Source organism: Kosakonia sp. S57 (genome assembly GCF_016516575.1).
Taxonomy (GTDB): domain Bacteria; phylum Pseudomonadota; class Gammaproteobacteria; order Enterobacterales; family Enterobacteriaceae; genus Kosakonia; species Kosakonia cowanii.
In genome coordinates, this window is record NZ_JACVUL010000004.1 from 1 (window position 1) to 57523 (window position 57523).

General features: G+C 53.8%; 56 protein-coding genes, 3 tRNA genes and 2 pseudogenes. 44 read left to right on the forward strand and 17 right to left on the reverse strand.

Annotated features, from left to right (window positions below; translation table 11 throughout):
* Positions 1-227: 227 nt before the first annotated feature.
* Positions 228-3752: a glycosyltransferase gene (locus IAE48_RS04665; RefSeq protein ID WP_200133640.1), complete on the forward strand. Its 3525-nt coding sequence runs from the start codon at positions 228-230 to the stop codon at positions 3750-3752.
* 69 nt (positions 3753-3821) lie between these two features.
* On the opposite strand, the gene IAE48_RS04670 is transcribed toward IAE48_RS04665, so the two are convergent.
* From IAE48_RS04670 to IAE48_RS04690, 5 genes are read right to left on the reverse strand one after another with little or no spacing between them, the layout of a single operon-like run.
* Positions 3822-4928 (reverse strand): DegT/DnrJ/EryC1/StrS aminotransferase family protein, encoded by a 1107-nt coding sequence (locus IAE48_RS04670; protein WP_200133641.1) that lies wholly within the window; start codon positions 4926-4928, stop codon positions 3822-3824.
* A complete protein-coding gene (locus tag IAE48_RS04675; RefSeq protein WP_200133642.1) occupies positions 4925-5908 on the reverse strand; it encodes a GNAT family N-acetyltransferase in 984 nt (327 codons plus the stop codon). Before IAE48_RS04675 ends, IAE48_RS04670 begins: the two co-directional genes overlap by 4 nt.
* Complete coding sequence (locus tag IAE48_RS04680; RefSeq protein ID WP_200133643.1) at positions 5901-6407, reverse strand: DapH/DapD/GlmU-related protein; 507 nt, start codon at positions 6405-6407, stop codon at positions 5901-5903. The genes IAE48_RS04675 and IAE48_RS04680 overlap by 8 nt, the downstream gene beginning before the upstream one ends.
* 4 nt (positions 6408-6411) lie before the next feature.
* Positions 6412-7290, reverse strand: a complete 879-nt coding sequence (locus IAE48_RS04685) for a hypothetical protein (protein WP_200133644.1) — start codon at positions 7288-7290, stop codon at positions 6412-6414.
* 49 nt (positions 7291-7339) lie between these two features.
* Positions 7340-7735, reverse strand: coding sequence for an FdtA/QdtA family cupin domain-containing protein (locus IAE48_RS04690; protein ID WP_128482706.1), 396 nt, complete (start codon positions 7733-7735; stop codon positions 7340-7342).
* 385 nt (positions 7736-8120) lie between these two features.
* Between IAE48_RS04690 and IAE48_RS04695 the strand changes: the two genes are divergently transcribed.
* From IAE48_RS04695 to sdiA, 7 genes are all read left to right on the forward strand, one after another.
* A complete protein-coding gene (locus IAE48_RS04695; protein WP_023480141.1) occupies positions 8121-8840 on the forward strand; it encodes an RNA polymerase sigma factor FliA in 720 nt (239 codons plus the stop codon).
* 62 nt (positions 8841-8902) lie between these two features.
* Positions 8903-9454 carry a flagella biosynthesis regulatory protein FliZ gene (fliZ, locus tag IAE48_RS04700; protein ID WP_042717714.1) on the forward strand — a complete coding sequence of 184 codons (552 nt, stop codon included), beginning with the start codon at positions 8903-8905 and terminating at the stop codon, positions 9452-9454.
* An 80-nt stretch (positions 9455-9534) separates the two neighbouring features.
* Positions 9535-10335 carry a cystine ABC transporter substrate-binding protein gene (tcyJ, locus tag IAE48_RS04705; RefSeq protein ID WP_124967959.1) on the forward strand — a complete coding sequence of 267 codons (801 nt, stop codon included), beginning with the start codon at positions 9535-9537 and terminating at the stop codon, positions 10333-10335.
* A gap of 107 nt (positions 10336-10442) precedes the next feature.
* The gene (dcyD, locus tag IAE48_RS04710; RefSeq protein WP_200133645.1) at positions 10443-11429 is read left to right on the forward strand and encodes a D-cysteine desulfhydrase; all 987 of its coding nucleotides are present in this window, start codon (positions 10443-10445) and stop codon (positions 11427-11429) included.
* Between the two features lie 19 nt (positions 11430-11448).
* Entirely contained in the window at positions 11449-12117 is a 669-nt protein-coding gene (gene tcyL, locus IAE48_RS04715) for a cystine ABC transporter permease (protein WP_076770078.1), read from the forward strand.
* Positions 12114-12866, forward strand: a complete 753-nt coding sequence (gene tcyN / locus IAE48_RS04720; protein ID WP_200133646.1) for an L-cystine ABC transporter ATP-binding protein TcyN — start codon at positions 12114-12116, stop codon at positions 12864-12866. The genes tcyL and tcyN overlap by 4 nt, the downstream gene beginning before the upstream one ends.
* A gap of 269 nt (positions 12867-13135) precedes the next feature.
* Complete coding sequence (gene sdiA, locus IAE48_RS04725) at positions 13136-13858, forward strand: transcriptional regulator SdiA (protein ID WP_042712095.1); 723 nt, start codon at positions 13136-13138, stop codon at positions 13856-13858.
* A 65-nt stretch (positions 13859-13923) separates the two neighbouring features.
* Here sdiA and IAE48_RS04730 read toward each other — a convergent pair whose 3' ends face one another.
* On the reverse strand, positions 13924-14148 hold the full coding sequence (locus tag IAE48_RS04730; RefSeq protein WP_042712094.1) for a DUF2594 family protein: 225 nt from the start codon (positions 14146-14148) through the stop codon (positions 13924-13926).
* 461 nt (positions 14149-14609) lie between these two features.
* Between IAE48_RS04730 and uvrY the strand changes: the two genes are divergently transcribed.
* The 6 genes from uvrY to IAE48_RS04760 all read left to right on the forward strand — a co-directional run bounded on the left by uvrY (position 14610) and on the right by IAE48_RS04760 (position 18151).
* Complete coding sequence (uvrY, locus tag IAE48_RS04735) at positions 14610-15266, forward strand: UvrY/SirA/GacA family response regulator transcription factor (protein ID WP_094420782.1); 657 nt, start codon at positions 14610-14612, stop codon at positions 15264-15266.
* A complete protein-coding gene (gene uvrC, locus IAE48_RS04740; RefSeq protein WP_042712092.1) occupies positions 15263-17095 on the forward strand; it encodes an excinuclease ABC subunit UvrC in 1833 nt (610 codons plus the stop codon). The genes uvrY and uvrC overlap by 4 nt, the downstream gene beginning before the upstream one ends.
* A 56-nt stretch (positions 17096-17151) precedes the next feature.
* The gene (pgsA, locus tag IAE48_RS04745; protein ID WP_023480080.1) at positions 17152-17700 is read left to right on the forward strand and encodes a CDP-diacylglycerol--glycerol-3-phosphate 3-phosphatidyltransferase; all 549 of its coding nucleotides are present in this window, start codon (positions 17152-17154) and stop codon (positions 17698-17700) included.
* A 148-nt stretch (positions 17701-17848) separates the two neighbouring features.
* Positions 17849-17924 (forward strand) — tRNA-Gly (locus tag IAE48_RS04750).
* 54 nt (positions 17925-17978) lie between these two features.
* Positions 17979-18052, forward strand: a tRNA-Cys gene (locus tag IAE48_RS04755).
* Between the two features lie 12 nt (positions 18053-18064).
* A tRNA-Leu gene (locus IAE48_RS04760) sits at positions 18065-18151 on the forward strand.
* A 19-nt stretch (positions 18152-18170) separates the two neighbouring features.
* Here IAE48_RS04760 and IAE48_RS04770 read toward each other — a convergent pair.
* The 3 genes and pseudogenes from IAE48_RS04770 to IAE48_RS04780 form a co-directional block, all read right to left on the reverse strand.
* A pseudogene (locus IAE48_RS04770) lies at positions 18171-19275 on the reverse strand (integrase).
* A 1-nt stretch (position 19276) separates the two neighbouring features.
* On the reverse strand, positions 19277-19507 hold the full coding sequence (locus IAE48_RS04775; RefSeq protein WP_370568958.1) for a DUF4224 domain-containing protein: 231 nt from the start codon (positions 19505-19507) through the stop codon (positions 19277-19279).
* Between the two features lie 71 nt (positions 19508-19578).
* A pseudogene (locus IAE48_RS04780) lies at positions 19579-19848 on the reverse strand (dATP/dGTP pyrophosphohydrolase domain-containing protein); the annotation flags it as partial.
* A gap of 291 nt (positions 19849-20139) precedes the next feature.
* Between IAE48_RS04780 and IAE48_RS24005 the strand changes: the two are divergent.
* On the forward strand, positions 20140-20343 hold the full coding sequence (locus IAE48_RS24005; RefSeq protein WP_232045363.1) for a hypothetical protein: 204 nt from the start codon (positions 20140-20142) through the stop codon (positions 20341-20343).
* 248 nt (positions 20344-20591) lie between these two features.
* Here the strand turns inward: IAE48_RS24005 and IAE48_RS04790 are convergent, their stop codons facing one another.
* Positions 20592-21728, reverse strand: coding sequence for an acyltransferase (locus IAE48_RS04790; RefSeq protein WP_200133649.1), 1137 nt, complete (start codon positions 21726-21728; stop codon positions 20592-20594).
* A gap of 572 nt (positions 21729-22300) precedes the next feature.
* Here IAE48_RS04790 and IAE48_RS24015 point away from each other — a divergent pair.
* Positions 22301-22507, forward strand: a complete 207-nt coding sequence (locus IAE48_RS24015; protein ID WP_232045364.1) for a S24 family peptidase — start codon at positions 22301-22303, stop codon at positions 22505-22507.
* A 456-nt stretch (positions 22508-22963) separates the two neighbouring features.
* On the opposite strand, the gene IAE48_RS04800 is transcribed toward IAE48_RS24015, so the two are convergent.
* The 5 genes from IAE48_RS04800 to yecR form a co-directional block, all read right to left on the reverse strand.
* Positions 22964-23200, reverse strand: coding sequence for a hypothetical protein (locus IAE48_RS04800; RefSeq protein ID WP_200133650.1), 237 nt, complete (start codon positions 23198-23200; stop codon positions 22964-22966).
* The gene (locus IAE48_RS04805; RefSeq protein ID WP_233631428.1) at positions 23200-23589 is read right to left on the reverse strand and encodes a hypothetical protein; all 390 of its coding nucleotides are present in this window, start codon (positions 23587-23589) and stop codon (positions 23200-23202) included. Before IAE48_RS04805 ends, IAE48_RS04800 begins: the two co-directional genes overlap by 1 nt.
* 265 nt (positions 23590-23854) lie before the next feature.
* On the reverse strand, positions 23855-25066 hold the full coding sequence (gene tyrP, locus IAE48_RS04810) for a tyrosine transporter TyrP (RefSeq protein WP_200133651.1): 1212 nt from the start codon (positions 25064-25066) through the stop codon (positions 23855-23857).
* A gap of 254 nt (positions 25067-25320) precedes the next feature.
* Positions 25321-25818: a non-heme ferritin gene (ftnA, locus tag IAE48_RS04815; RefSeq protein ID WP_023480186.1), complete on the reverse strand. Its 498-nt coding sequence runs from the start codon at positions 25816-25818 to the stop codon at positions 25321-25323.
* A 209-nt stretch (positions 25819-26027) separates the two neighbouring features.
* Positions 26028-26360: a YecR family lipoprotein gene (yecR, locus tag IAE48_RS04820; protein WP_042714920.1), complete on the reverse strand. Its 333-nt coding sequence runs from the start codon at positions 26358-26360 to the stop codon at positions 26028-26030.
* Between the two features lie 239 nt (positions 26361-26599).
* On the opposite strand from yecR, the gene IAE48_RS04825 reads away from it, so the two are divergent.
* Positions 26600-27238, forward strand: coding sequence for an RpiB/LacA/LacB family sugar-phosphate isomerase (locus IAE48_RS04825; protein ID WP_023480165.1), 639 nt, complete (start codon positions 26600-26602; stop codon positions 27236-27238).
* Positions 27239-27405: 167 nt separating this feature from the next.
* Here the strand turns inward: IAE48_RS04825 and IAE48_RS04830 are convergent, their stop codons facing one another.
* The gene (locus IAE48_RS04830) at positions 27406-28827 is read right to left on the reverse strand and encodes an MFS transporter (protein WP_200133652.1); all 1422 of its coding nucleotides are present in this window, start codon (positions 28825-28827) and stop codon (positions 27406-27408) included.
* Positions 28828-29042: 215 nt separating this feature from the next.
* On the opposite strand from IAE48_RS04830, the gene azuC reads away from it, so the two are divergent.
* From azuC to otsA, 8 genes are all read left to right on the forward strand, one after another.
* Complete coding sequence (gene azuC / locus IAE48_RS04835; RefSeq protein WP_017458329.1) at positions 29043-29126, forward strand: stress response protein AzuC; 84 nt, start codon at positions 29043-29045, stop codon at positions 29124-29126.
* Between the two features lie 116 nt (positions 29127-29242).
* Positions 29243-29494, forward strand: coding sequence for a DUF2766 family protein (locus tag IAE48_RS04840; RefSeq protein ID WP_042715805.1), 252 nt, complete (start codon positions 29243-29245; stop codon positions 29492-29494).
* A gap of 117 nt (positions 29495-29611) precedes the next feature.
* Positions 29612-30169, forward strand: coding sequence for a DJ-1 family glyoxalase III (locus IAE48_RS04845; protein ID WP_200133653.1), 558 nt, complete (start codon positions 29612-29614; stop codon positions 30167-30169).
* A gap of 318 nt (positions 30170-30487) precedes the next feature.
* Entirely contained in the window at positions 30488-31468 is a 981-nt protein-coding gene (locus IAE48_RS04850; RefSeq protein WP_023480146.1) for an arabinose ABC transporter substrate-binding protein, read from the forward strand.
* A gap of 70 nt (positions 31469-31538) precedes the next feature.
* A complete protein-coding gene (gene araG / locus IAE48_RS04855) occupies positions 31539-33053 on the forward strand; it encodes an L-arabinose ABC transporter ATP-binding protein AraG (protein ID WP_124968026.1) in 1515 nt (504 codons plus the stop codon).
* Between the two features lie 14 nt (positions 33054-33067).
* On the forward strand, positions 33068-34051 hold the full coding sequence (gene araH / locus IAE48_RS04860) for an L-arabinose ABC transporter permease AraH (protein ID WP_023480059.1): 984 nt from the start codon (positions 33068-33070) through the stop codon (positions 34049-34051).
* Between the two features lie 186 nt (positions 34052-34237).
* Entirely contained in the window at positions 34238-35044 is an 807-nt protein-coding gene (gene otsB / locus IAE48_RS04865; RefSeq protein WP_200133654.1) for a trehalose-phosphatase, read from the forward strand.
* Positions 35019-36443, forward strand: a complete 1425-nt coding sequence (gene otsA / locus IAE48_RS04870) for an alpha,alpha-trehalose-phosphate synthase (RefSeq protein WP_076770072.1) — start codon at positions 35019-35021, stop codon at positions 36441-36443. Before otsB ends, otsA begins: the two co-directional genes overlap by 26 nt.
* A gap of 41 nt (positions 36444-36484) precedes the next feature.
* On the opposite strand, the gene uspC is transcribed toward otsA, so the two are convergent.
* Positions 36485-36910: a universal stress protein UspC gene (gene uspC / locus IAE48_RS04875; protein ID WP_094420767.1), complete on the reverse strand. Its 426-nt coding sequence runs from the start codon at positions 36908-36910 to the stop codon at positions 36485-36487.
* 777 nt (positions 36911-37687) lie between these two features.
* On the opposite strand from uspC, the gene flhD reads away from it, so the two are divergent.
* The 19 genes from flhD (at position 37688) to IAE48_RS04970 (ending at position 57488) form a co-directional block, all read left to right on the forward strand.
* A complete protein-coding gene (flhD, locus tag IAE48_RS04880; protein ID WP_023480187.1) occupies positions 37688-38038 on the forward strand; it encodes a flagellar transcriptional regulator FlhD in 351 nt (116 codons plus the stop codon).
* 2 nt (positions 38039-38040) lie between these two features.
* Positions 38041-38619 (forward strand): flagellar transcriptional regulator FlhC, encoded by a 579-nt coding sequence (gene flhC, locus IAE48_RS04885; protein WP_042714166.1) that lies wholly within the window; start codon positions 38041-38043, stop codon positions 38617-38619.
* Positions 38620-38746: 127 nt separating this feature from the next.
* Entirely contained in the window at positions 38747-39634 is an 888-nt protein-coding gene (motA, locus tag IAE48_RS04890; protein WP_094420765.1) for a flagellar motor stator protein MotA, read from the forward strand.
* Positions 39631-40590 (forward strand): flagellar motor protein MotB, encoded by a 960-nt coding sequence (motB, locus tag IAE48_RS04895; protein WP_023480067.1) that lies wholly within the window; start codon positions 39631-39633, stop codon positions 40588-40590. Before motA ends, motB begins: the two co-directional genes overlap by 4 nt.
* A gap of 10 nt (positions 40591-40600) precedes the next feature.
* Positions 40601-42637, forward strand: a complete 2037-nt coding sequence (cheA, locus tag IAE48_RS04900) for a chemotaxis protein CheA (RefSeq protein ID WP_225975770.1) — start codon at positions 40601-40603, stop codon at positions 42635-42637.
* A 22-nt stretch (positions 42638-42659) separates the two neighbouring features.
* Complete coding sequence (cheW, locus tag IAE48_RS04905) at positions 42660-43163, forward strand: chemotaxis protein CheW (protein WP_023480148.1); 504 nt, start codon at positions 42660-42662, stop codon at positions 43161-43163.
* Between the two features lie 381 nt (positions 43164-43544).
* Positions 43545-44114 carry a spore coat protein U domain-containing protein gene (locus IAE48_RS04910; protein ID WP_094420761.1) on the forward strand — a complete coding sequence of 190 codons (570 nt, stop codon included), beginning with the start codon at positions 43545-43547 and terminating at the stop codon, positions 44112-44114.
* Positions 44115-44124: 10 nt separating this feature from the next.
* Complete coding sequence (locus IAE48_RS04915; RefSeq protein ID WP_200133655.1) at positions 44125-44679, forward strand: spore coat U domain-containing protein; 555 nt, start codon at positions 44125-44127, stop codon at positions 44677-44679.
* Between the two features lie 49 nt (positions 44680-44728).
* Entirely contained in the window at positions 44729-45457 is a 729-nt protein-coding gene (locus IAE48_RS04920) for a molecular chaperone (RefSeq protein WP_370568961.1), read from the forward strand.
* Positions 45433-47826 carry a fimbria/pilus outer membrane usher protein gene (locus IAE48_RS04925; protein WP_200133657.1) on the forward strand — a complete coding sequence of 798 codons (2394 nt, stop codon included), beginning with the start codon at positions 45433-45435 and terminating at the stop codon, positions 47824-47826. Before IAE48_RS04920 ends, IAE48_RS04925 begins: the two co-directional genes overlap by 25 nt.
* Complete coding sequence (locus IAE48_RS04930) at positions 47826-48788, forward strand: spore coat U domain-containing protein (RefSeq protein WP_200133658.1); 963 nt, start codon at positions 47826-47828, stop codon at positions 48786-48788. Before IAE48_RS04925 ends, IAE48_RS04930 begins: the two co-directional genes overlap by 1 nt.
* 90 nt (positions 48789-48878) lie before the next feature.
* Positions 48879-50540 carry a methyl-accepting chemotaxis protein II gene (gene tar / locus IAE48_RS04935; protein WP_200133659.1) on the forward strand — a complete coding sequence of 554 codons (1662 nt, stop codon included), beginning with the start codon at positions 48879-48881 and terminating at the stop codon, positions 50538-50540.
* A 125-nt stretch (positions 50541-50665) separates the two neighbouring features.
* Positions 50666-51535: a protein-glutamate O-methyltransferase CheR gene (gene cheR, locus IAE48_RS04940; RefSeq protein ID WP_023480021.1), complete on the forward strand. Its 870-nt coding sequence runs from the start codon at positions 50666-50668 to the stop codon at positions 51533-51535.
* A complete protein-coding gene (locus tag IAE48_RS04945) occupies positions 51532-52581 on the forward strand; it encodes a chemotaxis response regulator protein-glutamate methylesterase (protein WP_023480154.1) in 1050 nt (349 codons plus the stop codon). Before cheR ends, IAE48_RS04945 begins: the two co-directional genes overlap by 4 nt.
* A gap of 16 nt (positions 52582-52597) precedes the next feature.
* Positions 52598-52987 (forward strand): chemotaxis response regulator CheY, encoded by a 390-nt coding sequence (cheY, locus tag IAE48_RS04950; protein ID WP_023480048.1) that lies wholly within the window; start codon positions 52598-52600, stop codon positions 52985-52987.
* A gap of 11 nt (positions 52988-52998) precedes the next feature.
* Positions 52999-53643 (forward strand): protein phosphatase CheZ, encoded by a 645-nt coding sequence (gene cheZ, locus IAE48_RS04955; protein ID WP_054803260.1) that lies wholly within the window; start codon positions 52999-53001, stop codon positions 53641-53643.
* A gap of 209 nt (positions 53644-53852) precedes the next feature.
* Positions 53853-55004: a flagellar biosynthesis protein FlhB gene (gene flhB, locus IAE48_RS04960; RefSeq protein ID WP_200133660.1), complete on the forward strand. Its 1152-nt coding sequence runs from the start codon at positions 53853-53855 to the stop codon at positions 55002-55004.
* Positions 54997-57075 carry a flagellar biosynthesis protein FlhA gene (flhA, locus tag IAE48_RS04965; RefSeq protein ID WP_200133661.1) on the forward strand — a complete coding sequence of 693 codons (2079 nt, stop codon included), beginning with the start codon at positions 54997-54999 and terminating at the stop codon, positions 57073-57075. Before flhB ends, flhA begins: the two co-directional genes overlap by 8 nt.
* Entirely contained in the window at positions 57075-57488 is a 414-nt protein-coding gene (locus IAE48_RS04970) for a flagellar protein FlhE (RefSeq protein WP_094420749.1), read from the forward strand. Before flhA ends, IAE48_RS04970 begins: the two co-directional genes overlap by 1 nt.
* The last annotated feature ends 35 nt before the right edge of the window (positions 57489-57523 follow it).

The following is a 57523-nucleotide window of genomic DNA, read 5'->3' on the forward strand; positions in this document are numbered from 1 at the left end:
GGCGCAGGCCAACCAGGTTCCGCAGACCATGCTGTCCCTGCTGCGTTAATTACGCAATGTCTGATAAAACCCGGCCTGGCCGGGTTTTTTTTTGCCATTTTTTATCCGGGCAAACGCCGGGAATGGGGGCATTTTGCATGCTTCATCGGATATTGAGCCAGGCTGACTTCGTTATACGATATGTCAATTTCCCACCGCTCAGCATCACGGTATAAGGTACATATTTGATGTCTAAGAAAAATCCTGCGCTAGTTAGCATCATTATTCCAACCTATAAAACGACATGGTTTGAAGAGACGCTTGCCAGTGCAGTGAATCAGGATTATCCCAATTGCGAAATTATTGTCAGCGATGATTCACCGTTTGGTGAGCCAGAACAGATCGTTGAACGCTTTAAAGCGAAGAGTCGCCATCCGATTCGCTATTTTCGTAACCAGCCGGCGTTGGGCGATATTGGTAACTACAACCATTGCTTTCTTGAAAGCAAAGGGGAGTACGTCAAATTATTTGCCGATGATGATCTGCTCGCGCCATCCTGCGTGTCGAAACTGGTGGACGCTATTGAAGCGCGTGAAGATATCCGCATCGCGACCTCCCGCCGCCAGCGTATTAATGCTGAAGGGCTCATCCAGGAAGATATTTTCGCGACTGCCTCGCCGGTCAACGTCGATAGCGTCATTCATGGCGAGGATATTTTAGCGTTTCAGAGCCGTGGCATCGTGAACTTTATCGGTGAACCCTGTACGGTTCTTATGTATCGTGAAGATATCGTGGCATTAATTGACTCGCCGGATAGCTGGTACAAAATTGATGGCCAGGTAATGGAATTCCTGGAAGATTTAACTTTTTACACCAAAATTCTGACCCATAGCCACCTGGCCTACCTCGCAGAACCGCTGAGTTTCTTCCGTATTTCACGCCAGCAAAAAAGCGAAAGCGGCAGGGCGCAGGATCCGCGTGCGCAAAATAGCCACGACACCTATTTGAAATTCGCCAGCGCATACACTGAGCAACATGCACTCGATCCGGCGAAGGGCGTGCGTATCGCGCCGCTTTATTCTGACGACGCGTTTCGCTATGCCCATATTCGCGAAACGATGGGGTTATCGCTGAAGGAAAATTATTTCCAGCGCTGGTTGGCGGAGCGAAGAGTACTGCCGATCCAGCGCAAGCTGATCAATGATTTTATCGAGGCTGGCCAGTTGCAGCGCACGCTAACGGTAATCATTGATGGTACGCAAGCGACCGAAGCTGACATCGTCGCGACCTATGATTCGCTGCTGGCGCAGCATCTGCAGGGTGTCAAATTTGAAGTCGTGGTTGTTGGTGAGAGTGACGTGCAGGGCGTACGTCATTACCCTGCGCAATCCAACCCCATCGCAGCGATAAATAGCGTGCTGGCAGAAACGCAGGGTGAATGGGTGATCTGCGTAACTGCCGGGGTAACCTTTCATCCGGGCGGTTTAAACGCACTGGAAACCACGCTCGGCCAGGCGGGTGAGCTGCTTGCCGTCTACTGCGATGAAACGGGCTTCATTGACCAACATCTGATCAGTGCCAGGTTCCGCCCCGATTTCAATTTCGATTTACTCCTCAGCGCACCATACAATATGGCGCACCACTGGCTGTGGCGTCGTGAACTCCTGCAGGCGGTTAACGGTTTTGATGAGAACTATCCGCGAGCCTTTGAATTAAATCTGGCGTTAAAAATCGTCGAAACGCAGGGGTTCAATTCAATCGGTCATCTGGCGGAACCGCTGCTGAATGTCCCCTTTGATCTGCAAGCGAATGCCGATGAAGTCAGGGCTATCCAGCAACATCTGGCAAACCGTGGCTACAATGACGCGCAGATTGAACTGACATCGCAGGGTAACTACCGACTTCATTACGGTCACGCAATGACACCGGTCGTGTCGATAGTGATTGTGGCAGATAACGATCTCGCGTCGCTTGTGGCCTGTGTCATGTCGCTGATTGAAAATACCCGCTGGCTTAACTATGAGCTGGTCATGGTCGTTAGCGACACGATAGGGCCGGAAGGTGATAACTGGCTGGCCTCGGTTGTTGCGGTTGATGAGCAGCGTGTCAACGTGCAGCGCTACCACGGTAATTTGCACTATGCACAGCGTGTCAACCTTGGCGCGAGCATCGCGCGTGGCGAATACCTTGTGCTGGTAAACGCCCTGACGGCGTTTATTGATAAGAACTGGCTCCACGAGTTGATGAACCACGCGCTGCGCCCTGAAGTGGGCATCGTCGGTGGTAAGCAGGTCTACGCAGACGGTACGGTAAGCAACGCCGGCTATGTGTTGGGAATGAACGGCGTCGTCGGCGACGCTTTCCTGGGCACCAACGATACGCATAACGGGTTGATGTCACGGCTTCATGCGGTACAGAACTACAGCGCTGTTTCCGGTGATTTTATGCTGGTGCGACAGGAACTGTTCGCCGCGCTACAAGGTTTTGACGAATCGATGACGCTCTATAGCGACGTTGATTTCTGTTTACGTTCGCGCGAGGCAGGTTTCCTGACCGTCTGGACGCCATATGCCAAACTCCTGCGCTCGGTTGAAAAGCGCCAGAGTGAAGAGAGCGAAGAGATTGCGCCCGTTTCACCGCAGGTAGATCACGAAGAAGATCGGTTTTATAGCCGCTGGATGCCGCTGATCACAAACGATCCGGCCTACAGCCCGCACCTCTCTTTAAGCAGTAACCATTTCAATGTCTGTCCCGACAGCCATTTGAGTTGGCGCCCGCTGGGCTGGAATCCTCTGCCAGTGGTGCTGGCGCATATGGGTGATTTCTTCGGTTGCGGCAACTATCGCATTATCAAGCCTTTTGAAGCGATGCGCGATCACGGCCTGGTCGATGGTAAGTTACAGACCAACCTGTTGAGCGTCCCGTACCTTGAGCGTTATAAGCCAGATAGCATCGTTTTCCAGCGCCAGATAACCCCGGAATATCATCAATGGGCAACAAAAATCGCCCAGCATAACTCGGCATTTAAAGTCTTCGAACTGGACGACTACCTGCCGAATATTCCGCTGAAAAATCATCACCGTAAGGATTTCGGTAACGATGTGTTGAAAATGGTGCGCAAAAGCCTCAGTTTCGCCGACCGCTTCGTCGTTTCGACCGCACCGTTGGCCGAGGCCTTTGCCGGTATGCATCCGGATATTGTGGTACGTAAGAACTGCTTATCGCTGGACTGGTGGGGGAATTTGCAAAGCTTGCGTCATCAAAGTAAAAAACCGCGTGTCGGTTGGGCGGGCGGTTCCAGCCATACCGGCGATTTAGAAATGATTTTTGACGTGGTTAAAGCCTTTGCCGATCGGGTTGATTGGGTCTTCTTCGGTATGTGTCCGCCAAAACTGCGTCCTTACGTCAAGGAGTTCCATCTTGGCGTAGAGATTGGTCGTTATCCGGCGAAGCTGGCATCGTTAAATCTTGATCTGGCGTTAGCGCCTGTTGAGGATAATGCTTTCAACGTCTGTAAGAGTAACTTACGTTTGCTGGAGTACGGTGCGTGCGCAGTACCGGTCATTTGCAGTGATGTTGAGTGCTATCGTGATGACTTGCCCGTAACGCGTGTGAAGAACCGCTTTAAGGACTGGCATGAAGCGATCCTGATGCATCTGAACGATCCCGATACCAGCGAGAAACAGGGCAAAGCGCTGTATGAGGCGGTAATGCGCGATTTCACGCTTAATGAAGTTAAAGCGAGAGAGTGGGCTGCGGCATGGCTGCCGTAAATCCCAGCTAACAAAAAGCCGGTTAATGTTAACCGGCTTTTTTATGCCTCGCTATTGCCCCAGAGTATCTCAGGGGCGAAAGCTGTTGATCTTCTCTACCACATACTGCTGCTCGTCAACCGTCAGCACTGAAGAGAGCGGCAACGACAGCACCTCCTGATGCATCCTTTCCGTTTCCGGCAGGCTCAGGTTGTGGAACTGCGGGTATGCCGCTTGTTTATGCGGCGGGTGAGGATAGTGCACCAGTGTCTGAATGCCACAGTCGGCAAGCCACTTCTGTAAAGCGTCCCGCTCTGTGCAGCGCACCACAAAAAGATGCCAGACATGCGCTTCAGGGGCGTTCTCTTCCGGCAGGTGAATCAGTGGGTTAGTGATATGGTCGAGGTAGAAGCGGGCAACTGCGCGGCGAGCGGCGATCTCTTTTTCCAGATAACGAAGCTTAATGCGTAGCATGGCGGCCTGAATTTCATCAAGACGACTATTCACACCCTGGTAAATGTTTTCGTATTTCTTATGGGAACCATAATTGCGCAAAGCGCTAACGATCTGCTTCAACTGCTGGTCGCTGGTGGTGATAGCGCCTGCATCGCCCAACGCCCCGAGGTTTTTACCCGGATAGAAACTGAACGCTGCCGCATCGCCCCAATTTCCCGCTTTTGTGCCCTTGATGCTGGCGCCATGTGCCTGTGCGCTATCTTCTAATACCAGTAAACCGTGCTGGCGAGCGACGGCCATGATCTCTTCCATCGGTGCCAGCTGACCATATAAATGCACCGGTAAAACAACTTTGGTTTTGGCGGTAATATGGCGCTCAAGCGACTCGGCGGTAAGAGTAAATGTACGCGGGCAGGGTTCAACCAGTACGGGAGTAAGACCGGCCTGGGTGATGGCCAGAATTGAGGCGATAAAGGTATTGGCCGGGACAATGACCTCGTCACCATCCTGCACCTTTCCCATCTCTTTCCAGGCGCGCAGAACCAGGGTTAACGCATCCAGACCATTACCGACGCTGATGCAAAACGAAGTGCCACAGTAATCTGCAAACTCCTGTTCAAAGGCGGTCACCTCTTCGCCGCCAATATAATAACCAGACTGGATCACTTTCTGACAGGCGGCGACCAGCTCGGCCTCAATATTGGCGTTGATTTTTTGCAAGTCCAAAAACGTCACTTTCATTTGGTGTGCCCCGCGAGTGCTGAATAACTGAAAATAAGCTTTTGGCTGGTTTCACAGCCGAGGCTGGTTTTGAAGTTCATTAATCCTTCATTAGGCTGTGAATCAGCCGTAGAAATTCCAATATCGAGATAGCGCACACCGGTTTCAGCCGCCAGCAGATAGAGATGCTCGCACAACTTCACCACCGGTGATTCATTCCGGCAGTCGGGGTGTTCACCCCAGTAGAAGACATACAGCGTGGAGGCGTTAAGTTTTAACAGGATCGCCCCGGCAAGCAGCGTGTCATCACGCAGTAACTGCGCAAAAAACACGTCGTCTGCAAACCGTGTTTTAAGCGCGAAGAGGGCCTCCCAACTCATGGTCATCGGGTAGCCTTGCGCTTGCCGGTTTAGACGAATGACCTCGTAAACGTCCCGCATCTGCGCTTCGTTCTCCACCAGAGAAAACTCGGTTCCACTGCGATTTAGCTTGTTAAGCTCTTTACGTTTGGTATCGCTTAAGCGGCTGCGGAATGTAGCGTGATCGGCAAGAGCCAGGTGGAAGTTGAGCTCCCATGCATCAATCTGCCACTGCAAACGATAAAGCGTATTGTGCAGTTTGCTGTTGATCGTGCTGTTGAAGTAGAGCGGGGGTGTTTTCCACTGCAGGGCCGTGGCTTTTTCCTGGGAGATCAGGTGTTGGGTTATCTGCTGAATAAAGAGTTCAAGCTCGGCGCTGCTCAGGTTACTAATACTGTAGATATCACTGAATGCGCCGGTGACCGGGGTAAACCAGCGGTCGCGGCTCTGCGCTCTGGCAGCAAAATCCAGGGCAGCGATAACTTTGTTGGTCTGTAACTTTACCAGGCAGAAGATACGCAGTTCACAATTAAATGCCTGCTGCTGAAAATGGATAAAATCATCCCGATTAAACAGCGTAGTGCTATAACCTTCGTCTGCTATCGCCACGCTATAGTGTTGATCACGATAGATCTCAATCATCAATCGATTCCCTGTGTAGTGCCTTTGGATCCAGTTTTTTCAGTAATCTGGCAGGGCATCCGCCAATAACGGAATAATCATCGAAGGAGTCGGTAACAAAACTCTGTGCGGCGACGACGCAAAATTTCCCGAGCGTAACGCCAGGCATAATGATGGCGGATGCGCCAATCCAGCACTCATCACCGATGGTCACGGGTTCCGCCTGGATAGGATATACCTGCTGCAGGGCAGGGCTGGCATTCGGCCCGGAGTCAGACATGATATTGACGTTCTGCGCAATACTCACATTTTTACCAATCGTCACGCTGGCGTTAAAACCGTTGATCAACGTGTTCATGCCGATATAGCTGTTTTCTCCGATGCGCAGGATCGCTCTGGCAGAACCGAAAATGGAGCAGCGTTTCGCGATTTTTACCCCGTTGCCAAGTTCCACATTATTGACTGTGGTGCCTTCAGCGATGCTCGCCGTTCCTAATAAACGGATATTTTGATATTCCATCAGGTCACCTGTTCTTGTGGTCTACAAAACAGCGATACAGCGAGACAAAATAATTGAGATCAACCGTACATAAGTTGTGATGTAGCGGGATGAAAAAAGCTTTCTCACCATAAAAGATACTGGATTCAACACCGTGCTCCTGCATGAAGCATTTCAGCTCGGGCAAGTTAATCTCGTCAGGTGTCGTAAACATAAATACGGATGGCGTTTCATAAGGTTGCCATGCAAAACGCGGTGTACAACCCAATGGCTGAAATGCGGCTTCGAGCCACGCGTGATGCTCAATACGCTGTTGTCGCCACTTATCTATTAATGGGATCCCAGCAGAAATGACATTCTTGAGATAGCGCTCATTTTCAGCAGGTGTGTCAGAAAGGAGACGAAGCGGCTTTTTACTCAGTAATACGCCGCCATACTGGATTGGGAAATATTTCGGAAAACTGTAGATAGCATAATCACCACGTGGCTTATGCGGCGCGAGGGAGTGAAAGGCGTGCGCATAATCCTCAATGATCGATAAGCCGCTGGCGTAAAGACTCGCCATATCCGGATAGAGGCTACCAAACTCATGAATCACCAATACGGCGTCCGTATTGTCTGTGAGCGCGCGGTTCCACTGGCAAAAACGTTCGATTTCCCGCGTGACGCATCCGCTGGCATAGGTATTGCCGGAGGTGGTGAGAATGGTCACCACACTGTCTGGCTTAAGTGCCAGATCGGCTAACGCCAGCGCGATCGCCCCGCGGCCTTTCATCGTCCAGCTGGCTGAGTATCCCGGATAAAGCGCGGCGAAATATTCATCTGCAAGGTCACTGCGCGGATGTGAACTATTTAAGCCAATAGATGCCGTTGAGAAAGGGCTGATCCGATACGCAGGTTTCATAAACTGATCCTCAGTGAGGATCCATTGACTACTGTGCATTCGCACCTTCTTATTTTGCTATTTCTAAAAAATCACTATAGCTACGGATATAGTCGGTTTCATCATAGAGCTGGTCAGCAAGCACAAGCAGAACGCAATCTTCTGAGAAGTCATACATCTCTCGCCAAATGACAGAGTCAATCAACAGACCCTGCGCCGGGTTGTCGAGCAGTAATTCGATGCGTTCTTTACCGTTATCTAATAAAAAACGGCATGAACCGCGTACCGCGATGGCGACCTGCTTCAATTGACGATGCGCATGGCAACCGCGGCGAACATCCTCAAGCGTTTTAAACATGTAATAGACACGCTTAATCTCGAAGGGAATATTGTTTTCCTGTTCCAGAGCAACCAACGAGCCGCGTACGTCGCCGTGCGCTTGTAACTGCAAAAATTTAATATCCATTGCCTGAGAACCCGTAGAGATATTTTGAGAGGTATGAAAAAAGAGAGTATCACGCGGGTTGTGGAGCCAAAGTTGCAAATAAGCGAGGTTTAGCTAAGTTAATAAAGACATAAATATTGAGGTTGCTCCCATTGCATTTATTTAACCAATTATAAATCAATGACTTGAATAAGGATTATGCACGGCGCGAACGACGGATTTTTCCCTGGTGCAAATTATTTTTCTCAGAAAACGTACGACAATTGTTTGAAATATGGTCGCTTTTGCAGAAAAAAGTGGCATGTTGGCAAAATAAACTGATTTTTATGTCCCTATTCATCCAATCAAAATCACTACAGAATCGGATAATCACGCCGATAACTCAATTAACGCAGGGCCGTTTATCGTGAATTCACTCTATACCGCTGATGGTGTAATGGATAAACACTCGCTGTGGCAACGTTATGTTCCTCTAGTGCGTCATGAAGCATTGCGCCTGCAGGTGCGTTTGCCAGCAAGTGTGGAACTGGACGACCTGCTACAGGCGGGCGGCATCGGTCTATTGAATGCAGTAGATCGTTATGACGCTCTGCAAGGAACGGCATTTACCACTTACGCAGTACAGCGTATTCGTGGGGCGATGTTGGACGAGTTGCGCAGCCGCGATTGGGTGCCACGCAGTGTCCGACGTAATGCCCGCGAAGTGGCGCAGGCAATGGGGCAACTAGAGCAAGAGCTGGGACGTAACGCGTCGGAAACAGAAGTGGCGCAGCGTCTTGGTATTCCCGTTGAGGAGTACCGTCAGATGCTGCTCGATACGAACAATAGTCAGCTTTTCTCCTATGACGAATGGCGGGAAGAGCACGGCGACAGTATCGAGCTGGTGACGGAAGATCATCAACAGGAAAACCCGTTATTCCAGTTAATGGAGAGTAATTTACGCCACCGGGTGATGGAAGCGATTGAGTCGCTGCCCGAGCGTGAACAACTTGTCCTGACGCTGTACTACCAGGAGGAGCTGAATCTCAAAGAGATCGGTGCCGTACTGGAAGTCGGGGAATCGCGTGTCAGCCAGCTCCATAGCCAGGCCATTAAGCGCTTACGTACCAAGCTGGGTAAGTTATAGGTCGGTGATACTGCATCGCCCCTGGTAAATGCCGAACAACGCATTGACAACCAGGAGTTATCATGACGGTGCAGCAATCGAAAAGACGGCCATTAAGCCGCTACCTGAAAGACTTTAAACACAGCCAAACGCATTGTGCTCACTGCCACAAACTGCTCGACCGCATTACACTGGTACGCCGTGGCGAGATCGTCAACAAAATTGCGATTTCGCGACTGGACATGCTGCTGGATGAAGCCGCGTGGCTACAAGAGCAAAAAGAGTGGGTGGCACTCTGCCGCTTTTGTGGCGATCTGCACTGCAAAGAGCAGAGCGACTTCTTCGATATCATCGGCTTTAAACAATACCTCTTCGAACAGACTGAGATGAGCCACGGTACGGTGCGCGAATATGTCGTGCGACTTCGCCGCCTCGGTAACCATCTCACTGAACTGAATATCTCCCGCCAACTGCTGGAAGAGGGGTTCCTTGATGAGAACCTCGAACCCTGGCTTCCTGCGACCAGCACCAACAATTACCGCATCGCTTTGCGCAAATATGCTCAGTTTAAAGCCCAACAACGCTTTACTGGCGCGCAAAAGATCGCTGTCGGCGCGACATCTGATATATATTAAAAAAGAATGTGTTATCAGGCCGCGGCTGGGCTTAGCGCTCAGACGCGGCGCGCTATAGCGAATCTCTTAGTGGGGGAAGAATGAAACTAGCACTTTTGGGTCGTCAGGCATTGATGGGTGTTATGGCTGTCGCGCTGGTGGCCGGTATGAGCGTCAAAACCTTTGCCGCAGAAAATCTGCTGAACAAAGTTAAAGAGCGCGGCACATTATTAGTTGGGCTGGAAGGCACCTATCCGCCGTTCAGCTTTCAGGGTGATGATGGCAAGCTGACCGGGTTTGAAGTGGAGTTCGCCGAAGCCCTGGCGCAGCATCTGGGCGTAAAAGCGTCGCTGAAGCCGACGAAATGGGACGGCATGCTGGCCTCGCTGGACTCAAAGCGCATCGACGTGGTGATAAACCAGGTCACCATCTCTGATGAGCGCAAGAAAAAGTATGACTTCTCAACGCCATACACCGTTTCCGGTATTCAGGCGCTGGTGAAAAAAGGCAATGAAGGCAGCATCAAAACGCCTGCCGATCTGAAAGGTAAGAAAGTCGGTGTTGGTCTTGGCACCAACTACGAAGAGTGGCTGCGCAAAAACGTGCAGGGCGTCGACATTCGTACCTATGATGATGACCCGACCAAATACCAGGATCTGCGCGTAGGCCGTATTGATGCCATTCTGGTCGACCGCCTGGCGGCGCTGGATCTGGTGAAGAAAACCAAAGATACGCTGGCGGTCGCCGGTGATGCTTTCTCCCGTCAGGAGTCTGGCGTGGCGGTGCGCAAAGGTAATGATGACCTGCTGAAAGCGATCGATGCGGCCATTGCCGAGATGCAGAAAGATGGCACCATGAAGGCGCTGTCGGAAAAATGGTTCGGCGCAGATGTAACGAAGTAATCGTGCTCTGCTAAAAAAAGGCGCTTAATCAAGCGCCTTTTTTATTGCGGCGGATATTTCCGTGCATAATAAATCCATTACGTATCTTTGCGGCTTCAGGAGGTTGTATGCCCTTACACAATTTAACCCGTTTTCCTCGCCTTGAGTTTATCGGCGCGCCGACGCCGCTCGACTATTTGCCGCGCTTATCGGATTACGTTGGACGCGACATTTATATTAAACGCGATGATGTGACGCCGCTGGCAATGGGCGGCAACAAGCTGCGCAAGCTGGAATTTCTCGCTGCCGATGCGCTGCGCGAAGGCGCCGATACGCTGGTTACCGCGGGCGCAATCCAGTCTAACCACGTGCGCCAGACGGCGGCGGTCGCGGCGAAGCTCGGCCTGCACTGCGTCGCGCTGCTGGAAAACCCGACCGGAACCCGTGCGGAAAACTACCTCACCAATGGCAACCGCCTGCTGCTCGATCTCTTTAATGCGCAAATTGAGATGTGCGACGCGCTTACCGACCCCGCAGCTCAGCTGAGCGAACTGGCAACGCGCATTGAAGCGCAGGGCTTTCGCCCCTATGTTGTGCCGGTGGGCGGCTCTAACGCGCTGGGGGCGATGGGTTACGTCGAGAGCGCGCTGGAGATCGCACAGCAGTGTGAAGGCGTGCTCGGTCTCTCCTCGGTGGTGGTCGCCTCCGGCAGCGCCGGTACCCATGCCGGGCTGGCGGTGGGGCTGGAACAGCTGATGCCGGACGTAGAGCTGATTGGCGTTACCGTCTCGCGCAGCGTCGCGGAGCAAAAACCGAAAGTAGTGACGCTGCAACAGGAGATTGCCCGTCAGCTTGAGCTGCAAGCACAGGCGGATATCCAGCTGTGGGATGAGTACTACGCGCCAGGCTACGGGCTGCCGAATGATGAAGGGATGGAAGCGGTAAAACTGCTGGCGCGCCTTGAAGGGATCCTGCTCGATCCGGTTTATACCGGCAAAGCGATGGCCGGCCTGCTTGATGGCATCGAGCAGAAGCGCTTTAAAGATAACGGCCCTATTTTGTTTGTGCATACGGGCGGCGCACCGGCGCTTTTTGCCTACCATCCTCACCTTTAACGCAGGCAGAAAAACCAGAATGCAAGAGAGCCTACAACTCGTTATCGACTCCGCCCCCTATTTACTAAAGGGCGCGGTCTTCACGCTACAGCTCAGTATCGGCGGCATGTTTTTTGGCCTGCTGCTTGGCTTTTTACTGGCGCTGATGCGCATGTCGAAGCTGCTGCCGCTGCGCTGGCTGGCGCGTTTCTATATCTCTGTATTTCGCGGTACGCCACTTATCGCCCAGCTGTTTATGATCTACTACGGTCTGCCGCAGTTCGGTATCGAACTCGACCCGATCCCGTCGGCGATGATTGGCCTGTCGCTCAATACGGCGGCCTACGCGGCAGAAACCCTGCGTGCGGCGATCTCCTCGATCGATAAAGGGCAGTGGGAAGCGGCGGCCAGTATCGGCATGACGCCGTGGCAAACGCTGCGCCGCGCCATTCTCCCGCAGGCGGCGCGCGTGGCGCTGCCACCGCTCAGTAACAGCTTTATTAGCCTGGTGAAAGACACCTCGCTGGCGGCGACCATTCAGGTGCCGGAGCTATTTCGCCAGGCGCAGCTTATCACCTCGCGTACGCTGGAGGTCTTCACCATGTATCTGGCAGCATCGCTCATTTACTGGGTGATGGCGACGGTGCTCTCGACGTTACAGAACTACTTTGAAAACCAGCTTAACCGGCAGGAGCAGGATCCGAAATGAGCGCAATCGATGTAAAAAACCTGGTGAAGAAGTTCCAGGGGCAGACGGTGCTGCACGGTATCGATCTGCAGGTGGAAGAGGGCGAAGTGGTGGCGATCATCGGCCCGAGCGGCTCGGGGAAAACCACGCTGCTGCGCTGTATTAACCTGCTTGAGCAACCGGAGAGCGGCTCTGTTCGTGTCGGGAGTATCACCATCGACGCCACCCGCTCTGTCGGTCAGCAGAAAAGCGCCATCCGCGAACTGCGTCAGCATGTCGGTTTTGTGTTCCAGAACTTCAACCTCTTTCCCCACCGCACGGTGCTGGAAAACATTATTGAAGGCCCGGTGATTGTTAAAGGCGAACCGAAGGAGGAGGCACTGGCACGAGCACGTGAACTGTTAGCGAAAGTGGGGCTGAGCGGCAAAGAGAACAGCTATCCGCGCCGTCTGTCCGGCGGTCAGCAGCAGCGTGTGGCGATAGCCCGCGCGCTGGCAATGCGCCCGGATGTGATCCTCTTTGACGAACCTACCTCGGCGCTCGATCCTGAACTGGTGGGCGAAGTGTTAAACACTATTCGTCAACTGGCGCAGGAGCGACGCACCATGGTGATCGTTACCCATGAGATGAGCTTTGCCCGCGATGTCGCAGACCGGGCGATTTTTATGGATCAGGGTCGCATTGTAGAGCAGGGTGCGGCGAAAACGCTGTTTGCCGAACCACAGCAGGCGCGCACGCAGCAGTTCCTTGAAAAATTCCTCACCCAGTAAAGCAGATCGCGCGATTCAGCAGTGCCGGGCGCTGAATCGCGACGATTTTACTTAAAGCCTTTATTAAAGTAACCAATTAGCCCACCTATGCCAGGGAAATAATGTTGTCTTTTACGCCTTATTTCCCGCTGCTCGCCGTGCTTTAATTCGGCAATAAAGTGAACTCCTTACCAATTATCCCGATATTTTATATTTATAATTAAGTTTTATGTGTTAGCTTATTGTATACAAAAATATGATTAATAAATGCAGGGGTATTACCGGTCGGTATGCAGCAAAAAGATTTTTTAACCTGGCGTCGTGAAATGATTTCGCGTTTTCAGGAAATGACTGTGGCACAGGACGTTTATACGGAGATTCAGCAGCAGACACAGCTGTTGGAGTTTGATTATTACTCGCTTTGCGTGCGGCATCCGGTGCCTTTCACCCGGCCGAAGCTGAGCGTGGAAACCTCATATCCGCCTGGATGGATGGAGCACTATCAGGCAGAGAATTACTTCGCTGTCGATCCGGTGCTGAAGCCTGAAAACTTCATCCAGGGACACTTGCCGTGGAACGATAAACTCTTTCATGATGCGATGACATTGTGGGACGCCGCACGCGACCACGGCCTGCGCAAAGGGGTTTCGCAGTGTTTAATGCTGCCTAACCATGCGCTCGGTTTTCTGTCCGTTTCGCGCTCCAGCCTGTTTGGCAAGACGATGGCCGACGATGAAATAGAGATGCGTTTGCAGACGCTGGTGCAGTTGAGCCTGTTGGCACTGACGCGCCTCGCGGACCATACGGTGATGACACCGGAGATGAAATTCAGTAAACGCGAGCGCGAAATTCTGAAGTGGACGGCAGAGGGGAAAACCTCGGCGGAAATAGCGATGATTCTCTCTATCTCCGAAAACACGGTCAATTTCCACCAGAAGAATATGCAGAAGAAATTTAACGCGCCGAATAAAACGCAAATTGCCTGCTATGCGGCGGCAACGGGAATAATTTAATAGAGAATGCGACGGAAGTCGCAAAGTGATTCCGGCTGTCAGAGCGCCTGACAGCCGGCGAGTAATTACTGGCGGTAAGCTTGTTTAATTTGCTTAACGGTGCTGGAAAATACGTCGGCCTGAGCTTCATCTTCCATCTGTGCAATTAATCTTTCCATTTTAATAATCACGCGGCCTGCATCCGCCTGGCCCATCGCTTGCAGCATCAGGGTAATCATCGACTTCAGGCAAGCGACTTCCTGCGCCAGTTCTTTTGCATTTTCGGCGGTAGTGAAATCAGGTGTGCTCAATTTATTTTCCTCATTACATTGTCACGGAGTTCCGCGACGATTGCTGTTAAGGCCGCGAAGTATACCACAAGGCTTATAAAAAAATGCAGTGGTTGTTTTTTCGCCGCTATAGAAAGTAATTGGTTGAGGCGGCGTTGAAAATTAAGGTTACGTTATTGTTGTAGATGAAATATATGTTTAGCGTGCGTTAAGCGTGGTTAATTGCTGTAACAAGTATATTCGCGTAATTTCTTCTGCTTAATCGACTCTCTTTTGCTAACTTTCTGAAAAGAAAGAAATTATGGTTTTACCGCTTCGTTTTTTATATTGAAAAAAGTTTCCAGCTTATGTACAACTTCATTTCCAAAAACGAGAACAAAGTTGGCGGTGATTGTTTTTTTGCCTTTCATTATGGGCTAAAAAAAAGCTAATATATGCCGAATTAGTTTTCGCAGCGTTATCCCTTTTCCGGAGATACTCCTTTGATCAACGTACTACTTGTTGATGACCATGAACTGGTGCGCGCAGGGATACGACGCATTCTCGAAGATATTAAGGGCATAAAAGTGACGGGTGAGGTCAACTGCGGTGAAGACGCCATTAAATGGTGTCGTGCCAATGCGGTTGATGTTGTTCTCATGGATATGAATATGCCCGGTATCGGCGGCCTTGAAGCGACGCGTAAAATCGCGCGCGGCAGTGCCGACACAAAAGTCATCATGCTTACCGTTCACACCGAAAACCCCTTGCCCGCCAAAGTGATGCAGGCTGGCGCTGCGGGTTATCTCACGAAAGGCGCTGCGCCGCAGGACGTGGTTAACGCCATTCGCTGCGTTCACTCAGGCCAACGCTATATCGCTTCTGACATTGCACAGCAGATGGCGCTTAGCCAAATCGAGCCAGAAAAGACAGATTCACCGTTCGACAGTTTGTCGGAACGTGAATTGCAGATTATGCTGATGATCACAAAGGGCCAGAAGGTCAATGAGATCTCAGAGCAACTGCATCTGAGCCCGAAAACGGTGAACAGCTATCGCTATCGGATGTTCAGTAAACTGAACATTCACGGTGACGTCGAACTGACGCACCTCGCCATTCGCCATGGTTTGTGCAATGCGGAGACGTTAATAAGTCAGTGACTGAAGTTTTTGATTCCAAAGCCTTTCTGAAAACGGTAACCAGTAAGCCCGGTGTCTATCGTATGTATGACACCGGCGGTACCGTTATCTATGTCGGTAAAGCAAAAGACCTGAAAAAACGTCTTTCCAGCTACTTCCGCAGCAATCTCGCCTCGCGCAAAACCGAAGCGCTGGTCGCGCAGATCCAACAGATCGACGTGACCGTTACGCACACGGAGACCGAAGCGCTGCTGCTGGAGCACAACTACATCAAGCTTTACCAGCCTCGCTACAACGTGCTGCTCAGGGACGATAAATCTTATCCGTTTATTTTCCTCAGCAACGATACGCACCCTCGTCTGGCAACCCATCGCGGCGCGAAGCATGCGAAGGGGGAGTATTTTGGCCCCTTCCCGAACGGCTACGCGGTGCGGGAAACGCTGGCGTTGTTGCAAAAAATCTTCCCTGTTCGCCAGTGCGAAAATAGCGTCTATCGCAACCGCTCCCGTCCGTGCCTGCAGTACCAGATTGGTCGCTGCCTTGGTCCGTGCGTTGAGGGACTGGTGAGCGAAGAGGAGTATGCGCAGCAGGTCGACTATGTGCGGCTGTTCCTCGCCGGCAAAGACGATCAGGTGCTGACCCAGCTTATCGCGAGAATGGAGCAAGCCAGCCAGGCGCTCGATTTTGAAGAAGCCGCGCGCGTGCGCGATCAAATCCAGGCGGTACGGCGCGTAACGGAGAAACAGTTCGTATCCAATAACGGCGACGATCTTGATGTTATCGGCGTGGCGTTTGACGCTGGCATGGCCTGTGTCCATGTGCTGTTTATTCGCCAGGGCAAGGTGCTCGGCAGCCGCAGCTACTATCCAAAAGTGCCGGGCGGCACCGAGCTTGGCGAAGTAGTCGAAACCTTTGTCGGCCAGTTTTATCTGCAGGGTAGCCAGATGCGCACGCTGCCGGGCGAAATCCTGCTCGACTTTGACCTTACCGATAAAACCCTGCTGGGTGATTCCCTTTCAGAGCTGGCCGGGCGTAAAGTCAATGTGCAGACCAAACCGCGTGGCGATCGCGCCCGTTATCTGAAGCTGGCGCGCACCAATGCCGCGACGGCGCTGAGCACTAAGCTTTCTCAGCAGTCGACCGTCCATCAGCGCCTTGCCGCGCTGGCGAGCGTGCTTAATCTGCCTGCGGTAAAACGCATGGAGTGCTTTGATATCAGCCATACTATGGGCGAGCAGACGGTCGCTTCCTGCGTCGTGTTTGATCCTAACGGGCCGGTGCGCGCCGAGTATCGTCGTTATAACATCACCGGCATCACGCCGGGGGATGACTACGCGGCGATGAACCAGGTGCTGCGCCGCCGTTATGGCAAAGCCATTGAAGAGAACAAGATCCCTGATGTGATCCTCATCGATGGGGGTAAAGGGCAACTGGGCCAGGCGAAAACGGTGTTTGCCGAACTGGACGTACCGTGGGATAAACATAAGCCGCTGCTGTTGGGTGTGGCGAAGGGTGCTGACCGTAAAGCCGGTCTGGAAACGCTCTTTTTCGAGCCAGAGGGGGAGGGGTTCAGCCTGCCGCCGGATTCACCCGCGCTGCATGTGATTCAGCACATTCGTGATGAATCGCACGATCACGCCATCAGCGGACACCGTAAAAAACGGGCGAAGGTGAAGAACACCAGCTCGCTTGAAACCATCGAAGGGGTGGGGCCGAAACGCCGTCAGATGCTGCTGAAGTATATGGGCGGTCTGCAAGGGTTACAGAACGCCAGCATTGAGGAAATTGCGAAAGTGCCGGGCATCTCGCAAGGTCTGGCAGAAAAGATCTTCTACTCGTTGAAACATTAGGGGCTCTGTAGCAACATAGAGCGAAATTTTACGGACAACAGACAGTTAACGCCAACATGCGATTCAATATTCCTACGTTGCTCACCCTTTTTCGCGTCATCCTGATCCCGTTTTTCGTTCTGGCGTTCTATCTGCCGTTCAACTGGGCGCCGTTTGTCTGCGCCCTTATTTTTTGCTGCGCGGCGGTAACCGACTGGTTTGACGGTTATCTGGCGCGTCGCTGGAACCAGAGCACGCGCTTTGGCGCCTTTCTCGATCCGGTAGCCGATAAGGTGCTGGTCGGGATCGCGATGGTGCTGGTGGCGGAGCACTATCACAGCTGGTGGGTGACGCTGCCTGCGGCAACGATGATCGCCCGTGAAATTATCATCTCGGCCCTGCGCGAGTGGATGGCAGAGATGGGCAAGCGCAGCCGTGTGGCGGTCTCATGGATCGGTAAAGTCAAAACCACGGCGCAGATGGTGGCGCTGGTGTGGCTGCTGTGGCGACCAAACCAGTGGGTGGAGTACGCCGGTATTGCGCTCTTCTTTGTTGCCGCGGTGCTGACGCTGTGGTCGATGCTGCAGTATCTCAACGCTGCACGCGGCGATCTGCTCGAACCGTGATCGTTTCGTCGCAAATTTCAGCAAACGATCGTGCTTTTGAAAAATATCGTTGACTCATTGCGTCAGGTAAGTAGAATGCAACGCATCGGAAGGCGGCACAGCTTGCCAGAAGATAATAAAATCAAGCGATTACAACACGCTTGATGATGCGGGAATAGCTCAGTTGGTAGAGCACGACCTTGCCAAGGTCGGGGTCGCGAGTTCGAGTCTCGTTTCCCGCTCCAGTTTTACGCATCGGCTGTTACAGCGGGTGCTGGCTGAAAAGCCTGAAGGATTTTGGCGCGTTAGCAAAGCGGTTATGTAGCGGATTGCAAATCCGTCTAGTCCGGTTCGACTCCGGAACGCGCCTCCAATTTCTTCCCGAGCCCGGATGGTGGAATCGGTAGACACAAGGGATTTAAAATCCCTCGGCGTTCGCGCTGTGCGGGTTCAAGTCCCGCTCCGGGTACCATGGGGAAAAAGCAGAATAATCAAAGCAATAAGCAGTGTCGTGAAACCACCGAAAGGTGGTTTTTTTGTGCCTGAAATTTGGTTTCGCCATTGGCTTTCGCCATAAAAAAGAGGGCATCACTGCTCCTAACGACCTGAACTATCGATACCTTGCGGTTGTATCTCGCCGTCTGAGAAGCGTTTTTGTGCCCGGATATTTCCTGTTTTTCATTTAATGTTCTTTGCAGATTTGATATTCCTTTTGCTTTCAGATCGTGGAAGGTAAATTGAAAGTCCAGCTCAGGGTATTTCTCCGCCGCAGCCTTTTTGGCCTTCATCTATTAGGTGTTAAATGCACCCACGTATACCTTGATCCAGAAGGTTGATGGATAACAGAGATGTTTACCATTCCGGGGTGGAGTGGCAAATTATCCGACATGCCTATTGCTGCACGTAGACGCTCGGTCCAGGCTTTTATCTGCGTTACAGCGGTCTTACTCTGGTGTATGAGGATCCCCTCTTCAAGCAGCTGACTTTTCTTTAAATCCAGCACGTCACCCTGGGGCGCACAACACGGATAAGCGATCTCCATCCCTATTTTTACTGGTGTTGAAGCAACGTCCAGTAAGGCTTTATATTCCCGGTCACTCATGTATCGTGTGCGGGCTTGCTCCTTGAATTGTTTAACTCCCTGGCAAGGATTCATTTTCACCTTACCTCTCTCATATGCCCATCTAAAAACACGTGACATAAAGGCCTTTTCCCGGTTCGCCTGAACGCGACTTAGACACCACGTCGATCCATATATTTTCTGATATGTTCAGGTTTAATGTTGCCCGGTTTCATCTTTCCAAAGACGATATTCACCTTAGCTGAATACTTCGTGTAGTCCTTTCTCGTTTCCGGTGCTAATTCGTGAAAATCACCGGAGTTAAAGAAGTCTTCGCATAGTCCAAGAAAATTTTTACCAAGCTTGATATCGCTGATGGACCGTTCATATTCTGCCCACACCTGAGCTTTCGTCAGGTCGTTGTTACACAAGCGAATTGTTCTTCCATCTGGCGACCTAAACTCATAAGCCGATTTACCTCGCCTTACGCGCAGAGGCAACCAGTTATCCTCCGGGTTCTTACGCGCTCTGGGCATCTCATATCATCAAAATTTGGTTCTTATTCCTCCGGGGGGCCTGATACTTTTTCACCCCCGCGGGGTTGTCGACATGAGACCAGGTTGTGCCAGGCCTTCCGTCTTTGCGCGGGATAAAAAATACGCCGCTTTCCTTTAGCGCTTTGCACTGCAAAGAAGGTCGGCGATAACCAGTCAACTGATAAAGGTCATCGGGAGTAAGAAAGCGTCGGCTATTATCGCTCATTGTCATATCTCCACTGTCGGCTACAACCGGCTATTTCAATCGGTACGCGCTGCCTTGATATGCATTAGTGGCTAAACGTCTTTAGGCTCCGGCCACTGGCGCGCCATGTTAATTTTCAGCTTCTCTTCCATTGCCGCGTTGATTGCAGCATCGCTGATCCCGGCGTGACGCTGCGCATCCCACAACAGGAATTGCATATCAGCCCACTCGCTTAAATCATCCTGTTCGTCAGCGGTTTCAATAGCTTCTTTCGCAAGGTGTTTGAGAAGACCGACACTACCCAACCTTCTTTCTGACCAGTAGGAGGTGTTGATCCCGCCTCCCCACGATGCGAAGAATTCGAACATGTCCGCGAGACGTGAAAACGTCCAGGGCCCATATCCCCGGTTAATATCACGAGGGCTGCAGACGGTTCAATCAAGGCTGCATCGCCGATCGTTCGCATTGTGAAAAGCAAAGAGGACTGTACGCGTCCTGATATTGAAGAGACAGTGCGGCGCAGGCGTGGCGAATGCAGAAGCTGTGGGCGTTACTCTGACCCGTGAAGCGACGGGTGTGCACCTTCTTAAGGGATCTGCTGGTCTGGCTAGTCCGGGTGGCAAATGTTGCCTCCTCGTGACCCGCAGGGTTCCGGTGACATGGGTATCGTGGAAGCAGAGCAGGAAGAAAATGGCTCGCTCATCATCCGACTCTACAAGCGCCGTTATGTTCTTTCCGAAGATGGGGACATCGAACTGCAAAAAGGTGCGGCGATTGATGTGCCTCCGACGAGATGGATCGCTGTCCGCCTGGATATGCCGGAAAACAGCATCTGGAATGAGCGTGCTGAGAGCGCAAAGTAAGAATAAAAAAGCCCCGGCGACGTGGCAGTTACATTCCGCGCCTTTCTGTTGCAGGCTATGGGTATGTACTGATTTTAGACGATTTTAAAATTTCACTTTAGTAAATTCGATACCGGGGAATTCTTTAAAGCCACCTTCTAAGAAGGGGGCTTTTACTATTGGCTTAAAAAGTTAGCAAATATTTTTTTAAACGCTATTAATTGAATGCGGCAGAATTAACTGCCGCATTTATTTAATATAATCTGGGGTTACGGAACGGGTGGCTTTTTTTCTTTATCTGATAGTCGTATAAAAGGAAGTTCAACGCATTTATAAGTAAAGCAGGATAGAAAAGTAACAATAAAAGCTGCTGTACATACTATCTGGAATGATACAGCCCCAACTGGGCCAATCAATGGTCTGTTTATCAGGATATAAAGCACTATTCCATGGAGTAAGTAGATGCTATATGTTGCCTCACCTAACTTACGTAACATCTTGGTATTAAGGATGCCAAAAACAGAGCATCCTGAACAAATAAGGGAGAAGCATAATCCACAAATTAATATTGGTATAGGGCTGTAAGTTAATTTAAAAAAGAAAAGTTCGAAGGTGATCATGCCCATGACAATGATACTTGAGTAAAACTTTACCGATAGTTGCTTAAACCACTCAATTTCTCTAAGGTAAGAAGCTGCAAAGCCGCAAGCAAAAGAGAGTAGGTGCGTCTTATCGGAGCCGTAATTAAAATAATACATAACAAATAATAAGCTTATGCAAATAAATACAACTCTAACTTTTCGCCTCAACAAAAAAGCAATTAATGGAAGTGAAAAATAAAAGAACCATTCATATACAAGTGTCCATGTCACTCCGGCATTTATTATAAAAGTGTTGTTAAGGCCGTTTATATTAGGCACACCAAGGAAAGTAAAAGGGAGCCAGTGTGATATCGAGATAACAATGTCTTTTATTGATGTTTTAACCTGCCACCCGCTTTGTACGCCAACTATAAAAAAAATAATTAGCAAGGACAGAGCGAACATTGGCGTTAATCTAAAAAATCTGGATGTATATAAACGAATCCAGTTCTGATTGCTCTTCCTTATTTTTGTAAAAAATAGGTAGCCAGTTATCATGAGAAAGAGAGAAACGCCTATCTGCCCAATATTAGTAAAAAAATTAGAGTCCGGTATTTTCCATACACCATATTTTATATATCCTTTCCATATTACTGAGTGATGGACAAATACAAACAAAGCCAGCAGACCTCGCAGACCATCAATCTGTGAGTTTCTTCCATTCTCGTAAACTTTGATAGGTGAAATCAAATCAAAGAATTTCACAGCAAGGATCGCACAAATTATCACCGATGGCAGCAGTGATAAATCGAAAAATTCATTCAACTTTAACCTCTTGGTCCAGTAAGCTTGGCGGGGGTCTATAAGATTTTCCTGATTCTAACATCAGCAAGGATTTCATCAAGAAATCCTTAAGAATATTTAAGTTTTGATAATTTATATAATTGTTTAAATATGCATAAAAATAGCAGGGAATCAGTGATTACACGCCGAAATTAATCTTTAACAAACTGTAAGAGTTTATTCCTGTTGCCTGAGCCTGGAAGCTTGCTTAAAACTGCTTACCTATCAGAAGCTTGATGATTTTTTTCGATTTGAACTGGAAAGAATGAAGCTCTCAAAATATGTATATAAAAAAGCGATAAGGGGTACATATCACGCCAGGAAGAGACGATATTGATACAGCATTCAGGCAGGTTATAGTTATGGAGCTTAGCGGGCGACGCACGGTTACTACGGCAGATTTTGTGAAGGTGTGCTCACGATTTAACTGGGGACTGGACGCTGCGCCAGGATAATGAGTGGATTGAGAGCTACGTCAGCATATTCAAAGATATCTCTCAGCAAGAGCGAGAATTCCGCATGTTCATGATGTACAACCCGAACGGAGGTCTAAGATGGGATTTCCTTTTGCTGCTGCTAATTATATGGATGAGAAGATATCACTCGACCATGAACTCATTCGCGTACCTTCTGTAACTTACTTCTGGCGTGCCGCGTCAAATTCGTGCCGTGAAACGATAAAGAGAGGTGCTTTGCTGTTTCTGGATATGTCTGCCACGCCGGTAGAAGGATCGATCGTGATGTGTCATCTGGATGAGTAAATGCAAATGCTGCAGCTGCGGTTTCACCCACGACCGAGGCTGGAAGAACTGGATCACCCGTAAGTGACATGCCAGATCTCTAATGAGTACTACGACGGCCGCCCGGTATTCAAAGGGGTGGCCTACTACATCATCAACGACGCCAGGACAGGGGAGTTTGACGACTGTCCGGTAATGTAATTTGTCAGGGGTTTTACCTTCATTTTACCTTGGTTTTACCTTAGACAAATTTCAGGCATAAAAAACAAGCCGTAAATCTCAGGTTTAATTGGGGAATTTCGTCGGCACGAGAGGATTTGAACCTCCAGCCCCTGACACCCCATGACAGCGGTTCCTATATTAAGAGCCGCTTTGTGCCAGGAGCAATATTGAGAACCTTAGCCGCTTTGCTAATGAGAACAGGGGATCTGCGCCCAACATGCAATGCGACTTCCTTACCTCGCTCAGCGCTGAAACTCACCAAAGCCAACGTCGCTTGGGTTCTTGCCAGGCTCCGTGCCACAGGTCAAAACGTGTGAGTGGTTCGAGTTTTTTTAGCACGGCAACTTCACCCGCAGATAAGAGACTTCGCTCCGAAACAGAAATACCGAAAAGGCCTTCATCGACCGGAAATATTTCACATTCTGATGCCAGCGCTCCCAATGCTTTTTCTATCTTGTTACGTTCTGCTTTGATAACTAACTGGAGTCCCATCAGCTTCTAAACTCCACAATTGCTACCTGCTCAAGCGCTTGCCTGACCAAGGCCTGAGTCTGATCAGGGATAGATTGTCCTCTGATGTCATAGACGACCCGGCAAGTTTGAATGTGCGGTGGAAGCTGCGATAGTCCCCAGCTTATTCTGGCAATATTGTATGCAATACTGAGTTTTATCGATTCCGGTGATGCCAGACTGTGGTTGGCCACAAGTACAAACTCGCCGCGTTCTTCATTTATAAATTCCGGGGTGAACATTACGCCTCCGTTTGATTGTTTCGCCAAACGCTGGAAATTGAATGCTTTTTCATCAATGGCTTCGATAGTAACGGTAACACTTTGAATGAAAACACTTATAATCTCAGTGAATGTTATGAAAAACAACACTAACCCTCTGTTTTTGCATAACTACACAACTGATTTAAAATCCCTCGGCGTTCGCACTGTGCGGGTTCAAGTCCCGCTCCGGGTACCATGGGGAAAAAGCAGAATAATCAAAGCAATAAGCAGTGTCGTGAAACCACCGAAAGGTGGTTTTTTTGTGCCTGAAATATGGCTTCGTCAGGATTTCGCCATTCAGCACCGCCATAAAAAAGGCCGCCAGCTGGCGACCTTTCTCAATAAAGGGATTGAACCCCGCACGCTTTCAAAGTTAACCCACTTCCGGCAACCATCCAGCCACAATCAAAAACTGAATAGTAATAATGGCGATGCCGCAGGCAAAGATCAGGCAGAGCGCCGGTTTCCCGCCCAGCACGCGATAACCGCTTTGCGGATGGTGCTTGCGGCTCTGCCACGCCAGCATCGATGGCAGCAGCAGGGCTAATACCGCAAGCGCAACGCCTGCATAACCGAGTGCCATCACAAAACCGCGCGGATAGAAGAGGGCAAACGCCAGCGGCGGCAGGAAGGTGATGATGCCGGTTTGCAAACGGCCGCTGACGCTATTGCGGCGGCGAAAGAGATCGGCCAGATAATCGAACAGACCCAGCGAAACGCCGAGGAATGAAGTGGCCAGCGCCAGATCGGCGAAGAGGTGGATCGCCAGCTCAACATGCGCAGAGGCGACGACATCGCGCAGCGCCAGCAACAAGCCATTCAGCCCCGACTGGCTGGCCAGCAGGCCGATAAAAGTATGGGAGTCGATGCTGCCAAGCGTCGCCAGCTGCCAGAAGATATAAGCCACCAGCGGAATGGCGCTACCGGTGATAAACACTTTGCGCAACTGGCGAATGTTGCCGCCCATATAGCTGACAATGCTCGGCACGCTGCCGTGAAAACCAAACGAGGTAAAAATCACCGGCAGGGCTGAGAGCGCAAGCCCTTTTTCCAGCGGCATTGTCAGCAGGTTCGCCTGGTGTACGTGCGGCATTAACAGCACCAGCATGATCACTAAAAAGAGGATCTTGGCGCTGAAGAGAAAACGGTTAAAGAGATCGACCAGTGAGGTGCCGATGCAGACCACGCCGCCAGCGACCAGTGTAAAGATCAGCACGCCCGCGCTCGAGGAGAGCGAAACGTTGAACCATTCACTGATACTTGAAGCGAGCAATTCACCAGCACCGCTGATATAGGCAGCCGTTAGCGCATACATCAGAAACATCATGCTGAAACCGGTGATCACCTGCCCATAGCGACCCAGATAGCGCTGCGCCAGTGAGCCGAGCCCGGTCTCAGCCGGAACATGCTGATAGACCTCAAGCAGCAGCAGGGCGGTGTAACACATCACGGCCCATAAGATGAAAAGCAGCCCCAGCGTCGTTGCAAACCCTACGCCCGCCGCCGCCAGCGGCATCGCCAGCATGCCCGCACCAATGGTGGTGCCGGCGACAATAAATACACTTCCAAGTGCCCGATTTTTCACACTTTCCTCTATTTCTTCACTCACTGCACACGCAATACGCGGCGCAGAGTAAGATAATTCCACCGTTTCGTCAAATGACCGTTACATCTGTTGTAATTTTTTGTTTACAGCTTATTGGTAGGGCGAGAAAGAGCTATGACCGGGGGTGTTGAGTACGGAAGCAGGCAGTATTTTGCAGAAGGGGGATAAGCAGAGAGAAATGGTCTGGAGCAGAAGAAAAAGGCGGTACAGAATTAACCGAACCGCCTTTGTTATTAATTTTGTGCGTCGAGGGTCGCCAGCTCTTTATCAATAAAGTAGAGGCCTTCACCGCTTTTACCCGCCAGCGTTAATTTATCAATGACCGATTTAAAGAGTTTCTCTTCTTCATGCTGCTCGGCAACATACCACTGCAGGAAATTAAAGGTCGGATAATCCTGCGACATCATTGCAACGTGCGCCAGCTCATTAATTTTTTGCGTAATATGCTGCTCATGTTCGTAAGTCGCGCGGAACAGTTCATCAAGGGAGGCATACTCTGCGACCGGTGAAGCAATATTCGCGATGCGCGGCAGGCTGCCGGTGTCCGTCAGGTAGTCGAACAGGCGCTGCATATGGGTCATCTCTTCCTGCGCGTGGCGGCGCAGAAACGCGGCGGCACCTTCAAAGCTGTGATAGCTGCACCATGCGCTCATCTGTTGATAGAGCAGGGAGGAGAAGAGTTCCAGATTCATCTGTTCGTTGAGTTTTTCAATCATCTCTGCTTTTAACATCGCACGGCTCCGGAATTAAAAATATAACAGGGGAAAGTGCCGCCACTATAATTTGTTATTTAATTATTTGCAAAAGGTAAAATAATAAAGCGTTTGATTAATAAAGAGAATGCGAATAACACGCATTGCCGGAGGGATATTTAAATGAATGAGAATTGTTTTGATTATTAATAAAAGAAAAAGCCAGCAATAATAGCTGGCTTCAGAATTTACCAGGCCGCGCGATTGGGGTCGATAGCAATACCGCGACACTGATATTGAATGGTGATTTTGGTGTTCATGCAGCCTGAACCGCTGATCAAGCTACAGGTCTGCACCGGTTGGCCGAACGGCACGGCGGTAGCATAACCCAACTGCTGGCACTGTTTGTTGGCGGTGCCCTGGGCGACATACTCATCATACCGTGCGGTCTGCATCATCGGCTGGTTAAAGCTCAGACGTACCACGCCGCTGGTGGTGTCCACACTGCTCACTTCTGCTTCTTTGGTGATGGTGCACCCGGCAAGGAGTAACAGCGTGGCGGCAATAACGACTCTCTTCATGACGTTGCTCTGCTTCATTTTTTGCATCTTCTCATCTTAATCGCCCCCTTTGTGCGGCAATCGACGGAATAACCCCCCGAACACCCTCTACTAATCAGGACGGCTCAAGCGGGCCGCTCAAAACTGTGAGGCGGCTTTTGATTTTTAAAACAATTTTTCACTAAATTTGAAAGTGTGTTTGTGAGGTAGTAAGGTTTAGGTAACCTTTGCTATCCGAAGCACGTCTACAGGAGATGAAAATGAAAATTGCACTGATGATGGAAAACAGCCAGGCGGCGAAAAACGCCATCATTCTCAAAGAGCTGAAAACCGTAGCCGATGAGAAAGATTTCCCGGTGTATAACGTCGGCATGAGCGACGAAAATGACCATCATCTGACCTATATCCACCTCGGCATTATGGCCAGCATTCTGCTCAACTCTAAAGCGGTAGATTTCGTGGTGACTGGCTGCGGCACCGGGCAGGGCGCGCTGATGTCGCTGAACATCCATCCGGGCGTGGTCTGCGGTTACTGTATCGATCCGGCCGATGCGTTCCTGTTCGCGCAGATCAACAATGGTAACGCGCTGGCGCTGCCGTTTGCGAAAGGCTTTGGCTGGGGCGCAGAGCTGAATGTACGCTTTATCTTTGAGAAAGCCTTTACCGGCCGCAACGGGGAAGGTTACCCGCCGGAGCGTAAAGAGCCGCAGGTGCGTAACGCCGGGATCCTGAACCAGGTGAAAGCAGCGGTGGTGAAAGAGAACTATCTCGATACGCTGCGCGCCATCGATCGCGAACTGGTGAAAACCGCCGTCTCCGGCGAGCGTTTCCAGCAGTGCTTCTTCGAGAACTGCCAGAATAAAGAGATCGAAGCCTTCGTGCGTGAAGTGCTGGCCTGATAACCACCTTGCCTGATGGCGTTGCGCTTATCAGGCCTACGGGCAGGCAGCTTGCCACCGGTGTCTGCTTTGCCTGATGGCGCTACGCTTATTCGGCCTACGGGGAACAAATTTCGTTCTTCGCCCGTAGGCCGGATAAGGCGTTAGCTGCCATCCGGCATTGCTGTTTAACGGCTTTTCTGCGACACCGCGCTGCCGGCATCCTTTGTCAAGCGCAGCGTATCAATCATTCCCACCAGACAGATCAACGCAATAAAGACAAACGCCAGCCGGAAACTAATCCCCTCCATCCCGGCGATCCCTAACCAGCCGCTGATATGCTCCCCAAGGCGAATGCCAATCGCGCCAAGCGTAATGCCAAGACCCACCGCCAGCTGTGTCGCCGTGCTAAACAGCGTATTGGCATAGCTCATCTGCGCGGCAGGCACATCGGCAAACGCCAGCGTACTGACCCCGGTAAACTGCACCGAGCGAAAAACGCCGCCAAGGTAGAGGATGACAAAGATCAGCCACACCGGCGTATCGGCGGTAAGAAAGGCGCAGGCCAGCAACGCCATCACATTTAGCGCGCCGTTAATCAACAGCAGCTTACGAAAGCCGAGCCAGCGGATAAGCGGCGTGGTCGCCGGTTTAATAGACAAATTCCCGGCAAACACCGCCAGCACCAGCAGCCCGGCATGGAAAGGATCCATCCCAAATCCGACCTGAAACAGCAGTGGCAGCAGAAACGGCACCGCGCTGATCGAGGCGCGAAATAGCGAGCCGCCATACATGGTGACGCGAAAAGTCGGCACCTGCATCGCGTCGAGGCGGATCATCGGCCACGCATGGCGGCGAAAATGGCGCAGCGTAAAGGCAAACATCGCCCCTCCGAGCATCAGCAGTGCCAGCGTCAATCCACCCTGCGGGTGTTGCGAACCGAGCGCTTCCATTGCGTAAACCAGGCTCACCATCGCGATGCTGGTGGTCAGAAAGCCGGTTAAGTCGAAGGGGCGCCGCTCCTCCTCGCGGATATTGGGAATAATGCGCAGCGCCAGCGCCATCCCCAGCAGGCCGAGCGGCACATTAATAAAGAAGATCCAGCGCCAGTCGGCGTAGTGGGTAATAAACCCGCCGAGCGGCGGGCCGATAATCGGTGCCACCAGCGCCGGCCAGGTGAGCGTGGCGATGGCGGTAATCAGTTGATGTTTCGGCGTGGTGCGCAGCACCGCCAGCCGCCCGACCGGCACCATCAGCGCGCCGCCCATCCCCTGCAAAATACGCATCGCCACAAACATCTCGACGCTGGTGGAGAGGCCGCACAGCACCGAGGCGAAGGTGAAGATGGCCAGCGCCAGGGTAAAGATGGTGCGCGCGCCGAAGCGATCGGCGATCCAGCCGCTGGCGGGGATCAAGACGGCGAGAGTGATCAGATAGGCGCTGATGCCGATATTGAGCGCCACCGCTTCGACGCCAAAGGTTTTTGCCATATCCGGCAGCGCGGTGGCGATCACCGTGCCGTCAATAAACTCCATAAAGAAGGCGCCCGCTACCAGTAATGCAGCGGGAGAAACCGCGCCTCGCGTTTGCGCAGGGGAACTGTCGGTCATTAAGGCTCTGCCATCCACAAAAAATAATTGAAGAAGCTAAAAATATTTTTAGCGCGCTAACTGCCGGATTTGTCATCAGATTGCTAATAAAACTACGCCATTTTCGATTTTTGAAACGTGATTTCGATCGCAGATAGATTGATTTTTGTGACGGGCGTCATATTATGTCGCCCATTAAGGCTCAACACCTGCCTGACTATTTGCCGGAGTGAATAATGAAACTGCGTAAAATCCTGAAGCATATGTTCGAAACCTATTGCAAGACGTTCAAAGACGTCCCGCCTGGCGCGATGTTCTGAGAATAAAAAACCTGCTGCGGCAGGTTTTTTTGTCTCTGCGCAACGCGGCCGCGCGCAAAACTACTCTTACCCGCCGTTTCCCGCTACTATGGCGCCCTTTCAATAAGGAGCTTCCCATGTCGCAAAACACCCCCGCCGACCAGGAGCTGGTCTCTGACGTTGTCGCTTGCCAGCTGGTCATCAAACAGATCCTTGATGTCATTGACGTTATCGCGCCGGTTGAAGTGCGTGAAAAAATGGCTAACCAGCTTAAAACCATCGACTTCTCGACCCATCCTGCCGCCGCCGATCCGGTGACGCGCCGGGCGATTCAAAAAGCGATTGCGCTGATTGAACTGAGGTTCACCCCGCAGGGCGAAGCGCACTAACGCGAACTTTATCGAATCCCGGCAGCGGGTCTGTGACGTAGCGAGGATTTTGAAACGCTGTTTTGATCAACAATAACACCACCTGTTTCACCTGACCTCAACGGCAAGGAGTCGGTCATGAAAAAAGTGGCGGTATTGTTAGCGCCGGGTTTTGAAGAAGCGGAAGCGATTATCACCATTGATATTTTGCGCCGCTTAGAGATTGAAGTAGAGACGCTGGCCTGCGCGGATTCCCGCGCGGTGGTCAGCTATCACGCCATTCCCATGGTGGCAGACAGCACCTTGCCAGAGCGGCAAGGGATGCTGTTTGAGGCCATCGTCCTGCCCGGCGGGCCGCAGGGCAGTGTCAACCTCGCGGCCAGTAGCGACGTCGTGCAATTTATTAAAGCCCACGATGCGGCGGGTAAACTGATCTGCCCCATCTGCTCCGCCGCTGCGCGCGTACTGGGCGGCAATAATCTGCTGAACGGGCGTCGGTATGTTTGCTCCGGCGATCTCTATCAACAGGTGCGCGACGGTGAGTATGTCGATGCGCCTGTCGTTGAGGATGGCAACCTGATCAGCGGCAAAGGGCTGGGACACGCTTTCGACTTCGCTTTCACCCTCGCAGCGCGCCTGTTGGGCGACGAAAAACCCGTTCGCGATCACGCCGATCACATCTACTACCGCTGGTAATCGTTTCGCCCGGCCGCACCCTGCGGTCGGGTACAAGGATAAGCTGGCTGACGTTATGGATTATCCTGCTTTCACCCTTGCGATTTGTCTGACAAAAGCCGCTGACTTTATGGCTAAATCCGCTGAATTTATGTACGGAATTACTGTAATTCAGCCGTGTGATGCCGCTCTCCTATGGAGAATCAATTTCCCGCTAAAACTATTTCCAGCACAGATGTCCATCTGATGCATGGGCGCTAATGCCTTGTTTTTTGAACTTTTAACAATACCAATTATTTCTGTTCCCTACATAAAAGCGTGTTTAAGCCGGAGTTTACCATGCACAAATTCACTAAAGCGTTGGCGGCCATCGGCCTGGCTGCCGTTATGTCACAATCCGCTATCGCTGAAACCATGAAGCTCGGGTTTCTGGTTAAACAGCCGGAAGAACCCTGGTTCCAGACTGAGTGGAAATTCGCTGACAAAGCGGGCAAAGAGTTAGGTTTCGAGGTGATTAAAATCGCCGTCCCGGATGGCGAGAAAACCCTGAACGCCATTGATAGCCTGGCGGCCAGCGGCGCGAAAGGGTTTGTCATCTGTACGCCGGATCCGAAACTGGGTTCCGCTATCATGGCGAAAGCACGCGGTTACGACATGAAAGTGATCGCCGTCGATGACCAGTTCGTCAATGCCAAAGGCAAGCCGATGGACACCGTTCCGCTAGTGATGATGGCCGCCAGCGAAATCGGCGCGCGTCAGGGCGAAGAGCTCTATAAAGAGATGCAAAAACGCGGCTGGGATGTGAAAGAGACCGGCGTGATGGCCATTACTGCGAACGAACTCGACACCGCCCGTCGCCGTACCTCCGGCTCGATGGACGCGCTGAAAAAAGCCGGCTTCCCGGAAAAACAGATCTACCAGGTGCCGACCAAATCTAACGATATCCCCGGCGCATTCGATGCCGGTAACTCCCTGCTGGTACAGCACCCGGAAGTGAAACACTGGCTGGTGCTCGGTATGAACGATAACACCGTGCTGGGCGGCGTGCGCGCCACCGAAGGCCAGGGCTTTAAAGCGGCAGATGTGATTGGCATCGGTATTAACGGTGTCGATGCGGTGAGTGAGCTGTCGAAAGGGCAGGCCACCGGCTTCTATGGCTCCCTGCTGCCAAGCCCGGACGTACATGGCTACAAAACCAGCGAGCTGCTCTACAACTGGGTGACCAAAGGCGTTGAGCCGCCGAAGTTCACTGCGGTGACCGATGTGGTGCTGATCACCCGCGATAACTTCAAAGAAGAGCTGGCGAAGAAAGGACTGTAAGGCTCTGTCGGTTGCGCTCCCCGTGTAAACGGGGAGCCTGTCGTACCCTCAACTGCTTCACGGAGACGTTATGCAACACTCCACTCCCTATCTCTCGTTTCGCGGCATCAGCAAAACCTTTCCCGGCGTCAAAGCGCTGAGCGATATCACCTTTGACTGTTATGCCGGGCAGGTGCACGCGCTGATGGGCGAAAATGGCGCGGGGAAATCCACCCTGCTAAAAATCCTCAGCGGTAACTACGCGCCCACCGGCGGCACGCTGGCGATTAAAGGTGAAGAGGTGGTGTTTAGCGACACCACTGCGGCGCTGAATGCCGGTGTGGCGATTATCTATCAGGAGCTGCACCTGGTGCCGGAGATGACTGTCGCGGAAAATATCTACCTTGGTCAACTGCCGCAAAAAGGCGGCATTGTGAACCGCTCGCTGCTCAACTACGAAGCGGGCCTGCAATTACAGCATCTGGGGCTGGATATCGATCCCCAGACGCCACTTAAGTATCTCTCTATCGGTCAATGGCAGATGGTGGAGATTGCCAAAGCGCTGGCGCGCAACGCCAAAGTGATCGCCTTTGACGAACCGACCAGCTCGCTTTCGGCACGTGAAATCGACAATCTGTTCCGCGTGATCCGCGAACTGCGCAAAGAGGGCAGGGTGATCCTCTATGTTTCCCACCGCATGGAGGAGATTTTTGCCCTCAGCGACGCCATTACCGTGTTTAAAGATGGTCGCTACGTGCGCACCTTCAGCGATATGCAGCAGGTCAACCACGATCAGCTGGTGCAGGCAATGGTTGGCCGAGAGCTGGGCGATATCTACGGCTGGCAGCCGCGCCCCTGTGGCGAAGAGCGTTTGCGCCTGGAGCAGGTGAAAGCGCCGGGCGTACGCACGCCCATCAGCTTAAGCGTGCGCAGCGGCGAAATCGTCGGCCTCTTCGGTCTGGTCGGTGCCGGGCGCAGCGAACTGATGAAAGGGCTGTTCGGCGGGACGAAGATTACCGAAGGGCAGGTCTTTATCGATGGCGAAGCGATCAACATCCAGAAACCGGCCCACGCCATTCGCGCAGGGATGATGCTCTGCCCGGAAGATCGTAAAGCCGAAGGGATTATCCCGGTGCACTCGGTGCAGGAGAACATCAATATCAGCGCCCGGCGCAAATACATTCGCGCAGGCTGCCTGATTAACGATGGCTGGGAGAGCGAGAACGCCGCGCACCATATTCGCGCGCTCAATATCAAAACCCCCGGCGCCGAACAGCTGATTATGAATCTCTCCGGCGGCAACCAGCAGAAGGCGATCCTCGGTCGCTGGCTGTCGGAGGAGATGAAAGTGATCCTGCTTGATGAGCCGACGCGCGGTATTGATGTGGGTGCCAAGCATGAGATCTACAACGTGATATACGCGCTGGCCGCGCGTGGCGTCGCCGTGCTCTTTGCTTCAAGTGACTTACCCGAAGTGCTCGGCGTTGCCGACCGCATCGTGGTGATGCGCGAAGGGGAGATTGCCGGTGAGGTGTTACACGGTCAGGGTGATGAACAGCAGGTGTTGAGCCTGGCTATGCCAAAAGTGAGCCAGGCGGTCGCCTGAGTGAGGAGAATACGATGTCATCTTTAACAACGGCCCGCGCGCCGAAAAAGTCGCCCTTTAGCGTCGGGCGCATCTGGGATCAGTTTGGCATGCTGGTGGTCTTCGCGGTGCTGTTTATCGGCTGCGCGGTGTTTGTGCCGAACTTCGCCTCCTTCGTCAATATGAAGGGGCTGGGGCTGGCGATCTCAATGTCCGGGATGGTCGCCTGCGGCATGCTCTTCTGCCTCGCCTCCGGCGATTTCGATCTCTCGGTCGCCTCGGTGATTGCCTGCGCCGGTGTGACCACGGCGGTGGTGATTAACCTTAGCGAAAGCTTGTGGATTGGCGTCGCCGCTGGTCTGCTGCTCGGTGTGGTCAGCGGCTTTATTAACGGCTTCGTTATTGCCCGCTTAAAGATCAACGCCCTGATTACCACCCTTGCGACCATGCAGATTGTGCGCGGGCTGGCCTATATCATCTCTGATGGTAAAGCGGTCGGCATCGAAGATGAGCGCTTCTTCGAGCTGGGTTACGCAAACTGGCTGGGCTTGCCGGCGCCAATCTGGCTGACGGTCGGCTGTCTGATTATCTTCGGCTTCCTGCTTAACCGCACCACCTTTGGCCGCAATACGCTGGCGATTGGCGGTAATGAAGAGGCGGCACGGCTGGCGGGTGTGCCGGTGGTACGCACCAAAATCATCATCTTTGTGCTTTCCGGGCTGGTCTCGGCTGCGGCAGGGATTATTCTTGCTTCGCGTATGACCAGCGGACAGCCGATGACCTCTATCGGTTATGAGCTGATTGTCATCTCGGCCTGCGTATTGGGTGGGGTTTCGCTCAAGGGCGGCATAGGAAAAATCTCGTATGTAGTGGCAGGTATTCTGATTCTTGGCACCGTTGAGAACGCCATGAACCTGCTGAATATCTCCCCCTTCTCTCAGTACGTCGTACGCGGTCTGATCCTGCTGGCAGCAGTGATCTTCGACCGTTACAAGCAGAAAGCGAAGCGCACGGTATAACGCTAACTGCTTAAATTATCGACACAACCTTTTAGTGTAATTCCCCCTTTAACCAGCCGCTAATGCGGCTGGTCTTTCATTGTTAAAATGGCGAGCAGCGTCACACTGTCTATACTTACATGGCTAATGATAATGGGGCCGTAGATTAATAACGGCTCACACGATGACTGTAAGGAGGAAACAAGGGTGGACGACGCGTTATCAAAACCGCCTCTCTTTTCCGGTGATTTTGCCTTTTTTTTCGATTTGGATGGCACCCTCGCTGATATTAAACCGCGCCCGGATGATGTTTTTATTCCGGAACAGGTGCTGACCAGACTTTCATTGCTTGCAGAGATGAATAACGGCGCGCTGGCGTTGATTTCAGGGCGCTCCATTAGCGAGCTTGATGAGCTCGTTAAACCGTATCGTTTCCCGCTTGCCGGTGTTCACGGCGCAGAGCGGCGCGATATCACAGGTCAAACTGAACGGGTGACATTGCCGAAAGAGGTGCTTATTCCGCTGGAGCAGGCGCTTCGGCAAGGGCTGGCGTCGCTTGACGGCGTCGTGCTGGAAACCAAAGGGATGGCATTCGCACTGCACTATCGCCAGGCACCGCAGCATGAAGATGCGGTCTTTGCCCTGGCACAACAGATGGTTGACACCTTCCCGCAGCTGGCCATGCAGCCTGGCAAATGTGTGGTTGAGCTGAAACCTTCCGACATTCATAAGGGCGCGGCCATTGAAGCCTTTCTGCGCACGCCGCCCTTCACCGGCAGGAAACCGGTGTTTCTTGGTGACGATCTTACTGATGAGCATGGTTTTGAAACCGTCAATAAACTGGGCGGTATCTCGATTAAAGTCGGTTCAGGCGAAACCCACGCCCAGTGGCGGCTGAACGACGTTCGCGATGTTCATGACTGGTTGGAACGTATGTCCGAGTATCAAAAACAAGAAGAAAAGGCGCTAACAAACAGGAGAGATGGCTATGAGTCGCTTAGTCGTAGTATCTAATCGAATTGCACCGCCTGATGATAAAAAAGCCAGTGCTGGCGGACTGGCAGTCGGTATTTTGGGCGCACTGAAAGCCGCAGGCGGCGTCTGGTTTGGCTGGAGCGGCGAAATCGGCGATGAAGATCAACCGTTGAAAGAGGTGAGCAAAGGGAACATTACCTGGGTTTCCTTCAATCTCAGCGAAGAGCATCACGAGCAGTATTACAACCAATTCTCTAACGCCGTGCTGTGGCCCGCTTTCCACTACCGTCTTGACCTGGTGAAATTCCAGCGCGAAGCGTGGGATGGCTATCAGGAAGTGAATGCCTTACTGGCTGATAAGCTGGTGCCGCTGCTGAAAGAGGATGACATCCTCTGGATCCACGACTATCACCTGCTGCCGTTTGCCAGCGAGCTGCGTAAACGCGGCGTAAAAAATCAGATTGGCTTCTTCCTGCACATTCCTTTCCCGACGCCGGAGATTTTCAACGCGCTGCCGCCGCATGCGGAGCTGCTGGAGCAGCTGTGCGATTACGATCTGCTCGGCTTCCAGACTGAGAGCGACCGCACCGCGTTTCTCGACAGCGTGTCGATGCAGACGCGTCTCAGCACGCGTAACAGTAAAGAGCACATGGCGTGGGGCAGAAATTTCCGTACCGAAGTCTACCCAATCGGTATTGAGCCGAATGAGATCGCTCAGCAGGCATCCGGCCCGCTGCCGCCTAAGCTTGCGCAGCTGAAAGCCGAGCTGAAGAATGTGAAGAACATCTTCTCTGTTGAGCGTCTGGACTACTCCAAAGGGTTGCCGGAGCGTTTCCTCGCCTATGAGACGCTGCTGGAGAAATTCCCCGAGCACCACGGCAAAATCCGCTATACGCAGATTGCGCCGACCTCGCGCGGCGAAGTGCAGGCTTATCAGGATATCCGTCACCAGCTGGAGACAGAAGCGGGGCGCATTAACGGTAAATATGGCCAGCTTGGCTGGACGCCGCTCTACTACCTCAACCAGCATTTCGATCGCAAAGTGCTGATGAAGGTCTTCCGTTACGCCGAAGTGGGTCTGGTCACGCCATTGCGTGACGGGATGAACCTGGTAGCGAAAGAGTATGTGGCGGCGCAGGATCCGGAAAACCCGGGTGTGCTGGTGCTGTCGCAGTTTGCCGGTGCGGCGAACGAGCTGACCTCCGCGTTGCTGGTCAACCCTTACGATCGTGACGATGTGGCTGCGGCGCTTGACCGTGCGCTGCGCATGCCGCTGGCAGAGCGTATTTCGCGCCATGCGGAGATGCTGAAGATCATTCAGGAGAATGATATCGACCACTGGCAGGAGAGGTTTATCAGCGACCTAAAGCAAATCTCGCCACGTAGCGCGCAGAGCGAGCTACAAAACAAAGTGGCGACCTTCCCGAAACTGGCTTAAGCCGTAAAATAGAACGCTCTCGCAGAATCGGGAGCGTTTTTTTATCCTTCCAGTGACACCAGCAGCACATCCACTTCACTCGTCTTCACAATACTCTTCGCCGAACAGGCCGCGCGCGCGAAAAATGTCTGGTTGTGATTGCCGCATATCACCAGATCGACACCCCTGGTACGACAGACATGGGATATATGTTCAGATAATTCGCCCGTGGCGATAAGCGTCTGTTCAATCGGATAATGTGCACTGGTTACAAGTTCGTTAAGAAACTGTTGCAATTCTTCCTGCAGCAGAGTTCGGACACTCTCCATCATGGGCGCAGCAAGCTGATTATAGAGTTCAGGGTCGGCGGCAAAGGTAATTAACGTGATGCGGGCGTGAGAAGGGCGAGCAATATCAATCGCTTTGGCGAGCAGCTGACGACTTTCGGGTGTCATCGCTACCGCAACCAGAAGATGCGCGTAGGCCATTGCGTTCTCCACGGGTATTCCAGTTTTTCTCACCATTACTCTGTTTCACGTTCCAGTGCAAGCCACAAACATTGCTGCTCTGTGAAGGTAATCATAAATATTCATTAATTTTTCTTACGTAACAGAGCGTACATATAATAAGCAAGTTAACGAAAATTGAATACCTAACTGAAATTTAAAGAATATATCGCTGAATTCCTCCGCCGATCATCAGGCTCATTAACGAAATTGAAATGGTTACTTAAGTCAACTAATTAGCCACACTAAAATCTTAACTCGTTGTTTTGTAAGTATATTTATTTATGTGTCTGCAATAGATACGTTTTGCTGAATCGAGCCATTCCAGCACGTCATACCTCTGACCAGTCGCGGTTTTTAGCCCCTGGTACTGCATGAGTATTCGTACTAGTGGAATAAAAAAGGGTGCAATCGAGTAATAAAACATCAAATCACAAGCGAGACTGATAGATTTCTGATCAATAATCACGTAAATTATGTGACGTGGATCACAAAAATTTCAAATTCCCGCTCTGTTCAGATTGTATGTCTCAGCACCTACGAGTACAGTTGCGTCGAATTAGGAAAAATCTTAGTTCTTTGTAAGAAATGATTAAGAGAGCAGCAAGGCATTAACATCTCAACGAAGCGCCTTGCTTGCGAGATCCTGAGTCAGTTATGCATTTAGCCTTTCTTTTTTATACCGGGTTTTTTCCCGGCGACATCACGGGGTGCGGCTTAGCCGCATAAGATTCAAGTTGGTTATTCTGGATGGGAAAAATGCATACATCCGAGTTGCTGAAACACGTTTACGATATCAATCTGTCATATTTACTCCTTGCTCAGCGTCTTATTAGCCAGGACAAAGCCTCCGCCATGTTCCGTTTAGGGATCAATGAAGAGATGGCAAACACGCTGGGTGAGTTAACCCTGCCACAAATGGTGAAACTGGCTGAAACCAATCAGCTTATTTGTCAGTTCCGTTTCGACAATCATCAGACCATCACTCGTCTGACCCAGGAATCGCGTGTGGATGACTTGCAGCAAGTCCATACCGGAATTTTGCTTTCAACCCGCCTGCTCAACGAATCATCTAAAAACGGCGACGCGGCCAGGAAGAAAAGGGCTTAACTATGAGTGAGAAAAGCATTGTTCAGGAAGCACGCGATATTCAGTTAGCAATGGAACTGATTACGCTGGGTGCGCGTTTACAGATGCTGGAGAGTGAGACGCAGCTTAGCCGCGGTCGTCTTATCAAACTCTATAAAGAGTTGCGTGGTAGCCCGCCGCCGAAAGGCATGCTGCCATTCTCCACCGACTGGTTTATGACCTGGGAACAAAACATCCATGCGTCGATGTTCTGCAACGCCTGGCAGTTTCTGTTAAAAACCGGTCTGTGCAGCGGCGTTGACGCAGTCATTAAAGCTTACCGACTCTACCTCGAACAGTGCCCTCATTCGGATGAAGGCCCGCTTCTGGCGCTGACTCGCGCCTGGACGCTGGTCCGTTTCGTGGAAAGCGGAATGCTGGAGTTGTCGCGCTGTAACTGCTGCAGCGGTAACTTTGTTACCCATGCTCATCAGCCCGTTGGTAGCTTTGCCTGCAGTTTATGCCAGCCGCCGTCTCGCGCGGTAAAAAGACGTAAACTTTCGCCGGAAGCTGCCGATATTATTCCACAACTGCTGGAAGAACAGATCGATCAGGCTGTTTAACCGAATCAGGTGGAATCAAAACTCCAGCAGCGGTGCTTTAATGCCGCTGCTTTTTTTTGCCCGCCGTTCGTGAAAACCCTCCGAAATGTTTCTCTTAAGCCTTAGTCATTAGCAGAAGGATGATGTCGTGCTTATCGTATTAGGTTACCTGATAGTAGTTGGTGCAGTCTTAGGCGGTTATATGATGACCGGCGGTCACCTTGGGGCACTGTATCAACCCTCTGAACTGATTATTATCGGCGGGGCGGGTGTGGGTGCATTCATTGTGGGCAACAACGGCAAAGCCATCAAAGGCACAATGAAAGCGTTGCCGCTGCTGTTTCGCCGCTCTAAGTACACCAAAAGTATGTATATGGACCTGCTGGCGCTGCTCTATCGCCTGATGGCGAAATCACGTCAGCAGGGGATGTTCTCCCTCGAAAGAGATATCGAGAACCCGAAAGAGAGCGAGATTTTCGCCAGCTACCCGCGCATTCTGGCCGACGCCACCATGCTCGAGTTTATTGTCGATTACCTGCGTCTCATCATCAGCGGCAACATGAACACCTTCGAAATCGAAGCGCTGATGGATGAAGAGATCGAGACCCACGAGAGTGAAGCAGAAGTGCCTGCTAACGCCCTCGCGGCGGTCGGCGATTCGCTTCCGGCGTTCGGTATCGTTGCAGCGGTAATGGGCGTAGTTCACGCACTCGCTTCGGCGGATCGTCCGGCGGCAGAGCTGGGCGCACTGATTGCCCACGCGATGGTGGGGACATTCCTTGGCATCCTGCTGGCGTACGGTTTTATCTCGCCGCTGGCAAGCGTGCTGCGCCAGAAAAGTGCGGAAACCGCCAAGATGATGCAGTGCGTCAAGATTACGCTGCTGTCGAACCTGAACGGTTATGCACCGCCGATCGCGGTCGAGTTTGGTCGTAAAACGCTTTACTCAAGCGAGCGTCCATCGTTTGTCGAGCTGGATGAGCACGTACGTGCTGTCCGCAACCCTAACCAACAGACGACAACCGAGGACGCATGAAAAATCAGGCCCATCCTATCGTCGTAGTTAAACGTAAAAAACATAAAGGCCATGGTGGCGGCGGTCATGGCTCGTGGAAAATCGCCTATGCCGACTTTATGACGGCGATGATGGCGTTCTTCCTTGTTATGTGGCTGATCTCCATCTCCAGCCCGAAAGAGTTGATTCAGATTGCGGAGTATTTCCGCACGCCACTGGCAACAGCGGTCACCGGTGGGCCGCGTATTTCGAATAGCGACAGCCCCATTCCGGGCGGTGGCGATGACTACACACAGCAACAAGGCGAAGTGCAAAAACAGCCGAATATTGATGATTTGAAACGACGCATGGAGCAGTCGCGCCTGAGCAAACTGCGCGGCGATCTGGACCAGTTGATCGAAGCGGATCCGAAGCTGCGCGCCCTGCGCCCGCATCTGAAGATCGATCTCGTACAGGAAGGGCTGCGCATCCAGATTATCGACAGCCAGAACCGGCCGATGTTTAAAACCGGCAGCGCGGAAGTCGAGCCTTACATGCGCGATATTTTACGGGCGATTGCCCCGGTGCTTAACGGCATCCCGAATAAAGTGAGTCTTTCCGGTCATACCGATGATGCCCCGTACGCCAACGGCGACAAAGGGTACAGCAACTGGGAGCTCTCAGCCGATCGTGCAAACTCATCGCGCCGCGAGCTGGTTGCCGGTGGGCTGGATGATGGCAAGGTAATGCGTGTTGTCGGCATGGCCGCCACCATGCGCCTGGTCAACCGCGGACCTGATGAAGCCATCAACCGCCGAATAAGTCTTTTGGTGCTCAACAAACAGGCAGAAGCGGCCATTCTGCATGAGAACGCCGAGAGTCAAAGTGCGCCAATAAGCGCCATTACACAGCCTGAGCCCGCAGAGCCGGCAGCCCCCGCGCCAGCCCCTGCGTCTCCGGTAGCAGTTCCCACATCGCCACAAGCCAATCCGAGGTGATAGCGTGAGCATGGATATTAGTGATTTTTACCAGACATTCTTTGATGAGGCCGACGAACTGTTGGCCGATATGGAACAACATTTATTAGATCTGGTGCCGGAAGCACCTGATTCAGAACAGCTCAACGCCATCTTCCGCGCCGCTCACTCTATTAAAGGTGGTGCGGGAACGTTTGGCTTTACCATTCTGCAGGAAACCACGCACCTGATGGAGAACCTGCTGGATGAGGCACGGCGTGGCGAAATGCAGCTTAACACCGACATTATCAACCTGTTTTTGGAAACCAAAGATATTATGCAAGAACAGCTCGACGCCTATAAAAGCTCGCAAGAGCCGGATGCTGCCAGCTTCGAATATATCTGCAACGCTCTGCGCCAGCTGGCGCTGGAAGCGAAAGGCGAAGCCGCTCCGGCTGCCGGCAGCGCGAAGCTCTCTGTGGTTGAAAGCACCGCGCAGGCTGTCGACGCTGCTCCTGCTGCGGCGAACGACGGCAAATTGCGCGTCGTACTGTCACGCCTGAAAGAGAGCGAAGTTGCTCTGCTGGAAGAGGAGCTGGGTAACCTCGGTACGCTGAGCGATGTGGTCAAAGGCAGTAATAGCCTGAGCGCCACCATCGATGGCGGTCTCGGTGAAGATGACATTATTGCGGTGCTCTGCTTTGTTATCGAAGCAGACCAAATTGCCTTTGAAAAAGCCGCTGCGCCCGCCGCCGTTGACACGGTTGCCGACGCTGCTGCGCCAGAAGAAGAGGCCGAAGCCGCGGTTCCTGCCGTTCAGGCTGCTGCTGCACCGGTACTGAAAGCGGTAGCTAAAGAGGCGCAGCCTGCCGGACGTGAAAAACCGGCGCGCGCCGCCAGTGAGTCCACCAGCATCCGCGTAGCAGTTGAGAAAGTTGACCAACTGATTAACCTCGTCGGCGAACTGGTGATCACCCAGTCAATGCTGGCCCAGCGCTCCAACGAACTGGATCCGGTGACCCATGGCGATCTGATCACCAGCATGAGCCAGCTGCAGCGCAACGCCCGCGATCTGCAGGAATCGGTAATGTCGATTCGTATGATGCCGATGGAGTATGTCTTCAGCCGCTTCCCGCGTCTGGTTCGCGACCTGGCGACCAAGCTGGATAAACAGGTAGAACTGACCCTGCAGGGTAGCTCGACCGAACTCGATAAGAGCCTGATCGAACGTATTATCGATCCATTAACGCACCTGGTGCGTAACAGCCTCGACCACGGTATTGAAACGCCGGAAAAACGCGTTGAAGCGGGCAAATCGCCGATTGGTAACCTGATCCTCTCCGCAGAGCATCAGGGTGGCAACATCTGCATCGAAGTGACCGATGATGGTGCTGGCCTTAACCGCGACCGTATCCTTGCCAAAGCGCTTTCTCAGGGCATGGCCGTGAGCGAAAGCATGACCGATGAAGAAGTTGGCATGCTGATCTTTGCTCCGGGCTTCTCTACCGCCGAGCAGGTGACGGACGTCTCCGGCCGCGGCGTGGGCATGGACGTGGTGAAACGTAACATCCAGGAGATGGGCGGCCACGTTGAGATCAAATCGAAGCAGGGCACCGGTACCACTATCCGTATCCTGCTGCCGCTGACGCTGGCGATCCTCGACGGCATGTCAGTGAAAGTGAATAACGAAGTCTTTATCCTGCCGCTCAACGCCGTTATGGAGTCGTTGCAGCCGCGCGAAGAAGATCTGCATCCGCTGGCGGGCGGCGAGCGCGTACTGGAAGTACGTGGCGAATACCTGCCGCTGGTTGAGTTGTGGAAAGTGTTTGACGTGGCTGGGGCAAAAACCGAAGCCACGCAGGGAATTGTTGTCATTCTGCAGAGCGCAGGTCGTCGCTATGCGCTGCTGGTCGATCAGCTGATTGGTCAGCACCAGGTGGTGGTGAAAAACCTGGAGAGCAACTATCGCAAAGTGCCGGGGATTTCTGCCGCCACCATCCTTGGTGATGGTAGCGTCGCGCTGATTGTGGACGTCTCAGCGCTGCAGGGATTGAATCGTGAACATCGTATGGCGCACACAGCCGCCTGATTTAGTTAAGAAGGTATAAAACATGACCGGTATGAGTAATGTAGCAAAACTGGCGGGCGAGCCATCAGGTCAGGAGTTCCTGGTCTTCACTTTGGGCGATGAAGAGTACGGCATCGATATTCTCAAAGTGCAGGAAATTCGTGGCTATGATCAGGTTACCCGCATCGCCAACACCCCTGATTTCATCAAGGGCGTCACCAACCTGCGCGGCGTGATCGTGCCTATCGTCGACCTGCGCGTGAAGTTCAGCCAGGGCGAAGTGGAATATAACGAAAACACCGTGGTGATCGTGCTGAACCTTGGTCAGCGTGTGGTCGGTATCGTGGTTGACGGCGTTTCCGACGTACTGTCGCTCGCCTCCGACCAGATCCGCCCGGCACCGGAATTCGCCGTGACCCTGTCGACCGAATACCTGACCGGCCTCGGCGCGCTGGGCGACCGTATGCTGATCCTGGTAAACATCGAAAAACTGCTCAACAGCGACGAAATGGCGCTGCTGGACATCGCGGCAACCCACGTCGCGTAACGCATCAGGCGGGTGAAGCTCTTCACCCGCCCGTTTTTCCCTCTGCTTTTCCCACTTCAGTTACCCTTAAGTGACTATTCAACCTTCCTAACTGCATGATTTTGCGGTGATATCATATATGGTGATATTTATCACAAATTCAGACATATATTTGTTACATTTTTAGCGATTTCACCCCGGTTTCGTCATTAATCCTCTGATGCGATTCATTAAAAATGCTTACCAGTCCGTTACATTTTATCGCCCGGATAAAGTGGTTGGTTTTCAGCGCCTCATCTAAATTTCAGTTAAACCTCTTTTTTCGACTGATTTTATTGACTCTTTTCCGGCCGTCCCATTGATTGGGCAATGCGGCGCGCGCGGGAACGCTGGAGATGACATATGAACAGAAAACTTCTTTATGTACTGGCTGGCGGCGCGTTAATGGTGGCCGGACAAAGTGCCTGGGCGGTCACCAGTAGCGGGACGATTGGCGCAACACTGACCCTCACGAATGGGTGTCTGATTAACGGCTCGCCGAGCCAGAACGGTATCAACTTCGGTACCCTCGATTTTGGTACCCACCCGGCAACCTTCTCCCAGCTCACCACGCAGCTGACCGGCGCCAACGGCGGTAACAGCTTCACGGTGCAGTGCACCACCACCGACTACACCGTGCAGGTCACCGGCAATACCAACTCCACCGCGCCGGGTAACGTCGTCGGTACACCGGGCACACCGGCTCGTTATCTGGTCAATACCGCCGACACCACGCGTGGCGTGGCATATAGCCTCTATAGCGATAGCGGCTTCAGTAACGTTATCGCCAACAACACCAATATTCCTCGCGCCTCAACTTCCGGCGGCGTTGATAACTACACCCTTTATGGCCGTATCACCGGCGGCGGCAACAGCGTCACCGTGGTGCCGGGCACCTACACCGACGTGATTAACGTGAGCGTCACGTACTAAACCTCCGCCGATGAAAAGGGAGAGCGTGCGCGCCGCCTGGCAGGGTGGCCGGGCAGTGCTGCGCGCATTATCAGGAGGAGTGGTGCTGGGTATTCTGGCGCAACCGGCTGCGCTGGCGGTCACGACGCAAACCTTTACCGTCGGCGCAACGATTACGCCTGGTTGCGCCGTGGTCACCGGCAGCGGCGCGGCGCTCGGCACGCTCAATTTTGGCACCCGTTCGGGCGTGGAAAAGGGGCAGGTGACCAGCGCGTTTGTCCCTAACGCCTCCCTCTCACTCGGTTGTACGCCCGGCGTGGCGCTCAGCATGAGTATCAGCGGCGGCAACTACTATTCGACGGTGCGCAATATGCAGCGCAGCGGCGGCGTAGAGCGGGTGCCGTACCGCCTCTACACCAGCAGCACGCTGGCACCCAATACGGAAATCGGCGTCAACCAGCCGGTTCCGGTCACCATCACCGATAGCAATAATATTTCGCTCGCCATCTTTGGCGCAGCGCAGCTCACCGGCTTCAGCCCGGCGGGAACCTACAGCGATCAACTCACCGTGACGTTGTCATGGTGATAAGGGAGAGGGAATGAATGTCAACCTGGGCCGCCGCGCGGCAGGATGTATGCTGGCGGGGGCGTTGACCCTTGCAGCGGGAAACGCGCAGGCCGCGGCCACCATTCTGATCTGGCCGATCGATCCCTGGCTGGATGCAACCACCAAGGCCACCGAGTTGTGGATCCAGAATCAGGGCGAAACCCCTACCACCATGCAGGTGCGTATTGTTCGCTGGACGCAAGATGGCGGGCTTGAGCGTTACCAGCAGCAGGGCGATGTGGTCGCCAGCCCACCGATTGTGCAGATAGCACCCGAGAGTAAGCAACTGATCCGCCTGATTAAGCAGGCTGCGATCCCGGCCGGTAAAGAGCAGGCTTACCGCATCATTGTCGATGAGATCCCGCAGCCGGACGATCCGAACAAACCGAAGATTGGCCTCAAGCTCCAGATGCGCTACTCGATCCCGCTGTTTGTCTATGGGCAGGGCGTTAAGACGGAGGCCGAAGGGGCGCACCACGCCTTTGTACAACCGGCAAAATTGCACTGGCGCGTGGTGCGTGAAGGCGGCCAGGCGCAACTGGAAGTGCGCAATGAGGATGATATCCACGTGCGGCTGAGCAAAGTGCGCGTGCGTCAGGGAGGGCAGATGCGGCAGGTCGCCGACGGGCTGTTAGGGTATGTGTTGCCGCACAGTGCCCGGCGCTGGCCTCTGCCTGCCGGGGTGAGCAATCCATCGGCGCTGGAGGCATCGATTAACGCACGGGATGAGCAATGGCAGTCGTCAGCAGGAAACTGATTATTGCAGCCGCAATAATGTTACCCGGCACCGCCGCCTGGGGGCAGCCGGGAGATGATGGTTTACCGCCGCCGCCGGATGCGCAGAGCATCAACCAGCAGGCGGAGTTTCACCTCGCGCTGGTGATCAACTACTACGATACCCAGCAGGTGGTGCCGGTGACGCGGCGGCTCAACGATTTTTTCCTTAAGCGTGCCGATCTGCTCCACGCCGGGCTGCCGCCGGATCATCTGCCCGAGGGCGAGGTCAATGTGTCTGCGCTGCCCAACGTGCGTGTGGAGTATGACAGCGCCGGGCAGCGCTTGCTGCTGTTTGTCCCGCAGGAGTGGGTTCCGGCACGCTATACCTCGTTTAATGAGGGCGGCCGACGCAGCGAGCCAAAGTATGGCCGCGGCGCGGTGCTCAACTACGACCTCTATACCAGCACCACCGAACACATTGGCAGCCAGGCGGCGCTATGGAATGAGTTTCGCTTCTTTACCGGCAATGCGGTCTTCTCCTCTACCGGCGCGCTGCGCCAGACGCTCAGCGGCTCGCTGCGTCAGCGGGAGGGCTACATGCGCTATGACACTTCGCTGATGTTTAATAACGAAGAGGATGCCACGCAGTGGGAAGTAGGGGACGTCATCTCGGAAGCCCTTAGCTGGAGCAGCAGCGTGCGCGTCGGCGGTATTCGTTACGGGCGCGACTTCACATTACGTCCCGATCTCGTCACCTGGCCGCTGCCCTCCTTCTCCGGCGAAGCGGCGGTGCCAACTTCGGTTGACCTGTTTATTAACGGCTATCGCGCCGGTAACCGGCAGCTACAGCCGGGGCCGTTTACCCTGACCAACATGCCCTATATCAACGGCGCGGGAGATGCGGTGCTGGTCACTACCGATGCCCTCGGGCGGCGCGTCAGCACCACGCTGCCGTTTTATGTCGCCAGCGAGCTGTTAAAGCCGGGGCTGAGCGATGGGGCGATCACCATCGGTTCGTTACGCCGCAACTACGGCATTGAAAATTTTGATTACGGCCCGCTGGTGGGCAGCGGCTCATACCGTTATGGCGTCACCGACTGGTTAACGCTGGAGGGGCACGCCGAAGGAGCACAATCGCTGACGCTCGGCGGCGCAGGTGCGGTTGTGCGGCTGGGCCGCCTCGGCGTGGTGAACGGTGCCTGGACCGAGAGCCGCATGTTCGGCGATGCGGGCAACCAGCTGAACTGGGGTTATCAATACAACACCAGCCTGTTTAGCATCAACACTCAGCACAGCCGCCGCAACCGCGAGTTTGGCAACCTGGCGCTCTACGATCAGCGCGCCAGCTACGATGATATGCGCCAGAACGGGCGCTGGCCGGTCGCCAGCTACAGCCGCAATACCGACCAGTACTCTCTCTCTTTCAACATGGGCGACTTTGGCAATATTGGCGCGGCGTGGATCGGCGTGCGCAGTTTTGACAACCAGAAAACTGAACTGCTGAACCTCTCCTGGAGCCGCAATCTGTGGGGCTCCAGCAGTATGAACCTCGCCGCCAGCCGCGATAATCAGCGCGGCGACTGGACCTTTGGCCTCTCGGTGCAGATCCCGATTGGCGAGCGTGACAGCGCCGCCTTTAGTATGGAGAGAACCCCGGATGCCGGTTCGACGCAGCGCGTGAACTACAGCCATGCAATGCCCACCGACGGCGGCCTGAGCTGGAATATGTCGCTGGCGCACCAGTCGCAGGCGCGAAGTTACCAGCAGGGCACGCTGGGCTGGCGCAATAACAATATCGAATTGCAGGGCGGTGGCTATGGCGAACGCGGCAAGATGACCTGGTGGGGGGAAACGATTGGTGCCGTGGTGCTGATGGATGGTCAGCTGTTTGCCGCGAACCGCATCAACGACGCCTTCGCGGTGATCAGCACCGGCGGCAATGCCGGCGTACCGGTCAATTATGAAAACCAGCCGGTGGGCGTAACGGATAAGAATGGCTACCTGCTGGTGAGTGGCGTGTCGGCCTACTATCCGGCGAGTTACAGCATTAACACCCTGAACCTGCCTGCCGATACCCAGCTTAAGAATACGGAGCGCAAAGTCGCGTTACGCCGCCAGAGCGGTTACCTGATTGAGTTCCCGATGGTGCAGGAGCGCGTCGCCAGCGTCATCCTCCATGATGAGCAGGGGCTGGCAATTCCGGTTGGCAGCCAGGTGGAGCGCCGCGGTAAAGCGCCTGCGGTAGTGGGGTATGACGGTATCGCCTGGCTGGAGAATCTTGAGAACATCAACCCGCTCATTGTCCGCCTGCCGGAAGGGGGGGAGTGTAAAACCGAGTTCACTCTTAGCGCCAACCCCGAACATAAATTGCAGACCTACGGGCCGCTTACCTGCCAGAGGAATCCATAATGCGTCGGCTACTTTTTCTGTTTCTACTGCTCTGTGCAGCCCCGGCCTGGTCGGCCTGTACAGTCAGCACCGTTAATGCCGCGTTCGGCACCGTCACTTCCTTTGTCCTTAACGCCGGGGCGCAAACTACCACCGGAAGGTTAGTGGTGCGTTGTGATGCGATACTCAACCTGCTAACCAACGACTCCATCACCCTAACGCTGACGGGAGCAACGGTGACGGCAACCAACCGGGCGGCAATGAAGCGCAGTGATAACGCCACTATCACCGATACGATTCCGGTGCGGCTCTGCGGCCAGGCCAACTGCGCCAACAACAGTGAAATAAACATCGGTGGTAACAGTTACACCTGGAGCGGTGCGGCGCTGCTTGAGCTGCTCGGCTCGCGCACCTATAGCTTACCGCTCTACTTTATGACGGTGCCGGGGCAAAATGTCAGCGCCGGGCCTTACCAGGTGACGCTTAACTTTAGTGTCGCCTACGATGTCTGTGCCAACGGCGTGCTTGGCATCTGTTTCTCTTCGCAGAAAGGCACGGCGCTCACCAGCCTGCTGTTAACCGGCACCATCACCAATGATTGCACCACCATCAGCGCGCCGAATGTTAACTTTGGCAGCGCGCCGCTGGTGCGAAATTTCCCCACTGTTTCGCAATCTGTCTCCATTACTTGCACTAAAGGAAGCAGTTACACTGTCGGCATTAATAACGGTCTCTATGCCAACGGCAGCGTGCGTAATATGGCGAGCGGCACTAATCGTCTCAGTTATGAGATTTACAAAGCTGGCACCACCAGCCGCTGGGGCAGTATCGGTGCGGAGCGCTGGGCCAGCAGTGCCTCATCGCAGATGAGTGCTGATGGGCTGCTGCGCACCTACAACTACACCGCGCAGGTGCTGACAACGCAGACGACGCCGCCTGGCGGAACCTACAGCGATACCTTAACGGTGGATATTGTGTTTTAAGCGCAAATTTATTTCCTTTTCGCAAATGTAAAGTTCCCAGGCCGGATGCCGATAACACCGTTAATAACTCATCAATAAGGTGTTTGTTGCATGTTGAACCGTATCCGCGTCGTTACTCTGCTTATGAGTGTGCTGGTGGTCTTTGCCCTGCTTCAGCTTGTCTCTGGCGGACTCTTTTTTTCGTCGCTTAAGCAGAACCAGCAAAGTTTTGCGGTCTCTAACGATCTGCGTATGCAACAAACAGAACTGGGCAAAGCCTGGGAGCTGATGCTGCAAACGCGTATCAACCTGAGCCGCTCCTCCGCGCGGATGTTGCTCGACCCGAACAACCAGCAGAGCAGTGCCAAAACCGATCTGCTTAACAGCGCGAAAGCATCGTTGGCCGATGCTGCCAAACATTACGATGCTTTCCGCCAGCTGCCAGCCATGCCGGAGATGGATAGCGCGCGTCAGGCCCTTGATGAGAAATACCAGACCTACCATAACGCCCTGAGCGAGCTGGTGCAGTTCCTTGAAAGTGGCAATATGAACAGCTTCCTCGCCCAGCCGACCCAGGGGATGCAAAACGCCCTCGGCGCGGCGATGAGCAACTACGCCGCCCTGAGCGACAGCCTCTACCGTAATGCCTGGGAGCAGAGCGTCAGCGACTACACCTTCGCCAAATGGCAGATGGCGATCCTCGCCCTGGCGCTGGTGATTGTGCTGGCCGGCGTCTGGTATGGCATCCGCCGTATTCTGCTCTCGCCGCTCTCCTCGGTGATTGCCCATATCCGTGAAATCGCAGGCGGTAATCTTGCCCATACGCTGCGCATTGATGGCCGCAGCGAAATGACCGAGCTTGCGCAGAGTGTTGATCATATGCAGACCGCGCTAATCGACACCGTGACTAACGTGCGTCAGGGGTCGGATGCGATCTACTCCGGCACCAGCGAAATCGCCGCCGGGAATAACGATCTCTCCTCGCGTACCGAAGAGCAGGCCTCTGCGCTGGAGCAAACCGCTGCCAGCATGGAAGAGCTGACCGCAACGGTGAAACAGAACGCTGAAAATGCCCGTCAGGCTTCGCTGCTGGCGCAGAGCGCCTCCGAAACCGCCGAGCGCGGCGGCAAAGTGGTCGATGGCGTGGTTAAAACCATGCATGAGATCGCCAACAGTTCGCAGAAAATCGCCGATATTATTAGCGTTATCGACGGCATTGCGTTCCAGACCAACATCCTCGCCCTTAACGCGGCGGTGGAGGCGGCGCGCGCCGGTGAGCAGGGTCGCGGCTTTGCGGTAGTTGCCGGCGAAGTGCGCAATCTGGCCAGCCGAAGTGCGAACGCCGCCAAAGAGATCAAATCTTTAATTGAAGATTCTGTCTCCCGTGTCGATACAGGTTCTGTACTGGTTGGAAGTGCAGGGGAGACGATGCTCGATATCGTCAACGCGGTAACGCGCGTCAATGACATCATGGGCGAGATTGCTTCCGCCTCTGATGAGCAGAGCCGCGGTATCGATCAGGTGGCGCTGGCCGTCTCCGAGATGGACCGCGTCACCCAGCAGAACGCCTCGCTGGTGCAGCAGTCCGCTGCTGCTGCGGCGGCGCTGGAGGAGCAGGCAAGCCGACTGACGCAAGCCGTTTCCGCCTTCCGCCTGACCGCGACGGCGGGTAAAGCGCAGGCCGCACGGCAACCGGCGATGAGCGCGACGCTTGCTCCGGCACGCAGCCGGGCGGTTGCCGCCGGGAAAGAAGAGAACTGGGAAACGTTTTAAGCAGGGTTGCAACGCCGGGCGGTGACGCCCGGTATCAGAATAAAGATGAAAAATATGTCACACCACAAAAGTGGCACCGCCAAAAGCCGTGCTCGTTGCATCCTGAACTGAGTTGAGAAGGCGCTATGACAACATCTATCCCTAACGGGCAAACGTCATCAATATTGCAGCAGATGACCCAGCGCCTGGCGCTCTCCGATGCGCATTTCCGTCGGATATGCCAATTAATTTACCAGCGCGCCGGGATCGTTCTTGCCGATCATAAACGCGACATGGTTTACAACCGCCTCGTTCGCCGCTTGCGTACGCTGGGGTTAGATGATTTTGGCCGCTATCTGAGCATGCTGGAAGCGAACCAGAACAGCGCCGAGTGGCAGGCGTTTATCAACTCACTGACCACCAACCTCACCGCGTTTTTCCGCGAAGCGCACCACTTTCCGGTGCTGGCTGAGCATGCGCGTAAGCGCACCGGCGAGTATCGCATCTGGAGCGCGGCGGCCTCGACCGGGGAAGAGCCCTATTCGCTGGCGATCACCCTCGCCGATGCGCTGGGCATGGCACCAGGCCGCTTTAAAGTCTTTGCCAGCGATATCGACACCGAAGTGCTGGAGAAGGCACGCAGCGGCATCTACCGGCTTGATGAGTTGAAAACGCTCTCGCCGCAGCAGATGCAACGCTACTTTATGCGCGGCACCGGGCCGCACGCGGGTCTGGTGCGCGTACGCCAGGAGCTGGCGAACTATGTTGAGTTCACCACCCTCAACCTGCTGGATAAGCAGTACAACGTTCCGGGACCGTTTGACGCGATCTTCTGCCGTAACGTGATGATTTATTTTGATAAAACGACGCAACAGGACATTCTGCATCGTTTCGCTCCGCTGCTTAAACCGGACGGATTACTGTTTGCCGGGCATTCGGAGAATTTCAGCAACCTCGTGCGCGAGTTTAGCCTGCGTGGGCAAACAGTTTATGCGCTGAGTAAGGATAAAGCATGAGTAAAATCAGGGTGTTGTCCGTCGATGATTCCGCATTGATGCGGCAAATCATGACCGAAATTATCAATAGCCACAGCGATATGGAGATGGTGGCAACCGCGCCGGATCCGTTAGTGGCGAGGGATTTGATTAAGAAATTCAATCCGGATGTCTTAACCCTGGACGTGGAAATGCCGCGCATGGATGGGCTGGATTTTCTTGAAAAACTGATGCGTCTGCGTCCGATGCCGGTGGTGATGGTCTCCTCGCTGACCGGTAAAGGCTCAGAAGTGACGCTGCGCGCGCTGGAGCTGGGGGCGATTGATTTCGTCACCAAACCACAAATCGGCATTCGCGAAGGCATGCTGGCCTACAGCGAAATGATCGCTGAGAAAGTCCGCACCGCATCGCGCGCCCGTATCGCGGCGCATAAACCGATGCCGGCACCGGCAACCTTAAAAGCCGGTCCGCTGCTTAGCTCGGAAAAATTGTTGGTGATTGGCGCGTCAACGGGCGGAACAGAGGCAATTCGCCATGTACTCCAGCCATTGCCGCTCTCAAGTCCGGGTATTCTGATTACGCAGCACATGCCGCCGGGCTTTACCCGCTCGTTTGCTGAACGCCTGAATAAGCTCTGTCAGATCAGCGTGAAAGAGGCAGAAGACGGCGAACGTGTATTACCAGGGCACGCGTACATTGCGCCTGGTGATAAGCATATGGAGCTGGCCCGTAGCGGTGCCAACTACCAGATTAAAATTCACGATGGTCCGCCGGTAAACCGGCACCGGCCATCGGTTGATGTGTTGTTTCATTCGGTGGCGAAACATGCGGGGCGCAACGCCGTGGGAGTTATTCTCACGGGCATGGGCAACGATGGCGCCGCCGGGATGTTAGCGATGCACCAGGCGGGCGCCTGGACCATCGCACAGAACGAAGCAAGTTGTGTGGTGTTCGGCATGCCGCGTGAGGCCATCAATATGGGTGGCGTCAGCGAAGTGGTCGATCTTAGCCAGGTAAGCCAGCAGATGCTGGCGAAAATCAGTGCCGGACAGGCAATACGTATTTAACGAGGAGTGAAGTTATATGGCGGACAAAGAGCTCAGATTTCTGGTTGTGGACGACTTTTCCACTATGCGTCGAATTGTGCGCAACCTGTTAAAAGAGCTGGGATTCAACAACGTCGAAGAAGCTGAAGACGGCGTTGATGCGCTCAATAAACTCCAGGCCGGTGGTTTTGGTTTCGTCATCTCTGACTGGAACATGCCAAACATGGACGGTCTGGAACTGCTTAAAACCATTCGTGCAGACAGCAACATGGCCTCTATGCCGGTGCTGATGGTCACGGCCGAAGCGAAAAAAGAGAACATCATTGCTGCAGCGCAGGCGGGTGCAAGCGGCTATGTGGTGAAACCATTCACGGCGGCAACCCTCGAAGAGAAGCTTGGCAAGATCTTCGAGAAACTTGGCATGTGAGGACTGGACAAATGATGCAACCTTCAATTAAACCCACGGAAGAGCATTCACCCAGCGAGATCATTGCCCGCATTGGTAGCCTGACGCGCATGCTGCGCGACAGCCTGCGCGAACTGGGTCTTGACCAGGCGATTGCTGAAGCAGCGGAAGCGATTCCGGATGCCCGTGACCGTCTCGACTATGTGGTGCAGATGACCGCCCAGGCGGCAGAGCGCGCGCTGAACAGCGTTGAAGCCTCGCAGCCACACCAGGATGAGATGGAAAAAGGCTCGAAAGCGCTGACCAAGCGCTGGGATGAGTGGTTTGAAAACCCGATCGAGCTGACCGATGCCCGTGAACTGGTTACCGACACGCGTCAGTTCCTTGCAGAAGTCCCGGGTCACACCAGCTTTACCAACGCCCAACTGCTCGACATCATGATGGCGCAGGATTTCCAGGATCTGACCGGTCAGGTGATCAAGCGCATGATGGATGTTATCCAGGAGATTGAGCGCCAGCTGTTGATGGTGCTGCTGGAGAACATGCCGGAGCAGTCCGCGCGTCCGAAACGTGAAAACGACAGCCTGCTCAATGGCCCACAACTCGACGTGACCAAAGCGGGCGTTGTGGCAAGCCAGGATCAGGTGGACGATCTGCTGGACAGCCTCGGCTTCTGATTTCGCATCAGACGTGGCGCTAAAAGCGGGAAGGGGAGAGCCTTCCCGCTTTTCAAAAACAGACGCACACATACCCCCTTTACGTGGCCTGCGCGTGAATCATTCCTGCCCAAAAGGCGAAAACCCCCTCTTTTTATGCCTTACTCCGCCCATTAGACCCGCTTGACTCTGGCAATATGACGTCACACCTGTAACCCCGGACGTTGAACGTGGCCTCTGAAGATAACGACGACAAAACAGAATCGCCCACCGCGCAACGATTGCAAAAAGCGCGTGAAGAGGGGCAGATCCCGCGATCCAAAGAGCTGACCTCGGTGCTCATTATGCTGGTCGGCGTCTGTATTCTCTGGTTTGGCGGCGCGTCGTTTGGTCATCGTCTCACTATGGTGCTCTCCTCCGGGTTACGTTTCGATCACAAGATTATTAGCGACCAGAACCTGATCCTCGGCCAAATCATCATCATGCTGAAGACGGCGCTGATCGGCATGTTGCCGCTGCTGGTCGGCGTGGTGATTATCGCGCTGGTGGCCCCGGTGATGCTGGGGGGGCTGGTGTTCAGCACCAAAACGCTGGCGTTTAAGTTCTCCAAACTCAACCCGATTAGCGGTATTGGACGTCTCTTCTCTGCCCAGGTCGGCGCAGAGCTGGTTAAAGCGTTGATGAAAGCCCTGCTGATGGGCGGCGTTGCTGGCCTGTTCCTCTGGCATCACTGGCCTGACATGATGCGCCTGATGAGCGAATCGCCGCTGACGGCGATGGCCAGCGCCATGAACCTTGCCGGGCTCTGCGCGCTGCTGGTTTCGCTGAGCATCATCCCGATGGTCGGCTTCGACGTTTTCTGGCAGATCTACAGCCACCTGAAAAAATTGCGCATGTCACGCCAGGATATTCGTGACGAATTTAAACAGAGCGAAGGCGACCCGCATGTGAAGGGGCGTATTCGCCAGATGCAGCGCTCCGCCGCCCGCCGTCGCATGATGGCAGACGTGCCGAAAGCGGATGTGATTGTCACTAACCCGACGCACTACTCCGTGGCGCTACAGTATGACGAGAACAAAATGAGCGCGCCGAAAGTGGTCGCCAAAGGCGCGGGTGCCGTGGCGCTGCGTATTCGTGAGCTGGGCACTGAAAACCGCGTGCCGATCCTTGAAGCACCGCCGCTGGCGCGTGCGCTCTATCGTCACGCTGAAATTGGTCAGCAAATCCCGGGCCAGCTCTATGCGGCAGTTGCCGAAGTGCTGGCGTGGGTATGGCAGTTGAAACGCTGGCGTCTGTCCGGCGGACAACGACCTGTTAAACCTGAGAATCTCCCGGTGCCAGAGGCGCTGGACTTTTTGAAAGAGAAGGACACTGATGGCTAATCTGGTGGCAATGCTGCGTCTGCCGAACAATCTGAAATCGACCCAGTGGCAAGTGCTCGCCGGGCCGGTGCTCATATTGCTTATTTTGTCGATGATGGTGCTGCCGCTGCCGGCGTTTGTCCTCGACCTGCTGTTTACCTTTAACATTGCGCTGTCGATCATGGTGCTGCTGGTGGCAATGTTCACCCAGCGCACGCTTGAATTCGCCGCGTTCCCGACCATTCTGCTCTTCACCACGCTGTTGCGTCTGGCACTGAACGTCGCCTCTACCCGTATCATCCTGATGGAAGGGCATACCGGCGGCGCGGCGGCAGGTCGCGTGGTGGAAGCGTTCGGCCACTTCCTCGTTGGCGGTAACTTCGCCATCGGTATCGTGGTCTTTATCATCCTCGTGATCATCAACTTTATGGTTATCACCAAGGGTGCGGGGCGTATCGCCGAAGTGGGCGCGCGTTTCGTACTGGACGGGATGCCGGGTAAACAGATGGCAATCGATGCCGACCTTAACGCCGGGATTATCGGCGAAGATGAGGCCAAGCGTCGTCGTAGCGAAGTGACCCAGGAGGCGGATTTCTACGGCTCCATGGACGGTGCGAGTAAATTCGTGCGTGGTGATGCCGTCGCCGGGATTTTGATCATGGTGATCAACGTCATCGGTGGCCTGATGGTCGGTGTGATTCAGCACGGTATGTCGATGGGCGATGCGGGCTCAACTTACACCCTGCTGACCATTGGTGATGGCCTGGTTGCGCAGATCCCGGCGCTGGTGATCTCTACCGCTGCGGGCGTTATCGTGACCCGCGTCAGCACCGATCAGGACGTTGGCCAACAGATGGTGGGCCAGCTCTTCAGCAACCCGCGCGTCATGATGCTGAGCGCCGGCGTACTCGGTCTGCTCGGCATGGTGCCGGGCATGCCAAACTTTGTCTTCCTTCTCTTTACCGCCGCGCTGCTGGGGCTTGCCTGGTGGCTGCGTGGCAAAGAGGAGAAAGCGCCGCTGGACGCCGCGCCGGTGAAATTGCCGGAGAACACCCAGGCGGTGGAAGCCACCTGGAGCGATGTACAGCTGGAAGATAACCTCGGGATGGAAGTGGGCTACCGCCTGATCCCGATGGTCGATTTCCAGCAGGATGGCGAACTGCTTGGGCGTATTCGCAGTATTCGTAAGAAATTTGCGCAGGATATGGGCTTCCTGCCGCCGGTGGTGCATATCCGTGACAATATGGATCTGCCGCCTGCGCGCTACCGTATTTTGATGAAAGGTGTAGAAATTGGCAGCGGCGAAGCCTATCCGGGGCGCTGGCTGGCGATTAACCCTGGCACGGCGGCAGGCTCGCTGCCGGGCGAAGCGACCGTCGATCCGGCCTTTGGCCTGGCGGCAATCTGGATTGAGAGCGCCCTGAAAGAGCAGGCGCAGATCCAGGGCTTCACCGTAGTGGAAGCGAGTACTGTGGTCGCGACCCATCTCAACCATCTGATTGGGCAGTACGCGCCGGAGCTGTTTGGCCGTCAGGAAGCGCAGCAGCTGCTTGACCGCGTCAGCCAGGAGATGCCGAAGCTGACTGAAGATCTGGTTCCGGGCGTGGTGACGCTGACGACGCTGCATAAAGTGCTGCAAAACCTGCTGGCAGAGCGCGTGCCGATCCGCGATATGCGCACCATTCTGGAAACGCTGGCCGAGCATGCACCGCTGCAAAACGATCCGCACGAACTCACCGCCGTGGTGCGCGTGGCACTGGGCCGCGCCATTACCCAGCAGTGGTTCCCGGGTACCGGTGAAGTGCAGGTGATTGGTCTTGATACGCCGCTGGAGCGCCTGTTGTTACAAGCCCTGCAGGGGGGTGGCGGCCTCGAGCCGGGTCTGGCGGATCGTCTGCTGGAACAGACTCAGGAAGCGCTCTCCCGCCAGGAGATGCTTGGCGCGCCGCCGGTGCTGCTGGTCAACCATGCGCTGCGTCCGCTGCTGGCCCGGTTCCTGCGCCGCAGCCTGCCACAGCTGGTGGTGCTGTCGAATATGGAGATGTCCGACAACCGCAGCATTCGCATGACCGCGACCATCGGAGGCAAATAATGCGCAAACTCGCTTTACTGCTTTTCACACTGCCGATGCTGGCACACGCCATGGGTGAGGGCACCTGGCAGGCGAGCAGTATCGGCATCACGCTCGCCAACCGTGGCGTGGTGGCCTCCTCATCGCAGCTCGGCCCCACCGGGCCGGTTAGCGGGCTGATGACCGATGTCTCCTGGCGTTACGAGCTGAATGGTCCGACGCCTGCCGGTCTGATTGTGCGCCTCTGTTCCCAGGCGCGCTGCGTTGCGCTGGATGGTCAGAGCGGCACTACCCGTGCGTTTAACGGTGTACCGGCGCTTGAGCCGCTGCGCTATGTCTGGGAAGTGCCGGGCGGCGGGCGCTTATGGCCCGCGCTGACGGTGCGCAGCAACCAGGTTATCGTTAACTATCGCCGCCCTCCGGCGCAGCCCTGACGTGTAAACTCAATCAGTTAGCTCAATCTTTTACC

Coding starts and splice junctions, on each gene's coding strand:
- IAE48_RS04665 (WP_200133640.1), top strand. CDS start 228: ATGTCTAAGAAAAATCCTGCGCTAGTTAGCATCATTATTCCAACCTAT.
- IAE48_RS04670 (WP_200133641.1), bottom strand. CDS start 4,928: ATGAAAGTGACGTTTTTGGACTTGCAAAAAATCAACGCCAATATTGAG.
- IAE48_RS04675 (WP_200133642.1), bottom strand. CDS start 5,908: ATGATTGAGATCTATCGTGATCAACACTATAGCGTGGCGATAGCAGAC.
- IAE48_RS04680 (WP_200133643.1), bottom strand. CDS start 6,407: ATGGAATATCAAAATATCCGTTTATTAGGAACGGCGAGCATCGCTGAA.
- IAE48_RS04685 (WP_200133644.1), bottom strand. CDS start 7,290: ATGAAACCTGCGTATCGGATCAGCCCTTTCTCAACGGCATCTATTGGC.
- IAE48_RS04690 (WP_128482706.1), bottom strand. CDS start 7,735: ATGGATATTAAATTTTTGCAGTTACAAGCGCACGGCGACGTACGCGGC.
- fliZ (WP_042717714.1), top strand. CDS start 8,903: ATGACGGTGCAGCAATCGAAAAGACGGCCATTAAGCCGCTACCTGAAA.
- tcyJ (WP_124967959.1), top strand. CDS start 9,535: ATGAAACTAGCACTTTTGGGTCGTCAGGCATTGATGGGTGTTATGGCT.
- dcyD (WP_200133645.1), top strand. CDS start 10,443: ATGCCCTTACACAATTTAACCCGTTTTCCTCGCCTTGAGTTTATCGGC.
- tcyL (WP_076770078.1), top strand. CDS start 11,449: ATGCAAGAGAGCCTACAACTCGTTATCGACTCCGCCCCCTATTTACTA.
- tcyN (WP_200133646.1), top strand. CDS start 12,114: ATGAGCGCAATCGATGTAAAAAACCTGGTGAAGAAGTTCCAGGGGCAG.
- sdiA (WP_042712095.1), top strand. CDS start 13,136: ATGCAGCAAAAAGATTTTTTAACCTGGCGTCGTGAAATGATTTCGCGT.
- pgsA (WP_023480080.1), top strand. CDS start 17,152: ATGCGATTCAATATTCCTACGTTGCTCACCCTTTTTCGCGTCATCCTG.
- IAE48_RS04775 (WP_370568958.1), bottom strand. CDS start 19,507: ATGACAATGAGCGATAATAGCCGACGCTTTCTTACTCCCGATGACCTT.
- IAE48_RS24005 (WP_232045363.1), top strand. CDS start 20,140: ATGGGTATCGTGGAAGCAGAGCAGGAAGAAAATGGCTCGCTCATCATC.
- IAE48_RS24015 (WP_232045364.1), top strand. CDS start 22,301: ATGGGATTTCCTTTTGCTGCTGCTAATTATATGGATGAGAAGATATCA.
- IAE48_RS04800 (WP_200133650.1), bottom strand. CDS start 23,200: ATGGGACTCCAGTTAGTTATCAAAGCAGAACGTAACAAGATAGAAAAA.
- ftnA (WP_023480186.1), bottom strand. CDS start 25,818: ATGTTAAAAGCAGAGATGATTGAAAAACTCAACGAACAGATGAATCTG.
- yecR (WP_042714920.1), bottom strand. CDS start 26,360: ATGAAGAGAGTCGTTATTGCCGCCACGCTGTTACTCCTTGCCGGGTGC.
- IAE48_RS04825 (WP_023480165.1), top strand. CDS start 26,600: ATGAAAATTGCACTGATGATGGAAAACAGCCAGGCGGCGAAAAACGCC.
- IAE48_RS04830 (WP_200133652.1), bottom strand. CDS start 28,827: ATGACCGACAGTTCCCCTGCGCAAACGCGAGGCGCGGTTTCTCCCGCT.
- azuC (WP_017458329.1), top strand. CDS start 29,043: ATGAAACTGCGTAAAATCCTGAAGCATATGTTCGAAACCTATTGCAAG.
- IAE48_RS04840 (WP_042715805.1), top strand. CDS start 29,243: ATGTCGCAAAACACCCCCGCCGACCAGGAGCTGGTCTCTGACGTTGTC.
- IAE48_RS04845 (WP_200133653.1), top strand. CDS start 29,612: ATGAAAAAAGTGGCGGTATTGTTAGCGCCGGGTTTTGAAGAAGCGGAA.
- IAE48_RS04850 (WP_023480146.1), top strand. CDS start 30,488: ATGCACAAATTCACTAAAGCGTTGGCGGCCATCGGCCTGGCTGCCGTT.
- araG (WP_124968026.1), top strand. CDS start 31,539: ATGCAACACTCCACTCCCTATCTCTCGTTTCGCGGCATCAGCAAAACC.
- araH (WP_023480059.1), top strand. CDS start 33,068: ATGTCATCTTTAACAACGGCCCGCGCGCCGAAAAAGTCGCCCTTTAGC.
- otsA (WP_076770072.1), top strand. CDS start 35,019: ATGAGTCGCTTAGTCGTAGTATCTAATCGAATTGCACCGCCTGATGAT.
- uspC (WP_094420767.1), bottom strand. CDS start 36,910: ATGGCCTACGCGCATCTTCTGGTTGCGGTAGCGATGACACCCGAAAGT.
- flhD (WP_023480187.1), top strand. CDS start 37,688: ATGCATACATCCGAGTTGCTGAAACACGTTTACGATATCAATCTGTCA.
- flhC (WP_042714166.1), top strand. CDS start 38,041: ATGAGTGAGAAAAGCATTGTTCAGGAAGCACGCGATATTCAGTTAGCA.
- motB (WP_023480067.1), top strand. CDS start 39,631: ATGAAAAATCAGGCCCATCCTATCGTCGTAGTTAAACGTAAAAAACAT.
- cheA (WP_225975770.1), top strand. CDS start 40,601: ATGGATATTAGTGATTTTTACCAGACATTCTTTGATGAGGCCGACGAA.
- cheW (WP_023480148.1), top strand. CDS start 42,660: ATGACCGGTATGAGTAATGTAGCAAAACTGGCGGGCGAGCCATCAGGT.
- IAE48_RS04910 (WP_094420761.1), top strand. CDS start 43,545: ATGAACAGAAAACTTCTTTATGTACTGGCTGGCGGCGCGTTAATGGTG.
- IAE48_RS04915 (WP_200133655.1), top strand. CDS start 44,125: ATGAAAAGGGAGAGCGTGCGCGCCGCCTGGCAGGGTGGCCGGGCAGTG.
- IAE48_RS04920 (WP_370568961.1), top strand. CDS start 44,729: ATGCTGGCGGGGGCGTTGACCCTTGCAGCGGGAAACGCGCAGGCCGCG.
- IAE48_RS04925 (WP_200133657.1), top strand. CDS start 45,433: ATGGCAGTCGTCAGCAGGAAACTGATTATTGCAGCCGCAATAATGTTA.
- IAE48_RS04930 (WP_200133658.1), top strand. CDS start 47,826: ATGCGTCGGCTACTTTTTCTGTTTCTACTGCTCTGTGCAGCCCCGGCC.
- tar (WP_200133659.1), top strand. CDS start 48,879: ATGTTGAACCGTATCCGCGTCGTTACTCTGCTTATGAGTGTGCTGGTG.
- cheR (WP_023480021.1), top strand. CDS start 50,666: ATGACAACATCTATCCCTAACGGGCAAACGTCATCAATATTGCAGCAG.
- IAE48_RS04945 (WP_023480154.1), top strand. CDS start 51,532: ATGAGTAAAATCAGGGTGTTGTCCGTCGATGATTCCGCATTGATGCGG.
- cheY (WP_023480048.1), top strand. CDS start 52,598: ATGGCGGACAAAGAGCTCAGATTTCTGGTTGTGGACGACTTTTCCACT.
- cheZ (WP_054803260.1), top strand. CDS start 52,999: ATGATGCAACCTTCAATTAAACCCACGGAAGAGCATTCACCCAGCGAG.
- flhA (WP_200133661.1), top strand. CDS start 54,997: ATGGCTAATCTGGTGGCAATGCTGCGTCTGCCGAACAATCTGAAATCG.
- IAE48_RS04970 (WP_094420749.1), top strand. CDS start 57,075: ATGCGCAAACTCGCTTTACTGCTTTTCACACTGCCGATGCTGGCACAC.